Annotated in this window: 32 protein-coding genes (1 of these 32 only partly in view); 12 read left to right on the plus strand and 20 right to left on the minus strand. The window is 65.9% G+C overall.

Going from position 1 to position 57671, the window contains the following annotated elements:
• Nucleotides 1-548 precede the first annotated feature (548 nt).
• From G606_RS0108755 to mycP, 3 genes are read left to right on the plus strand one after another with little or no spacing between them, the layout of a single operon-like run.
• The gene (locus G606_RS0108755) at nt 549-1925 is read left to right on the plus strand and encodes an EsaB/YukD family protein (RefSeq protein ID WP_231371479.1); all 1377 of its coding nucleotides are present in this window, start codon (nt 549-551) and stop codon (nt 1923-1925) included.
• A 21-nt stretch (nt 1926-1946) separates the two neighbouring features.
• Nucleotides 1947-3374: a type VII secretion protein EccB gene (eccB, locus tag G606_RS11450; RefSeq protein ID WP_051198789.1), complete on the plus strand. Its 1428-nt coding sequence runs from the start codon at nt 1947-1949 to the stop codon at nt 3372-3374.
• A complete protein-coding gene (gene mycP / locus G606_RS10495) occupies nt 3371-4636 on the plus strand; it encodes a type VII secretion-associated serine protease mycosin (RefSeq protein WP_051198791.1) in 1266 nt (421 codons plus the stop codon). The genes eccB and mycP overlap by 4 nt, the downstream gene beginning before the upstream one ends.
• Before the next feature lie 304 nt (nt 4637-4940).
• Here mycP and pepN read toward each other — a convergent pair whose 3' ends face one another.
• The 8 genes from pepN to G606_RS0108800 form a co-directional block, all read right to left on the minus strand.
• On the minus strand, nt 4941-7565 hold the full coding sequence (gene pepN, locus G606_RS0108765; protein ID WP_026645629.1) for an aminopeptidase N: 2625 nt from the start codon (nt 7563-7565) through the stop codon (nt 4941-4943).
• Between the two features lie 75 nt (nt 7566-7640).
• A complete protein-coding gene (locus G606_RS0108770) occupies nt 7641-9527 on the minus strand; it encodes a ribonuclease J (RefSeq protein ID WP_026645630.1) in 1887 nt (628 codons plus the stop codon).
• Between the two features lie 500 nt (nt 9528-10027).
• Nucleotides 10028-10936 carry a 4-hydroxy-tetrahydrodipicolinate synthase gene (gene dapA, locus G606_RS0108775; protein ID WP_034524154.1) on the minus strand — a complete coding sequence of 303 codons (909 nt, stop codon included), beginning with the start codon at nt 10934-10936 and terminating at the stop codon, nt 10028-10030.
• A 90-nt stretch (nt 10937-11026) separates the two neighbouring features.
• Complete coding sequence (dapB, locus tag G606_RS0108780; RefSeq protein WP_026645632.1) at nt 11027-11779, minus strand: 4-hydroxy-tetrahydrodipicolinate reductase; 753 nt, start codon at nt 11777-11779, stop codon at nt 11027-11029.
• A gap of 88 nt (nt 11780-11867) precedes the next feature.
• The gene (locus G606_RS10500) at nt 11868-13232 is read right to left on the minus strand and encodes an MFS transporter (RefSeq protein ID WP_051198793.1); all 1365 of its coding nucleotides are present in this window, start codon (nt 13230-13232) and stop codon (nt 11868-11870) included.
• Complete coding sequence (locus G606_RS10505) at nt 13229-13951, minus strand: GNAT family N-acetyltransferase (protein ID WP_051198795.1); 723 nt, start codon at nt 13949-13951, stop codon at nt 13229-13231. The genes G606_RS10500 and G606_RS10505 overlap by 4 nt, the downstream gene beginning before the upstream one ends.
• A 226-nt stretch (nt 13952-14177) precedes the next feature.
• On the minus strand, nt 14178-18710 hold the full coding sequence (locus G606_RS10510; RefSeq protein WP_051198798.1) for an ATP-dependent DNA helicase: 4533 nt from the start codon (nt 18708-18710) through the stop codon (nt 14178-14180).
• 2 nt (nt 18711-18712) lie between these two features.
• Complete coding sequence (locus G606_RS0108800) at nt 18713-23539, minus strand: PD-(D/E)XK nuclease family protein (RefSeq protein WP_051198800.1); 4827 nt, start codon at nt 23537-23539, stop codon at nt 18713-18715.
• Between the two features lie 297 nt (nt 23540-23836).
• Here G606_RS0108800 and G606_RS0108805 point away from each other — a divergent pair, with 297 nt between their 5' ends.
• From G606_RS0108805 to G606_RS0108835, 7 genes are all read left to right on the plus strand, one after another.
• On the plus strand, nt 23837-25261 hold the full coding sequence (locus G606_RS0108805; RefSeq protein WP_081664154.1) for a serine/threonine-protein kinase: 1425 nt from the start codon (nt 23837-23839) through the stop codon (nt 25259-25261).
• Between the two features lie 40 nt (nt 25262-25301).
• Nucleotides 25302-31313, plus strand: a complete 6012-nt coding sequence (locus tag G606_RS10515; RefSeq protein ID WP_051198804.1) for an Ig-like domain-containing protein — start codon at nt 25302-25304, stop codon at nt 31311-31313.
• Nucleotides 31314-31590: 277 nt separating this feature from the next.
• Nucleotides 31591-32934: an AAA family ATPase gene (locus G606_RS0108815; RefSeq protein ID WP_026645635.1), complete on the plus strand. Its 1344-nt coding sequence runs from the start codon at nt 31591-31593 to the stop codon at nt 32932-32934.
• A 95-nt stretch (nt 32935-33029) separates the two neighbouring features.
• Complete coding sequence (locus G606_RS0108820) at nt 33030-34256, plus strand: DUF58 domain-containing protein (RefSeq protein WP_026645636.1); 1227 nt, start codon at nt 33030-33032, stop codon at nt 34254-34256.
• Entirely contained in the window at nt 34253-36781 is a 2529-nt protein-coding gene (locus G606_RS0108825; protein WP_026645637.1) for a transglutaminase domain-containing protein, read from the plus strand. The genes G606_RS0108820 and G606_RS0108825 overlap by 4 nt, the downstream gene beginning before the upstream one ends.
• Before the next feature lie 34 nt (nt 36782-36815).
• Nucleotides 36816-38009, plus strand: coding sequence for a PP2C family protein-serine/threonine phosphatase (locus G606_RS10830; RefSeq protein WP_051198806.1), 1194 nt, complete (start codon nt 36816-36818; stop codon nt 38007-38009).
• Nucleotides 38010-38149: 140 nt separating this feature from the next.
• Nucleotides 38150-38923: a variant leucine-rich repeat-containing protein gene (locus G606_RS0108835; RefSeq protein WP_026645638.1), complete on the plus strand. Its 774-nt coding sequence runs from the start codon at nt 38150-38152 to the stop codon at nt 38921-38923.
• A gap of 299 nt (nt 38924-39222) precedes the next feature.
• Here G606_RS0108835 and G606_RS0108840 read toward each other — a convergent pair whose 3' ends face one another.
• From G606_RS0108840 to G606_RS0108855, 4 genes are all read right to left on the minus strand, one after another.
• Nucleotides 39223-39954, minus strand: coding sequence for an FHA domain-containing protein (locus G606_RS0108840; RefSeq protein WP_026645639.1), 732 nt, complete (start codon nt 39952-39954; stop codon nt 39223-39225).
• 182 nt (nt 39955-40136) lie between these two features.
• Nucleotides 40137-44165: a DNA-directed RNA polymerase subunit beta' gene (locus G606_RS0108845; RefSeq protein WP_026645640.1), complete on the minus strand. Its 4029-nt coding sequence runs from the start codon at nt 44163-44165 to the stop codon at nt 40137-40139.
• 53 nt (nt 44166-44218) lie between these two features.
• Entirely contained in the window at nt 44219-47779 is a 3561-nt protein-coding gene (rpoB, locus tag G606_RS0108850) for a DNA-directed RNA polymerase subunit beta (protein ID WP_026645641.1), read from the minus strand.
• A 323-nt stretch (nt 47780-48102) separates the two neighbouring features.
• Nucleotides 48103-48705, minus strand: coding sequence for a hypothetical protein (locus G606_RS0108855; protein ID WP_051198810.1), 603 nt, complete (start codon nt 48703-48705; stop codon nt 48103-48105).
• On the opposite strand from G606_RS0108855, the gene G606_RS11495 reads away from it, so the two are divergent.
• The gene (locus G606_RS11495; RefSeq protein WP_269208413.1) at nt 48692-48820 is read left to right on the plus strand and encodes a hypothetical protein; all 129 of its coding nucleotides are present in this window, start codon (nt 48692-48694) and stop codon (nt 48818-48820) included. The two genes, G606_RS0108855 and G606_RS11495, sit on opposite strands and share 14 nt — an antisense overlap.
• Nucleotides 48821-48954: 134 nt before the next feature.
• On the opposite strand, the gene G606_RS0108865 is transcribed toward G606_RS11495, so the two are convergent.
• Nucleotides 48955-49917, minus strand: a complete 963-nt coding sequence (locus tag G606_RS0108865; protein WP_026645643.1) for an A/G-specific adenine glycosylase — start codon at nt 49915-49917, stop codon at nt 48955-48957.
• A gap of 51 nt (nt 49918-49968) precedes the next feature.
• On the opposite strand from G606_RS0108865, the gene G606_RS0108870 reads away from it, so the two are divergent.
• On the plus strand, nt 49969-50628 hold the full coding sequence (locus G606_RS0108870; protein WP_081664156.1) for a tRNA (cytidine(34)-2'-O)-methyltransferase: 660 nt from the start codon (nt 49969-49971) through the stop codon (nt 50626-50628).
• Between the two features lie 74 nt (nt 50629-50702).
• Here G606_RS0108870 and G606_RS0108875 read toward each other — a convergent pair whose 3' ends face one another.
• From G606_RS0108875 to G606_RS10530, 7 genes are all read right to left on the minus strand, one after another.
• Nucleotides 50703-52067, minus strand: coding sequence for a PFL family protein (locus G606_RS0108875; protein ID WP_026645645.1), 1365 nt, complete (start codon nt 52065-52067; stop codon nt 50703-50705).
• Between the two features lie 54 nt (nt 52068-52121).
• Nucleotides 52122-52394, minus strand: a complete 273-nt coding sequence (locus G606_RS0108880) for an ACT domain-containing protein (protein WP_026645646.1) — start codon at nt 52392-52394, stop codon at nt 52122-52124.
• Between the two features lie 220 nt (nt 52395-52614).
• On the minus strand, nt 52615-53724 hold the full coding sequence (locus tag G606_RS0108885) for a class C sortase (RefSeq protein WP_231371482.1): 1110 nt from the start codon (nt 53722-53724) through the stop codon (nt 52615-52617).
• Nucleotides 53725-53971: 247 nt separating this feature from the next.
• Nucleotides 53972-55222, minus strand: coding sequence for a galactokinase (galK, locus tag G606_RS0108890; RefSeq protein WP_026645648.1), 1251 nt, complete (start codon nt 55220-55222; stop codon nt 53972-53974).
• A gap of 58 nt (nt 55223-55280) precedes the next feature.
• Nucleotides 55281-56540: a galactose-1-phosphate uridylyltransferase gene (gene galT / locus G606_RS0108895; RefSeq protein ID WP_026645649.1), complete on the minus strand. Its 1260-nt coding sequence runs from the start codon at nt 56538-56540 to the stop codon at nt 55281-55283.
• 5 nt (nt 56541-56545) lie between these two features.
• On the minus strand, nt 56546-57352 hold the full coding sequence (locus G606_RS0108900) for a DeoR/GlpR family DNA-binding transcription regulator (RefSeq protein WP_026645650.1): 807 nt from the start codon (nt 57350-57352) through the stop codon (nt 56546-56548).
• Between the two features lie 242 nt (nt 57353-57594).
• Nucleotides 57595-57671: the end of a glycosyltransferase gene (locus G606_RS10530; protein WP_231371483.1), read on the minus strand. Its footprint extends 898 nt past the window's final position; only the last 77 of its 975 coding nucleotides appear in the window; its start codon lies beyond the right edge, outside the window — the gene reads right to left on this strand; its stop codon occupies nt 57595-57597.

Here is a 57671-nt window from a genome sequence, read left to right on the forward strand (position 1 = left end):
TATTTATTATCACTGCCGCTTGCTTGTCGGCGGAGCCCCCTACGAGAAACGCGTCCTCATTGGCGTTGGTCCCACATCCAAACCGCAGATTGGACAATCATATCCCACACATGTTTCCTGCATGTACACATATCTCAAGAATTCGACTATTAGAGTAGTGCTCAAGTTTTTCCACATAATCGGCTATATTGCACGCACATTCCATCTTGATCCTGCGTGACCGAAACAGACCGGATATCCGCCTTCCGACTTCTGCACCCCTCATCCGACTGTTGTCCTCAGCTTGCACAAAGGCGCGAAAACTTAAGGATTTCCCCATACCCTCATCCTGCGATTCCCGGTTTTCCCGTAGTATGATATACAATCTTTGACGCATACCGTTGGGAAGCAATGCTTGTGCCGTCGGGGAACAAACCCGCTCCTGCGAACCTCAATAGTGAGAGCGACGCTTAGCCTTCCGGGAACAGTCCAAAAGAAGAAAGGCAGGGAACATGGACACCGATGCCTACGTGCCATCACCTCCACCCTTCGTTCCGGCAGCCCAGGCAATGAATCAGCAAACAGGCAACGACGCCATGGACGGCCCGGAAATCAGCCAGCAATCCTCCATCCCGATCACCGTCTCCTACAAAAAGCGTTCAGTGACGTTGACGGTGGCAGCCGACGTCATCGTCGCCGAGCTGCTTCCCGACATCGCAAGCCGTCTTGGCGTCCTCGACCCCGCAATCGTCTACGGAGGATACCGCCTCGTCAACGGCGACGGCGAAACACTTGACCCGGCCCGCACCATCCCCCAGCAATACATCGCATCCCAGCATACGTTCGCGCTCACCCCCGGTGCCCTCGCCGATTCGGACATCATCTACGACGACGTAGTGGAGGCCGTCGGCTCAAACGTTGGACAGGTCTACCGTGCATGGACGACCAAACACACCACGTTCACCACGTTGATCATCTGCGCCGGCATGCTCGCCATCAGCGCGATATGCCTCGCCGTCACACCCGCCTCGATCATCTCCGCCTCCATCGGTGCCGCATTCGCCATCATCATGCTTGCCCTGACGGCGTTGCTTGACAACCACCAGCTGCAGATTCCGGCCATTGTCATCGGATTGCTGTCCAGTATCTTCGCGGCGCTCACCGGTTTCCAATGCATCGCCGCGATGCATCCGCTCGCAACGGCGTACGGTCTGCCGACGCTCGGCGCGGCCGCCGGATTCCTCATGGCCGGCATCATCATCGTGTTTGTGGCTCCCCGCAGCCGTCCTTACAGCTTCGTCCCGATCATCGTCGGCGCGGTCACCCTCATTCCGAGCGCCTTGGGCGCGATCTGGCCGCATGCGCTCAAACCGGCATGGGTCATCACCGCGACGGCCGCCGCACTCGTCATCAACGCGCTGCCATGGATGTGCCTGTCGGTGGCACGCATCAGCGTCCTCAGTCCGCAATCAGAATCGGAAATCTTCGCACTGCCCAAGCCGATCGACTACGACGACATCCGCAGACACTACATCCAAGGTTCCACCTATCTGTTCATCGGACGCATCGCCATCGCCGCGACGCTGCTCATCTGCACTCCGTACATCATGGGTCTGCACGGCCTGTTCGCCCCGTTGCTGTGCCTGCTCGCCTTCGCCGCGATGCTGCTCGATTCGCGGCAGATCTACACGCTGCGGGAAATGGCGATCACCGTCGGCGCCGCCGGCATCGGCATTCTGCTCAGCGTGCTGTTGCTCGCCGCCACACAACCAGGAACACGCCCCGCGCTTGCCATCGGCCTGCTCGTCTGCGCCATCGTCGCATTGGTCTTCACTTACGTCTCACGGAAGCAATCACTGTTCGTGACGCGCGTGACGGACGCCATCGAAGTCATCTGCATCCTCGCGCTGCCGCCGCTCGCATACTTCATCATCATGGCATCATGACGATTCAACAGGGGAAGCATCATGGCTGACAAAAAAGACCTCGCCGAAGCGCAACGCTATTCACGCCGCCGACTCGTCACGGCCTTCACGAGCGGCATCCCCTCGGACGTGGAACTTACGCCGAAGAAAAACCAAACGCCGGTCATCGTCGGCATCGGACTGACGATCATCGCCATCCTCGTCGGCGTGTTCTACGGATACATGAAGCCGGCGCTGCCGGACAACTGGCAGAACAGCAAACTCATCGTCGCGAAGAACTCCGCCGCACGCTACGTCAGTGTCGACGGCAGACTGCATCCGGTCATCAACGCGATCAGCGCACGCCTGATGATCCCCTCCTCCGATTTCGCCGTCATCACCGTCGACGACGAACAGCTCGAAGGCATCCCGATCGACTCCACACTCGGCATTCTGGGAGCTCCTGATTCTCTTCCCCCACGCAGCGGACTCGTGAGCGGAACGGCGACAAGCTGCACCTACGAACATCGCCTGTACAACATGATCAGCGACGATTCGCCGAAACGCTCCGAGAACAAGGAGGCCATCGTCGCGCGTGCCGACGGAAGCGACTATCTCATCTCGAACACGAAACGGTACCAGCTTCCCAGAAACCTGAACCAACGCGACGGGTTCCTGCGCGCCTACGGCATCCCGCAGACCGCGCAGATCGATGCGTCGATCCAATGGCTCAATCTCTTCGAAGCGGGGACGACGATGCAGCCGATCACCATCGGCGCATCGAGCGACGCCGACGTCGACGGCGTCCGTCCAGGAGCGATCGTCATGCAGCAGGACGCCCCTTCGGAAGCGCGCTACGTCGTCATGGAAGACGGATCGATCAGCCATCTCGACGACGTCGCCTACGCCCTCTACGCGATAGACAAAAGCGACAAGCAGCTCGAACCCATCATGCTGAGCGCGTCCGAATTCCAAAAACTCACCAATGCGAAACAGTCGCCGCTGCCCGAGGATTGGCCGCACACCACGCTCATGATGGCGGACGACAGCAGCGCGATGTGCGCGACGCTGCCGCTGCGCTCGGACGACGACAGCACGGCCGCACGCTTCTACACCGACGACGAGCTCGCGCGACAGGTGCGCGCGGACACGGACGTGCAGGACGACGAGACGAACATCACCACGACGATCCGGGGAGGCACCGGCGTGCTGATGCGTGCCAGCATCGGCGGCAACGGCTCGGCGGGCACCATTTACGCGATCGACGCGACCGGTACCGCATATCCACTGCCCGGCGCACAGGAGGAAACGCTCAAGCGGCTCGGCTACACCAATGAGGATGTGCACAACGTCCCGCGCGGATGGGTCGACATCTTCCCGACCGGCGTCGAACTGACCCCACAGGCGGCGGCGAGCGCGCCCGGTTCGAAGAAACCGGAAGTGGAAACGGTGAAGGAACATCAGTCCTCCGAACAGGCGGAACAGCAATGAGCGGCAACTGCGCCACATCGTCGCGACGCAGGCTCCCGCATATCATCGCCGCGATCTGCGCATGCCTGTGCACGGTGGTCGTCATCGGTCTCGCCCCGCAGACGGCGATGCCCACAGCGCAGGCGGATGAGGGACAACGCCAATGCCAAGCGGGCATCGAAAACTACATCACCGACACACCTTGGACGAACACATTGTTCAATGTGGAGGCTTTGCATCAGCAAAGCACCGGCAAGGGCGTGACGGTCGCCATCATCGACTCGGGCGTCAGCACCGAGAATCCGCACCTTGCCGACGCCGTCGTGGAAGGGAAAAGCTACATCCCCGACGACGATTCAAAAGGGAGGAAAGATGTCTACAGCCACGGGACGATCGTGGCCGGCATCATCGGCGCGCGGCGGATCAAAGGCTCCTCCGTCGTCGGCCTCGCTCCGGACGCGAAGATCATGCCGATCCGTGTCTTCAAGGCACTACGGGAGGAAAACGGGCAGACGACCGGTAACGCCGACCTGTTCACGCTCGCGGACGGCGTCCGCTACGCCGCGGACCATGGCGCACAGGTCATCAGCATCTCGATGAGCGACACCCATGACCTTCCGGCGATGCAGGACGCCGTGAAATATGCGGACAAACACGGCGCGCTCGTCGTGGCGAGCGCGGGCAACCGGCTCACGTCGTCAAGTACCGTGGACGGCATGCGCTATCCGGCGGCCTATCCGGAAGTCGTCGGCGTATCGGCCGTGACGATGGAGCTCACCTCCACCGAGGACGCGATCCACGGCACGCAGGTGGACGTCGTGGCGCCCGGCGCCAATGTGGCTTCAACGATCCCCAACGGCGTGGACTGCGGATTCAACGACGGATCCTCCACAAGCTATGCGACGGCATTTGTGAGCGGACAGGCGGCGCTCATCGCCGAACGCTACCCCGACGAGACGCCGGCACAATGGAAGCAGCGGATCCTGACGACCGCGAACCGCAGCCATCCCGATGAGCGCGACGATGAATACGGATGGGGCGTCATCGATCCGATCGCATCGCTCAACGTGGCCCTCTCCGACAATCTGCGCGGACCGAACATCAACGGTCAGACGACGCAGCTGCAGGCCGATCGCCCAACGGACAGCATCACCTTGGCACCGCAGCATGATCCGAATGCGCTGGCGAAGCGCATCATCATGCTGATGACGATCATCACCGTCGTCATCTGCGCCACCGCATGGCTGCATACGCTCAGACGACGCGAGGATAGCGACAGCTGAAGCGGATCGGCAGGGCATCTGCACCGTATCTGCGCTGAGCGGTAGCATTTCCGCGCCGAATGCCGGGTATGCCCCTCTCGCAAGCGCGTCATATCAAGGATTTGAAGTCCCCATACTTCAAGATGCCGATGAAAAAGCTACCTCCCAGCGCAGATACCCAGTAGATACACGCTGGAGTCGTCCGATCGGGGCCCGAAAACGCGTGAGAGGGGTGATACGCACTGGCGCATCACCCCTCTCACCGAGCGATACCTTATATATATAGGTCAATCAGTATATATTTGGTCAATCAGTCGCTATGTCCTCATCCCTCGACGGTCTCGCTAAGCTTCGCGTTGAACTCGGCGACGGCGCGGGTGCGTTCCGAGGCCTCCACGTTGCCGCGGACGATGCGCTTGAGCGCGTTGTCCGCATCCTGATGCGCGTCGAGCCACGCGTTGCCGGCCTCGACGAGCTTCGCCGGATCGGCGAAGCTCGGGTAGAGGCCTTCGAGCAGCGCCTCGGCCATATGGAACGACTTGTTCTTCCAGATCCATGCGGCCTGGTCGAAGTATTCGTCCACATACGGGTCGACGAGCTCCTGGCTCGGCGTGCCGGCGAAGCCGCGGGCGACCTCCTCGAGCTGGCTGTTCGTCAGCGCGTCGTTGTGCAGCGCCTGATCCCACGCCCAGCGCTTCGCGTCGGCGGTCGCACGCACGGCCTTGGCGCCGTAGGCGAATTCGCGGTTCTCGGTCGTGTCGCGGCGCTTGAGCTCCGCCTCGATGTCCTCATCCTTGATTGCGTTGACGGACGCGAGCGCGCGCACGAGCGACCAGCGGAAGTTGTTGTCGAGTTCGAGTCCTTCAAGCACGAGCGAGCCGTCGAGCAGGCCGCGCACCGTATCGGCGAACGCGTCGTCGCCTTCGACGCCGTAGCTCAGGTAGGCGGAGGCGAGCTGGAACTGCATGTCGGAGCCGGCCGGCGCGACCTTGGCGAGCGCGAGCAGCTGCTGCGCGACGTGGCGTGCGATGTCGGCGCGCTTGGCCGGGTCGGTGTAGTGCCAGACGGTCGTCGACAGCGTCGCGAGCGCGTAGCGGAAGGTCGTCGATTCCGTTTCGGTCGACAGCAGCTTGAGCGTCGTGTCGATGAAGTCGGTCGCGGCAAGTTCGGCGTCGCGCGTCATGTCCCACAGCGCGAGCCAGACGACGGCGCGGGTGAGCGCGTCGTCGAAGCGCTGCAGGTTCGCGAGCGCGAACGCGAGCGAATCGTCGTCGAACCTGAGCTTCGTGTAGGTCAGGTCGTCGTCGTTCGCGAGGATGAACGCCGGCTTCGTCTTGCCTTGCGCCGGCACGGCCGTCGTTTCGCCGTCGACGTCGAGTTCGATGCGGTCGGTGCGCACAACCTTGCCGCTGGCCGCGTCCTCATCGTAGAAGCCGACGGCGAGGCGGTGCGGGCGCAGCACCGGATGCGCTTCGGGTGCGCTCTGCGTGAGCGTGAGCGTCGCGATCGTGCCGTCGTCGGCGCAGGTGACGTCGGTTGCGATCGTGTTGATGCCCGATTCCTCGAGCCACTTCTTGCTCCACGTCTTGAGGTCGCGGCCGGAGGTCTCCTCGAGTTCGGCGAGCAAGTCGTCGAGCGTCGCGTTCGAATAGGCGTGGCGGTACAGGTAGTGGTTGATGCCTTCGAAGAACTTGTCGCGGCCGACGTAGGCGACGAGCTGCTTCAAGACGGAGGCGCCCTTCGCGTAGGTGATGCCGTCGAAGTTGACGTAGGTGTCGTTGAGGTCGTTGATCGGTGCGACGATCGGGTGGGTCGTGCTCAGCTGGTCCTGGTTGAGCGCCCAGCTTTTCTCGCCGGAGCAGAAGGTCGCCCATGCGTCCTTCCAGTCGGTCGCTTCGGCGGTGGCGAGCGTCGACGTGAACTCGGCGAAGGATTCGTTGAGCCACAGGTCGTTCCACCATTTCATCGTCACATAGTCGCCGAACCACATGTGCGCGAGCTCGTGCAGCACAGTGACGACGCGGCGTTCGGCGAGCGCGTCGGTGACCTTCGACGAGAAGACGTACGAGTCGCGGATCGTGACCATGCCGATGTTCTCCATCGCGCCCGCATTGTATTCGGGCACGTAGATCTGGTCGTACTTCGCGTACGGGTACGGCACGCCCCACGTCTTCGCATAGAACGCGAAGCCTTTCTTCGTGATGTCGAACAGGTAATCGACGTCCTTCGCGAAGTCGTCCTTGAGCGCCTGACGGCAGTACTGCGCCATCGGGATCGTGCGGCCGTCCTCGTTCTCGTAGGTCGTGTGCCATTCGGCGTACGGTCCAGCGCAGATTGCGGTCAGGTACGAGCTCATCGTCGGCGTCGGCGCGAAGGTCCAGTGCTTCGTCGATTCGGCTGGCTTGTCGGCGAGCGTGCCGTCCATCGTCATGCGATCGAGATCCACGACGGAGGCGGCGGGCATGTTGCTCGTGACGATCCACGACTGCGGCGCGGTCACCGTGAAGTCGAAGACGGCCTTGAGGTCGGGCTGGTCGAAGACGGCGTAGACGCGGCGCGCGTCCGGCACTTCGAACTGCGAGTAGAGATAGACGTTGCCGTCGGACGGGTCGACGCTCCTGTGCAGGCCTTCGCCGGTCGTCGAATAGCGGCACAGCGCCGTCACGGTGACGGTGTTGTGTTCGGCGAGGTCATTGAGTTGGATACGGTCATCGTCGAAGACCTCGTTCGGGTCAACGTCGACGCCGTTGACAACGACCTTCGTCACTTCGTCGGCGATGAGGTCGAGGAAGGTGCTCTCCCCCGCCTTCGCGCCGAACTCGATCGTCGACGTGGAGACGAAGGTCGTGTCCCCCTGCGTCAGGTCGAGGTCGACGGCGTAGTGGATCGGATACTGCACGATCGATTTGCGTTCCTGCGCTTCGACGCGTGTGAGATTGGCTCCTGGCATAGTGCTCCTTGATGCTTGCTTGATCTGCTGTGCTGCGTGCTGCCGCCGGCGTCCGGCCATACATGGCCGTGGACGTCAGTGCGCGTAGCCCTCCATCGAATCCATGTCGGCGGCGATGTCCGCGACGACCGGGACGATCATCGGCTTGCGGTGCAGTTCGCGCGCCACCCAGCTGCCGAGCGTGCGGCGCATGATCTGCTGCAGCTTGTGGACGTCCTTCGTGCCGGTCATCATCGCGTCGCGCAGCTGCTCGATGATCTGATGGCGTACCTTCTCGAACTCCTTCTCGTCCTCGGCGACGGCGTTGAGATACACCTTCGGCCCGGAGACGACCTCGGCGGCGTCGGTGTCCACGACGGCGAAGCACGAGACGAAGCCTTCGGATCCGAGGATGCGGCGCTTCTCGAGCTCCTCGTCGGTCAGTTCGCCGACCGAATCGCCGTCGACGTAGATGTAGCCGCACGGCACCGAGCCGACGATTGCGGCCTTGCCATGGTAGAGGTCGACGACGTCGCCGTCCTCGGCGAGCACGACGTTGTTCGGGTCGATGCCGGTCTTCACGGCGATCAGGCCGTTGGCGACGATGTGGCGGTTCTCGCCGTGGATCGGCATCGCGTTCTTCGGCTTGACGATGTTGTACATGTACAGCAGCTCGCCCTCGTTGCAGTGACCGGAGACGTGCACGGCCGCGTTGTCGCGGTTGACGACGCGCGCGCCGAGCTGCACGAGCTTGTTGATGACCTTGTACACGCCGTGCTCGTTGCCCGGGATGAGCGAGCTGGCGAGGATGACGGTGTCGAACTCGTTGATCGTGATGTCGCGGTGGTTGCCGTCGGCGATGCGGCCGAGCGCGGCCATCGGCTCGCCCTGCGAGCCCGTGCACATGTAGACGAGCTTGTTGTCCGGATAGTCCTTCGCCTTCTTCAGGTCGATGACGGTGTCCTCGGGCAGGTGCAGGTAGCCGAGGTCGGCGGCGATCGCCATGTTGCGCACCATCGAACGGCCGACGAAGACGACCTTGCGGCCGTACTTGTGGGCGGCGTCGACGACCTGCTGCACGCGGTGCACGTGGCTCGAGAAGCTTGCGACGATGATCTTGCGCGTCGCGGTGGCGAAGACCTGATCGAGCGCCGGACCGATTGACGTCTCCGGCTTGACGAATCCAGGCACTTCGGCGTTCGTCGAATCCATCATCAGCAGGTCGATGCCCTGCTCACCGAGCTTGCCGAATTCGACGAGGTCGGTGACGCGGTGGTCGAGCGGCAGCTGGTCGAGCTTGATGTCACCGGTGTCGATGAGCGAGCCGGCGGGCGTGCGCACACACACGGCGAGCGCGTCCGGAATCGAATGCGTCACCGAGACGAATTCGAGATTGAAGGGGCCGACCTTGAGCTTGTCGCGGCCCTTGACCTCGATCATCTCCGGTTCGAGGTGATGCTCCTTGCATTTCGCCTCGACGAAGCCGAGCGTGAGCTTCGAGCCGATGAGCGGGATGTCGGGACGCATCTTGAGCAGATACGGCACGCCGCCGATGTGGTCCTCGTGGCCGTGCGTGAGCACAAGCGCGTCGACCTTGTCGAGGCTGTCCTTGATGTAGTTGAAATCCGGCAGGATCAGGTCGACGCCCGGCTGCTCCTCCTCAGGGAACAGCACGCCGCAGTCGATGAGCAGGATGTGGCCGTTGTATTCGATGACGTTCATGTTGCGGCCGATCTCGCCGAGGCCGCCGAGTGGGACGATGCGCATCGAACCCTTGCGGTACTTCGGCGGCGCGATGCGGTTCTCGTCGCTCGTGTCCGACGTGGCGAGCGCGCGCGTGCGCGTCTTCTTCGCGCCCGACTTCGTCTCGCTCTTCGCCGTCGTCTTGCGGCTGCGCGTCGTCTTCTTCTCGTCCGACTTCGCGGACGTGCTCTTCGACGCGGCCTTGCTCGTGCGCGTCTTCTTCGCGCCGCCTTCGCCGATCGATTCGACGGCGAGCTCGGCTGCTTCGATCTGGTCGTCCGCGCGGCGCGTCGTGCGGCGGCGCGTCTGCGTGGTCGTGTCCTGTGCCGTTTGTGCGGCCTTCCTCTTCGAACCGCGCACATGCGTGGTCGTTGTTGTCTCTGTCATGGTTCTTTTTTGGTTTCTCTTCAGTGCCGCCCGCCTATGCGCGCGGCGAGGCTTCATCTGATCGCGGCCGGCGCCTGTGGGGATGCCCGTACGGTCCATGCGGTACGGCGACGAGGCGGATGGTCATCGGCTCACGATTGTCGTTCATTATGCTCACAGTGTATCGCCGTCATGGACGGACACGGCTCGTGAACGGCCGGGTTACAGCTAACGGCGCAAACGACGCCGGCGGCGAATACGCGACGGGATACGTGACGCCGCCGGCCGGCAATCAATATGCGGCAGTGCGATCACACACACATGCGATCGCACTGTCATTTATAGAACTGTCATGTATATATAGGTATCCGCGTTCAGTCGATCAGGTCGCTCGCCCGCATGCCGGCGCGGACGACCTCGATCTGTTTGGGCGTGGGGCCGACGTTCGGCAGACGCATCTGCGTGCTTTCGAGGATGCCGCGCACGTACAGCGCCGCCTTCGCCATGACGGCCTGGAAGCCGGTGCCGTTCATCGCGTCAATCGCCGGCGCGATGCGATTCGCGAGCTCCTGCGCGCGGTGGATGTCTCCGCGATCGAAGGCTTCGGCGAGTTCGCGCATCGGATGCGCGGCCGCATGGGCGACGACGGAGATGATGCCGACGGCGCCGATCGATAGGAACGGCAGATAGAGCGCGTCGTCGCCCGAATACCAGGTCAGTCCGGTTTCGAGACGCTTGCGCACGGCGCCGGCGATGTCGCCGGTCGCGTCCTTGACGGCCTTGACATGGTCGAGTTCGGACAGGTGGCAGTAGGTGTCGAGCGCGATGCGCACGCCGGTGCGCCCCGGCACGTCGTAGACGATGATCGGCTTGTCCGCCGACTCGTCGACGGCACGGTAATGGTAGAATATGCCCTGCTGCGAGGGACGCGAATAGTACGGGCAGACGACGAGCACCGCATCGGCGCCCGCCTCCTGCGTCTGCTCGACCATGCGCACCGTGTGCGCCGTGTCGTTCGAACCCGCGCCGGAGATGACGGGAACGTCGACGACCTCCTTGACGGCGCGGACGAGATCGACCTTCTCATCCATGTGCGTCGTCGGCGATTCGCCGGTCGTGCCGTTGACGACGAGACCGTCGGCGCCGTCGGCGACAAGCTGCTTCGCGACGCGCTGCGCGGCGTCGTAGTCGATGGATCCGTCGGCCTTCATCGGCGTCACCATCGCGGGAAGTACACGCCCGAAGGGGGCGGGATCGAGAAGATGCATTGTTCCGTCAGTCATAGCTGCAACGGTACTGGTCGGTTAGGACGCGTCCCGCCGCCCCAACCGGCCGCTTGCGGCCGGCGATTGAGGGATCGCCGGCCGCAAGAATCACAGATCGAGGAAATGGTCGAGACCGACGGTCAGTCCCGGGAATTCACCCGAGGCGACCTTGCGCACAGCGAGCAGCACGCCGGGCATGAACGAGCCGCGGTCGAAACTGTCGGCGCGGATGACGAGCTGCTCGCCGGCGTTACCGAAGAGCACCTCCTCATGCGCGTTGAGGCCGCGCAGACGCACCGCGTGCACATGGACGCCGTCGACGACCTGGCCGCGCGAACCGCCGTCGGTCTGCGTGTTGTCCGGCACGGCGCCGAGGCCGGCCTTGGCGCGTGCGGCGCCGATACCCTGCGCCGTGTGGATCGCTGTGCCCGAAGGCGCGTCGACCTTGTCCGGATGATGCAGCTCGATGACCTCGGCCGATTCGAAATACGGCGCGGCGAGACGCGCGAAGTAATCGGCGAGAACGGCGGAGATCGCGAAGTTCGGCGCGATGAAGACGCTTTGGCCTTCGCGCGGCGCCTGCGCGAGCGCGGCACGCACCGCGTCGAGCTTCTCGTCGGTCCAGCCGGTCGTGCCGACGACGACGTCGACGCCCTGCGCGATGAGCGTGAGCACGTTGCCGAGCGTCACGGACGGCACCGTGAATTCGACGACGACGTCGGTGTTCTCCGGCGTGATCGCCGTCAGGTCGTCGCCGGCATCGAGCGCGAGCGCGAGTTCGGCGTCGGAGGCGGCGTTGACGGCGTCGACGACGTGCGAGCCCATGCGGCCCTGCGCACCGACCACGGAAACCTTGATCATGATGGCACCAGCTTTCTGCTTGTGGTTGCTTGGTTGAGGCTTGTTCCACGACCAGTGTAGCGACAGCCGTCGCTATGGCGGCACCGTGCTACAGCGCGTCGCTGTTTTCGCGTTCGATGTCGGCGTTCTTGCGCATGAAGACCCACCAGCCGAGCAGCGCGAAGGGGATCGCGACGGCCGTGTACACCCACGTCATCATGACGCCGGCGTGCGAGTCGAGATGGTCGAGGATCATGCCGCCGAGCAGCGAGCCGAGCGACGCGCCGATTTGGCCGGCCGTCGTCAGCCACGACAGGCCTTCGGTCAGCGACTGTTCGGGCACCGTCTCGCGCACGATCAGGTTGCCGGTCGCGAACAGCGGAGAGACGACGAGGCCGGCGAGCAGCTCGACGGCTCCGAGGACGAAATAGTTGTCCATCGTCGCACGCATGCACGCGAAGCCGACGGCGAGGATCGTCAGGCAGACGATCATGCGGCGCCAATGCGAGCCGCGGTGCTTGCGCGAGCCGAAGTGCAGCGCGCCGATGCACGAGCCGACGGCGACCATCGCGAGCTGCAGACCGAGGAAACGGTCGAGATGGTCGTGCTCCATCGCCGCCGTGATCGACACGTCGAAGGTCGTGAAGCTCATGTTGAAGCAGATGAACGTGAGCATAAGCGGCAGGATGCCGGCGTACAGCAGCACGTTGCGCGTCGCCTTGCGCGACGATGCGGCGAGCGCGTCGCGTGTGCGCAGCGAATCCTGCGGCACGTCGTCGAATTCGCCGCGCGCGAGACGCAGCTCGGGGTCGTCGGCGGCGACCGGCTTCGTCTCGACGATGTGCAGCACCGGAGGTTCGGAACGTTTGAGCGAGAAGAAGATCGTGCCGCCGATCGCGCACGCGGCCGTCGGGACGAACAGCTGCGAGACCGGATGCACCGACGTGGCGAGCGTCGCCGCGAGGATCGGCCCGAAGATGAAGACGATCTCGTCGATCGCCGATTCGAGCGCGTAGGCGGTGTTGAGCAGATCCATGTTGCCGGTGCGTTCGAGCAGATACGTCCAGCGGGTGCGCACGAGCGCGCCGAAGGAGAACTGCGTGGCGCCCATGACGAGCGCAAGCACGAACAGCAGCGGGATCGGCACGCGCGCGAGCGCGCTGAACGCGAACACGAGCATCGCGACGACCTGCACGGCGAGCGCGACGCGGCCGACCCTGCGCTGGCCGAAACGGTCGAACAGGCGTGCGTAGAACGGCGTGACGGCGGCGACGGCGAGGATATAGGCGCCGCTCATCGAACCGGCGATCGTCCAGTTGTCATACAGATGGTTAAGCGCGAGCACGATGCCCAGGCTCATCATGCTCATCGGCAGGCGCGCAAGCGCGGCGGACGCGCAGAACGCCTTCGCGCCGGGCAGCGCGAACATGCGCGCGTACGGCGAACGCGGCTTCGTCGTGGTCGTCCCGCTCATGCGCCGCGCACCTCCGTGTCCTCATGCGGGTCGACGGCTGCGCCGAGCGCCGCGTCGGCGAGGTCGGCGCGGTAGATGAACTGGTCGCCGGTGTTCATGCCGGCGGCGAGGTCGGCGTCCTCCGGATGGTCGGCGGCGATGCGCGCGGCGACGCGCGTCAGGCCCTTGTGGTCGTAGAAGCCGTAGTCGCAGCTCGAATCGGTGTGCAGGAAGAACGCGCGCACGCCCATGACGCGCAGCGCGTCGAGCAGCTGCCGCCACAGCGCGCCGCCGACGCCCATGCCGCGCACGGCCGGGCTGACCATGAACAGTTCGAGTTCGGCCTGCGTCGTCTCGTCGACGTCGGCGTCCTCCTCGAGGATGCGCTCGCGCACGAAGAAGCCGTCCTCGAGCATCGCGACGACGGCAGCGCCGCGCGGATCGGCAACGATGAGCGAGCGGACGCGTCCGAGTTCGTCGTGGGCCTGCGGGAAGAGCGTCGGCGCGTCAGCGACGCGTGCGAGCGTGATGCCGGCGAAGACGCCGTCGTCCGTTTCGGCGAGGTTCGACCATGTGCTCAATTCGAGGTAGTGCAGCGTCAGATAGCGTGCGATGGGCGTCGCGAGCGGCGTACCGGCGATGCCTTCGCGCTGCGGCCAGACGAGATCGAAGCAGTCGGTGACGGCGTCGAGGTCCTCCCAACGCATCGGACGGTAGTGGACGTGGCTGTTCGCATCCATGTGCATTGCTCCTTGTGTGCAGCTTGTGTGCAGTGTGCATTGCGCATGTGTGCCCGCCCACGCATGCCGGGGGTCGTCGATTGCGCGCATCGTCGCAGTGCGTTCCCCTGCGCTGGACCGTCGAGTCCGGATGCGCGCGCGCCGCCGGAGTCTCGCTCCGGCGGCGTCGCCCGTACGTTCAGCGCATCAGTGTAGCCAGCGGTGTCGATTGCGGCAACGTGCTACGCTAACCGCGTGCAGCGGCGGCCTTGTCGCCGTCTTCGCCGCCATCGTCGTCGAAGGCGATGCCGGCGCGGATCTCACGGATGATCGTCGCCTCGTCCTTCGGCTCGGCGTCGATCTGGCGCGCGTCGGCGTCCTCCTCGGAGACGTAGTAGAGCGCGCCGTCGACCGTCTCGAGCGGCACGCCGCGCGCCTTGGCGAGCATGAGCCGATAGAAGTCGAGCTGCCTGAGCTTCTCCTCGATGTCCTCGGATTTGCGCGGCCTGTGGCCGGTCTTCCAGTCGACGACGGTGAAACGCTTCGTGTCGTCGTGCGGATCGAGGCCGCCGATGAAGACGGCATCGAGCTTGCCCTGCACGAGGTTGTCGACGCCGTCGATCGCGACGACGATCGCCTCCTCGGCGGCCTCGGGCACCCGCGACGCCCACGGCGAATCGATGAGCCGGTGCTGCCAGAGCGCGAAGCGACGCGCATCGGCGTCCGCCGCCTCCCCGTCCGCGAGCGCACGCTCGACATCGGCGATCATCCGTGCGCGCGCGGCGCCGTCGTCGTTGAGCCCTGCGCGCACGAAGCGTTCGGCCCATGCGTGCAGGCGCGTGCCGTCCGCGGCCTGCGGCGAGCTCATCGCCGGGATCGGCCGCAATACGCCGGCGACGAGGTCGAGGTCCCGTTCGGCGCGGCGTCGGCGTTCCCGCTCGCCGATGTCCCCGCCGACGGCCTCCCCGTCCGCAGCGGCGGCGCGGCCCAGATCCGCACCGCGCTGCAATGCCGTCGCGTTCATACGCTGTGCGCGCAAGGCGCGACGCGCCTTGTCCTTGAGCAGCGCCAGCAGCTGGTCGGATGGCATGTCCGGCAGCGCGCCGAAGCTCGGGTCGCTGATCAATGCGAGCGCATGCGCGACGAGCGAGCCGGCGCGCACGTTGTCCGGCGCGGGTTCGGCTTTGCCCGAGCGCTCCCAGTCCTCCATTTTCCTGCCGATGCCCTCGACGCCGACGCGCAGCCGTTCGGCCAGTCCGTCGCTCAACGCGAAGGGCCACGGCCGGGATACGGCGTCCGCTCGCTCCTCGATCGGCGTGTTCCATGCGTCGCCGACGACGACGTCGGCGAAGTCGCGCGCATGCTCGCCGACGAAGTAGCCGGCGGGGCGCGCCTCACCGATCTCGTCGAGCGTCCACGCCGTCGGTGCGTCGTCGTCAATCTCGTCGTCCGCGAGCGCGAACGCGCATTCGTATGCCCGCTGTTCGAGTTCGAGAGCCCGTTCCTCGAGCGCTTCGAGTTCCTCCTTGGGCAGGCCGTCCTCGTGTGCCTGTTCGAGTGTGCGCTTCGCCTGCGCCGCCTGTTCGTCGGCTGCGCGCGCCATGTTGTAGCGGGCGATGAGCGCGGGACGGTGCATCGAGCGCGTCCAGCGCGCATCGAGTGCGGCGGCCTCGTCGCCCGTGCCACCTTCGCGTGCCGCCTCGACGGCGGCGACATGCGTGGAAGGGTCGAGCAGCAGCGAATCGTGCACCTCCCTCCAGAACATCGACGAGTCGTTCGGCACGACGACCTCACGTTCCTCGGGATCGTCCCATGCGGCGTATCCGGCGGCGCAGGCCACCGCATGCGCGGCGGCGGCAGTGCGCGGCGAGGCGGAGGCGTCCGCCATGCGCACCGTCGACGCGTCCTCGCTGTAGGTGAGCAGCGCCTCGTCACGGGCGCGCGTCAGCGCCACGTACATCAGGCGGCGTTCGTCGGCGTACAGCCGCCGGCCGAACTCCTCAGTCTGCGGCATCGTCCACAGTTCGGCGTCGCCCCACAGCGCGTCGGCGTTGTGTGGGAAGCCGTCGTCGTTGACGATGTTGTATTCGCGCAGGCTGCCGAACACGTCGTCGTCGAGCAGCCCGACCTCGTCGTCGGCGCCGAGCGCGGCGATCGGGTCGTAGTCGTTCGAGCCGGCGATTCTGCGCGCGTCGCCGGGGAAGGCGGGCAGGATCGCCGCGTCGGAACGCACCGGCACCGGCACGGCGGCCGGGTCGGTGACCCAGGTGTGCGCCTGCGCCTTGTAGTCGGGCGGCGTCCACGCGCCGAGCATGTCGAGCGGGTCGAAGCTCTTTTCGACGCCCGGACGGTCGTCGTATTCGACCTTGAGTCGCTCGCCCTGATTGGACGGGAACTTGTTGCGCTGCAGGCCGACGACGGCGACGGCGTCCCATTCGAGACCCTTCGACTGGTGCACCGTCATCAGGATGACGTCGACCGGCGCGTCCGGCATCGGCGCGGCGCCTTCGTCGACGGAACGCTGCGCGTCGATCCACGACAGGTAGCCGCGCAGCGTCGGCGTCTGCATCGTCGCGATCTCCTGAACGTAGGTGCGCACGGTGCACAGCAGCGCGTCGATCGATGCGCGCGTCGCCGCCGTGTTCGCCGGCGTCTCGCGCCCCATGCCGTGCCGGCGACGTTCCGCGTCCGCGACGAGCATATCGATGTCGAGGTCGAGCGCGTCGACGGCGGCGCGCATGACCTCCTCGATTGGCCCGTAGGCGACCTGCCGCACGCGCCGCAGCACGGCGCCGGCGTGGTGCAGCGCACGTTTGCCGGCCTCGGAGATATGCGAACCTTCGATCGTCTCGTCGGCGTTGTCGTCCATCAGCAGGTCGGCGGCGAAAACGGCGTTCGGCACCTCGCGCGCATGCTCGCGCACGGTGCGTCGCCGCGCAGCGGCGTCGTCCCCGTCCACCTTGTCCACGCCGATGACGCCCGCTTCGATAAGCGCCCGATAGCGGTAGTCGACGTTGCGTTCGTCGGCCATGCGCGCGAGCCTGCGCAGGTCGGCGGCGCCCAGGCCAAAGCGCGGCGTCGCGAGCAGCCGCATCAGCGAGGCCGCATCGGAACGGTCGGCGACGACGTGCATGAGCGCGAGCACGTCGAGTACCTCGGGCTGTTCGAGCAGCGACGACGTGCCGACGGCGAAGGTTGTCAGCCCCGCCTCCTCGAGCGCGGCCTGGAAGGCCGGGATCTGCGCCTTGCCGCGGAACAGCACGGCGACATGCGGTTTCGTGCCCTGCGGATCTTCGCCTTGCGCGACGCGCTCGGCGTCTTCGCGTTCGTGCTTGGCGATCGCGTGCTTCGCGAAACGCACGACACCGTCGATCTCCTGGCCGCGCGTCGCGTAGCCGAGGACGCCGAGCGTGCCCTCGTGCACCTCGGTGTTGCCGTCGCGCGGGATGGACAAGGTGCGCACATCCACTTCGTGCACCCGCACGCTGCTACCGTCGTGCGCCTGGTCGCGCAGCGCGGCCGTCAGGTTGTTCGCGGCCTCGAGCACGACGACGGCGTTGCGCCGTGTCTCGGACAACGCGTACGGCTCGTAGTCGTCGGGCAGCCCGAAGGAGCGCTGGAACAGGCGGAAGGCGCCCGGGCTCGCGCCACGCCACGCGTAGATCGACTGGAACGGATCACCGACGGCGCTTACCGCCGATTTGCCGTCGGGTCCGCAGAACAGCTTCGCGAGCAGCATCGCCTGCGTCGTGGACGTGTCCTGATATTCGTCGAGCAGCACATGCGTGTAGCGGGCGCGGTAGCGTTCGCCGATCGACGGGAAACGGGTGACGAGCTGATGGGCGGCCACCGTGAAGTCACTGAACTCGGCCATGTGGTTGCGCCGCTTCGCGTCCGTATACAGTTGCACAAGCGTGAGCAGCAGCTCGCGTCTGACGGTCGCCTCGCGCATCTGCTTGATGTGGAACTGCTGGATGTGGTCGCGCCAGTAATCGATCTTCTCGTTCGTGCGCATCGCCTGCGCGTACGGCTCACCGTTCGCCTTGACGCGGCGGTCGTACTGGTATTTGCTCAGCCGTTGCGACTTGGGGCTCAGGTCGGGCACGGACGGCGCCTCGTCGTCGACGGCGTCGAAATCGACGCCCATGCCGTCGATGAGCTCAAGGAACGCGCGATCCCATGCGCGAATGCGCGCGATCGCCCCGTCGACGCCGTCGCAGTCGCCGCCGATCATCGAACTCGCGATGTTCGATGAAAGCGCGAAGACGGCGTCGACGATATCGGTGAAGCGCGTGAACTCGACGCCACTGTCCCTGACGACGTCCATATGCTCGCCGACGGTCGTCGCAATGAGCTGGCGCGCGCCGGCCTCGCTCAGCGGCTGCGTCTGCTGGTCGAAGCCGACGAGCAGCCCGTACTGGCGCACGATCGACTGGAAGAACGCGTCGTAGGTGTACACGTCCGGTTTCATGAACATCGACGTCCGCGCACGCACGTCCACGGCCGCCGAAACGCGCGTGAGCAGTTCGGAGGCGGCCTTCTTCGTGAAGGTCAGGCCGAGGATATGCTCGGGCGGCACGCCGTCCTCGATGAGCCTGATGATGCGTTCCGTCATCGTGAAGGTCTTGCCGCTGCCGGCGCCGGCGACGACAAGCAGATCGTCGTCCTTGGGCGCGTCGATGATCTTGCGCTGCTGGAGGCTCGGCGTGGTCTTCCGCGGCTTCTTCGGCTTGCGCTGCGGCTGTCGCGGCTCGTCCATCGGCGTATGCTGCGTGTCCATCGTCACATCCCCTTCGTCTCGTACACGGTCTGCATCTTCTCGGCGCATGCCGGGCAGATCGGTTTGTCATGGCAATACTTGAGGTGCTCCGGCGTCGGATGCGCGTCGATCGTCGACGCCAGCGAGGCGGCGGCCGCGTAGAACACGCGCGCGATCATCGTCAGCGACCATACGAGCAACTTCGATTCGGCGCGCGCGCTCGCCGCCAGCATCGCCCAGACCTCCTCGTCCACACCGTCGGGCGGTGTGATGTCACCGAAGGTCTTGATTTGCGGGAACAATCCGCCGAGCTTTGCGATCGCGTAGGTGCTGTTCGGATCGTTGCGTTTGCCCACTTGGGCCGTGTTGAGCGCATCTCCGTCGAACAGCGGCTCCTGGTAGTGCATCTCCGCCTTCGATTTCTTCGCCGACGGATAGGTCACCTCGGCGACGTCGAACAACGCGGCGCGCGAGACCGGCAGCCGCACGGACCGCATGCCCGCGTCGCCGCCCTCGGTGTGCGGGAAGCGCATCGCCAACTGGTAGCACACGAGCTGCAGGTCGCTGAAGTTCTCGACGCGCCCGTGCGCATGGCCGGTCTTGTAATCGATGAGTCGCCAGCTCAACGCGCCGCCCTCGTCGCGGCGCGTCTCGCGGCGGTCGATGCGGCCCGTCAGGCGGATGCGCATCCGATGGTCCCACTCGCACGGCCAGCCGCCGATGAGCGCGCCCATGACCGCGGCGAGCTGGTCGGCGTCGAGCTGCAGCTTCGTCGCATCGTTGAACGCCGCCGTGACGTCGGCGAGCGTGAAGGACGCGTCAAAGGAGATCTCCGCCTCGGCCTCGACGAGCGTGCCGACCGTCGGCAGGCTGCTATGCGTGTAGCGGCGCGGACATCGTTCGTTCTTCGTCCTCTTCTTGCCGTTACGGCCGATGGAGGTCACCGTGCGCTCCTCGGTCGATTCCGGCCCCTGCTCGTAGATTGGCAGGTTCGAGCGCACGAGATAGTCGGCCGCGTTGAGCAGGGTCTGCCGCGTGCGTTCGTCGCGCAGCGTCGCGTCATAGCGTTCGTCGGCGTCGCGCAGCGTCTGCGGGTCGATGCGCAGCGTCTCGTAGTAGGCGATCATCCGCTCGGCGAGGCGTTCGGCGCGCCGGCGCGCGACCTCGTCCCACGTCGCGTAGTCGGGCGAATCCGATTCACGGAAGCGCGCCTCAAGCTGCGCGTCGCCCAGATCGAGCCGGTCCTGGTAGCCGGGCATGTCCCAGCCCATCCGCGTCGCATGTTCGAGCACGGCATGCACGATTGAGCCGTAGTCGAGCGTGAAGGGCTGCACGGTCGGCCCGAAGAACTCACGTTCCATGCGCGCGCACACCGGGCATCCCCACAATGCGTCCACGGCGGACGGCGACAGGGTGACGACCGGCGCTCCGTCGGCGCCGGTCGGACACGTCGGCCGCGGCGGCCGGGAGGACGACTGCGCGGCGCCGTGGGCGTCCGGCGTGTCCTCGCCGTGCGACGCGGCCGCTTCCCCATGTCTCCAGGGGATGAAGGGCACGTTCGAGATGCTCGGAATCGTCGCGCGCAGCAGACTGTTGCCGTCGCGGCCGCGGCCATGTTCCACGCCGTGTTCCACAGCGGCGTTCGCGTTGGAGTTCGCCGTGGCGGCATCGGTGGACGCGGCGGTCTCCCCCGACTTGCGTTCCGGCCGGTATTCGCCCCACAGGCCAAGGAACGGCCAGTTGCCGGGGCCAGCGTCGGCGTAGCCGTTGACGGCGAGCAGCGCGAGCGCGTCGATGGCGTCGTCCACCTCGGCGTCGTCCACGCCGCCGCCGGCCGCCGCTGCGAGCCGTGCGCGGGCAAGCGCGATGAGGCCGCGCGCGTCCGCGTCGAGCGCCAGCCCGTCACCGTCCCCCAGCCTCGTGTAGACGCGCGTCTCCGGCTTCGCATCTCGCGCGCGGTCGAAATGCTCGGGCATATAGCCATAAAGGAACTCGGAGGGCACCGCGTCGTCGTTGAGCGTCGCGCTGACATGCGCCTGCACGTCAGCGCGCGTCAACGCGACGAGGAAGCTCTTCTGCTCGGTGCCGAGCACCTTCTGCAGCACGATGTCGCGCTGCCCGGTGCGTTCGGCGCGCGTCATGTCGAGCTCGCCGTACAGGCGGATGTCGACGAGGTCCTCGCCGCCGAACATCGTGTTGCGCGCCGCGAGGTTCGGCCATACGCTCTCCTGCACGCCCGGCAGCCATACATGGCGCCAGTGCCGTCCGACGGCACCGGCGGGCGTCGTCAATGTGACGGCCTGGTCGAGTGGCGCCGTCCTCGCGAGCGAATCGGCTTCGATCTGCAGCTGGCGCACCTGGTTGATGAAGGTCGTAATCGACATCGTGCCGCCGTTGCGGTCCACGTAGTCGAACAGGCGCATCGCCACGTCGAGGCGGTCGTTCGCGGCGCGCCCGACCGGCGTGTTGAACAATGCGAGGCGTTGCCAATGGGTTGCGACGTCGCACACGCCCCATGCGGCCTCGAGTGCGAAGCGCGGCCGCGAGGCATCCTGCGTCCCCAACGCGCGCAGCTGCCGCGCGATCCGGCCGACGTACTCCCACAGCCGCGCGAAACGGCGCGCGGGCGCGTTGCGTCCGACGTGGCGGCGGCCTCCGGCCCCGGCGCCGCAGATCGACGCGACCGTCTCGACGACCTTCGGCGCACCGTCGTCGGCGAGCAGCAGATACAGCGCGTCGACACCGAAGCCGACGTCATCGCCGTCCTCGTCGCCGAGCACATGCACGTTGCCGGCGGCGTGCGCAGCGACGGCCGCGTCATGCAGCGCCGTCCACATCCTGCGCAGCTCGCCGAGCGACGAGCCCGCGGCCACATCGTCGGAGACGCCGTCGGCGGCGATCATGTCGAATGGCTGCACCTCATCGTTCGCCGATATGTCCTCGGTCTGCGCGGCGCTGGCACCCCCGTCGACTTCGGCGCAGGTTTCGACGGGCGTGCCGGGCGTACCGAGTGCGGCGCGCGCCGGATCGGCGGCCTCGCCATCATGCACCTTGCGGATCAGTTCGGCGCGGTCCTGCACGTCGGCGATCGACTGCAGCGCGCGCATCGCGGCGTCGATCATATGCATGTCCATCGGATGTGTCGCGTCGTCGTGGGCGTCGTCGCGCTGTTTCGGCGCGACGTCGAGCAGCGGGCTCGCGACGATCGCGCGCACACGCGAACGCACGAAGGCGGCGAGCGCCTTGAGCGGCGTCGTACGCCTCGCGACGCCGTCGCGGCGCAGCTGCGCGAGTTCGATGAGCGAGAACAGTCCTTCGACGAAGGGTTCGTCGGCGAGCGGACGCGTCACCGACGAGAAGCGCACCGGCACGCCGTCGCGGCGCAGACGTTCGCCGTAGGCGCGGATCGCGTCGTTGTCGTGCATGATGACGGCCATGTCGTTCCACGATGTGCCATGAAGCAGATGCTCGGTCTTGATGTGCCACACGACGTCGTCGCTTTCCTCGACCGGCGTGCGGTAGAGCGCCGCGAGCACCGAGTCGTCGGGCGTGACCGGCGCAATCGGGTAGGCACCGGGCAGCGGCGGCATCTTGCCGGGCCGCTGCGGCATCGGCGCGAGACCGTCCTCGCTCGTCGCAATCGACAGGCTCACGCGCGCCTGCACAGTGCGCAGATAGTCGTCGCCGCCGGCGTCGGCGAGCGTGATCCGCGCCGGGCGCAGGCGTTCGTCGATCTGCCTAAACAGGTATTCAGGGTACGAGCCGCGGAACGACTGCACCGACTCGTCCGGATTGCCGACGAGCACGAGCCGCACGCCGCGTCCGTGCAGTGCTTCGAGGAAGCCGAAGCCGGCGAGCGTGAGGTCCTGCACGTCGTCGACGATGACGATGCTCGGCAGGTCGCCCTCGTCGAGCGTGCGGACGGCCTCGGTGCCGGCGACTTGCAGATAGCTGGCGTCGAGACGGTACTCGTCCGGATAGGACGCGCGCATCGTCGCGATGTATTCGGCGCGCAGCGCATATGCGAGCCGCCACTGGATGCGCAGCCGCTCGCCGCGCATGCCGCAGTGCTCGACGGCGGCGAGCATCGCCGCCTCGCTGTCGGCGCCGGCGCCGACCTCGTCCATGCGCGCGAGCATGTCGCGCAACTGGGCGACGAATGCGGCGCTGACGCCCTCCTCAAGCAGCGACTCGGTCGTCGCCGGCGCCGAAGCGTCGTCGTCCTGCGCGGCCGCATCGCCGTCGGCGACGAAGGCGGTCCACCGTTCGTTCTGGAAATAGTCGCGCAGCAGGCGGCACGTGCCGCACATGTCGCCCGAGCGCACATGGTCGAGATGCACGGCGAGCACGCGGCGCAGCAGCGCGTCCTGCTCGGCGCCGTTGAGCAGTCGCGGCAACGGCTCGCCGGCATGCGCGCGCGCCGCGGTCACAAGACGGAACGCGAGCGCGTTGAGCGTCGTCGCCGGACGCGTGCTCGTGCTCACGCCGGTATGGCGAATGAGTTCGGGCGCGTAGTCGTCGGCGAGTCGTCGATTCGAGACGGTGAGCACGGCGTCCTGCGTACCGAAGGCCGTCATCGCCTCCTTCGCCGCGTCGATCGCGAAGGTCGTCTTGCCGCTGCGCGGCGCCCCGACGACGAGCACGCTCGGCGCCGTGCGATCCTTCTGTGCGTCCGTTGATTCCGCGTTGCGCGCGTCGTGGCTGCGCGCGTCGAGCACCGTGCGCACGGGCGCGCTCGCGAGCGCGTCGCGCACAGCCTTGTCGATGGCCGCGGCGGCGCGCTCGTCGGCTTCCTTCTGCTGCTGCGGCTCCTGCGCCCGTTGCGACCGCTTCGATTTCGATTCCTGCATGGCGTTCCCCTTGGATCCGGCCAATCGTTCCTTCATCCGGCCGCCAGCTTCGGCAACCGGCCCGGTTTCCCAGCATAACGCCTCGGCGCTCCGCGCGCCATCGGCTGCATCGTCCGACACGCCCGTGGAACGGCGGCATCCGCATCGTGAGTAGCGCCGTGTGCTTGACCACCATTTCGGCCATGATGGTGCAGAGAGGAACGACACGCGCATACGCGCGCCGTCGCCGATGTGGACCCGGGGGCGGAACCGCGTCGGCGACGGCGCGGCGAGGGCGAAAAGGACGGAATCAGCTTCATGCCACAAAGGACCGCATCCACAGCCGCACGCAAACCGGCGGGCACCCCGGTGCCTCCACGTCTGAGGGGATACCGCTACGTGGGCGTCATCGGCAAGGGCTCAACGGCCTACGTCTTCCGCTACCGGCAGGAGGCGACCGAACGCGACGTGGCTATCAAGGTCGGCACGACGCATCTCGATTCGAAGGCAGGCGCGCGCTTCAAGACCGAGGCGGTCTTCATGGCGTCGCTGCAGCATCCGAACATCCTCACCGTCCACGGCGCGGGCGTCACCGACGACGGCCGTCCGTACACGATCTTCGAATACGCTCCCGCCGGATCGGTCAAGGACATCATCGCCAAGCAGGGCGTCTATTCGGTCGAACGCACGCTCGACTATGGCGTGCAGCTCGCGAGCGCGCTCTATCTCGCGCACCGCAGCAACACCGTGCACCGCGACCTCAAGACGAGCAACATCCTGATCACGGCGCAGGGCGTGCCGGCGATCGCCGATTTCGGCATCGCGACGAACATCTACGACCATCGCAGCACCGGCTATTCGCCGCCGTGGGCGCCGCCGGAGGTCATCGCCTCGCGCGGCTCGGGCGACGACCGCAGTGACATCTATTCACTCGCGGCGACGCTGTATGCGATGCTCGCCGGCAAGTCGCCGTTCGAATACGCGTACAATCCGCACACGATCGACGAGCTCGTCGACTGCATCATGCACAAGCCGGTGCTGCCGATCAACCGCGCCGACGTGCCGCAATCGCTGCAGCGGGTGCTGCTCAAGGCGCTCGACCCGGATCCGGCGAACCGCTATTTCACAGCCGTCGAATTCGCGCGCGCGCTCCAGGAGGTGCAGATCCAGCTGTACGGGCATGCGATGCCGGTCAACGTGCAGGGCATCGAGCCGTATCCGACGCGCGCCGCGATGGCGACGGCGGGCGCGCAGGGGGCGTTGCCGGCCGCGCCGGCCGCGCAGCCGAAGAACCGCAAGCCGCTCATCATCACGGCGGTCGTCGTCGCCGTGCTCGTCGTGTTCGGCATCGTCTTCGCCGCTGTCATCCTGCCGAACATCGACCGTTCGGGGGACACGAAGACGGCCGCCGTCGTCAACCCGGGCATGAATGGCACGTCGGAAGGCGACGACGATGATGACGACGTCACGGCGACGGTGCCCTCGCCGATTGAACTGTCCGGCGCCTATCAGGGCGACACCGTCAAGTTCACGTGGAGCAACCCCGATCCGCAGGACGGCGACCGCTACGCATGGTCGGTCATCGACGGCACGGGCTCCGGGCAGGCGAACGCGAAGCTGATCGAGGGGACGTCGGTCGAGGTTCCGGCCTCGGACGGCGCGCAGACCTGCATCCAGGTGAGCATCGTGCGCCAGGACCGGCGCATGTCGTCGACGCCGGCGACCACCTGCGCGGTCAAGTGAACGGCACAGACACTACGGAGATGATGGAGAAGAGGCGACGATGAAGTTCAACGGCAAGCGTATGGACGGCGGATACGAGCGCGACACGCGCCGCAAGGAACGGCTGCAGTCCATTCTGCGCACCGGCAGGAGGCCGTGGCTCGTGCCGCTCGTGTGCCTGCTCGCCGTGCTCGCCGTCATCGTCGGCGCGTTCATCGTCAGCTCGGTCACCGAACGCCACCTCAAGCTCGACGACGGCACCGTGTGGGTGACGTCGCTCAACGACGGCAAGGCGGCGCGCTTCAACGTGGCGTTGCAGGAGCCGGACGTGGCCGTCATGGCCAGCGGCGCGCAGTTCGACGTCGCGCAGGCGGGCGCCGTCACGATGCTCGACGAGGACGCGTCGACGGCGTCGATCGACCAGGCGACGGTGTCGATGGCCGACACGACGCCGACGAAGAACGGCATCCGCACGTATGTGGGCGGCGACACCGTCGCGATGTTCGACACGCAGCGCGGCAGCGTCTGGATCGGCGACGCCTCGGACGTCAAATCGATCCGTCCCGTCGACAGCGACCCGACGATGAAGCTCGGCGTCGGCGGCAAGATCGCCGTCACGCACGACGGCACCGTCTACGGCTACCGTCCACGCGACGCGAAGGTCCTCGCCGTCAATCCGGCATCGTCGATGGAGCCGCGCGAGGTCACGCAGCTCGCCGACGGCGCGCAGTCCGCCGACTCGTTCACCGTCGTCGGCGACCATCCGGTCATCTCCTCCGGCGACCGTCTCATCTGGGACAAGGACGGCAGCGCCGAATTCGAGGACGCCGGACCGTTGACGCTGCAGGCGCCGAGCGTCGACGGCGAGCAGGACGACTGGGTCGCCGCCAGCGCGCAAAGCGGCCTGGCGCTCGTCGACCTGTCGGCGAAGAACGGCGATCCGCTGCTGCTGAGCTCGGGCGCCAAAGGCGAGCCGGCGCAGCCGGTGTCGCTCGGCGGCTGCGTGCAGGGCGCGTGGGCGCAGCAGGCGCACAACGCGATCAAGGTGTGCTCGGCCGATTCGGACGCGCAGTTCACGACGCTCGAGGAGATCACGCCCACCTCGCAGCTCGTCTACCGCGTCAACCATCGCCGCGCCGTGCTCAACGACGTGCTCAACGGCAACCTGTGGAACCCGGACGTCGACACGAGCGTCATCAAGATCCAGTGGAAGAAAATCGAGACCAAGCAGGAAAGCCGCGAACAGAACAACGACGAATCGACGAACAGCAAACGCAACTTCGAGAAGCAGTGCTCGTCGCAATCGGGGCAGATCAAAGCCGCGGACGACGAGTTCGGCGCGCGCGTCGGCTCCCACCAGATCCTCGACGTGCTGCGCAACGACGAGCAGACCGACTGCTCGGTGCTGCGCATCACGTCGGTGAGCGCGCCGAAGAACAGTTCGATCACCGTCTCGCCGATCTACGACGGCCGCTATCTGCAACTCAACGCCTCCGACGCGTCGACCGGCACGGCGAGCTTCACCTATGAGATCAGCGACGGCCGCGACCAGACGAGCTCGGCGACGGTCACGCTCAAATTCGAATCCAACTCCGGCAACCATGCGCCGCGCCAGACGGAAACGCCCGAGCAGATCGACGTCGAGCAGGGCGCAAGCTACACCGGCAACGCGCTTGGCGGCTTCGTCGACGAGGACGGCGACCCGCTCACGCTCGTCGACGCGCACGTCGAGAACACCGAGGAGGCCACCGTCTCGACGCGCGCCGACGGCCAGCTCACGTTCAACGCCGGGTCGATGAATTCGGGACGCGCGACCGTCAAACTCACCGTCTCCGACGGCAAGGAGACGGCGACCGGCACGATGTACTTCGCCGTGCGCCCGGCGCATACGCTGCCGGCGAGCATCGATCCGGTCGTCAAGCGCACAACGCCGAACACAGCCACGCAGATCGACCTCAAGCCCTACGTGCACGGCACCTCCGTCGACCCCGTCAAGATCAGCGACGTCGAAGCCCCGGACAAGACGACCGCCTCGCCGCACCCCTCGGACATGGGATTCACGTTCACGGCGCAGCAGACCGGCACCTATTACGTCTCCTACACGGCCACACAGGGCACGATCCCCGCGACCGGCCTCGTGCGCGTCGAAGTCGAGGCGCTGACGAAGGACGAGTCGCGCCCGGTCGCCGCGAACGACGTCGCATTGCTCGGCGCAGACAACACGGCGATCGTCGAACCACTGACGAACGACGTCGATCCGCTCGGCGGCGTCCTTTCGGTGACCGACGTCCGCGCGCCGGCCGATTCGAGCATCAAGGCCGGCATCGTCTCGAACAAACGCGTCTACCTGACGGCGATGCAGCTGCCGACGGCTCCCGTCGAGATCGAATACACGGTCGCGAACGCGGCCGGATCGTCAACCGGCACGATCGTGCTGCAGCCGCCGGCGCTGTCCGGCGCGAGCAGCGCGCCGAAAGCGAGCAACGTCGACGTCTCTGTGCGCACCGGCGGCATCGTCTCCGTCGACGTGCCCGACCATGTGACCTATGCGGACGGCACGACGATCACACTGAGCAACAAGCTGCAGTACGACGCGAGCACGTTCAAGGGACTCGTGTTCGTCGCCTCCGACATCGTGCGCTACCAGGCGCCGGGCGAACCCGGCTCCTACCCGGTGACCTACACCGTCACCGACACGCTCGGCAACAGCGCTTCGGCGACGATCACGTTCAACGTCCATCGCGCCGACGCCGAGGCGAAGTCCGCCGCAAGCCCCAAGGACGTCGAGGCGCAGGTCGCCGCCGGTCAAAAGATCCGCATCCCAATCACGCTGCGCGGCATCGACAACGATGGCGACGACGTGCAGCTGCTCGGTCTGGGCAACACGGTGCCGCAGCTCGGCCGCATCAGCGAAGTCAGCGCCGACTACCTCGTCTACGAAGCGTACGAGGATTCGTCGGGCACCGACGAGTTCAGCTACGCCGTCGAGGACTGGACCGGACGGCGCGCGCAGGCGAACGTGCGCGTCGGCATCTTCAAGAGCGGCGCGAACTCGAGCGTCTACGCGCGCGACGACACGGTGACGCTGCGCCCGAACACGGCGACGACGGTGCCGGTGCTCCTCAACGACGTCGCGAGCGACGACAGCAAGCTCACCGTCGTCAAGGAACTCGAGGCGCAGGGCGTCGTCGACGCGAAGGTGACGAACGACATGGTCTCGTTCACGACGCCGTCGACGGCCGGCACCGGCTACATCGTCTACACGATCAAGAACAAGGCGGGCCTGACCGATCGCGCGACGCTCACCGTCAACGTCGACCCGAAGGCGCCGATCGAGCCGCCGACCGCCTATGACTACCACGTGCCGGCGATCGCGACGATCGACAAACGTTCGGTCGACGTCGACGTCTCGAAGTTCATCGCGAACCCCTCCGGCTCGAGCGACGTGCTCGCCGTCGACGTCGACGAGTCGGCGCGCGACCACGCGCACATCGCCTCCGGCAAGAAGACGACGATCTCGATCGACCTGACCGACGAGGCGCGCGCCGTGCCGTACACGGTCACGAACACCGAGCACGACATCACGTCGACGGCCTTCATCATGGTGCCCGCCTACGGCGTCTTCCCGCCGCAGCTGCGCCCGAAGGCGCCGCCGCTCAACGTCAACGCCGGATCGTCGATCACGATCAACATCGCCGACTATGTGCGCGTCGGCGTCGGCAAGACGGCGGTCGTCGAGAAGGATTCGGTCAGCGCGACGAAGGCCGCGAACAACGACCTCTACGTCAACGACCAGACGCTCAAGTTCACGGCGGCGAAGAACTACGGCGGCCCCGCGTCGATCACGTTCACGGTGACCGACGGCAAACGCGAAGGCAAAGGCAACGTCAAGATCGTCAATTCGTCGGTCATCACGCTGCCGATCACCGTCATCGGCCATGAGATGCCTGCGCCGACCTTCTCGTCGACGACCGTCGACGTCGTCGCCGGCGAAAGCCCGACGACGATCGATCTGCGCGCGCTGACGCACACAACCGAATCCGACGAGGACGCGAAGTTCAGGTATTCGGGCGGCACGACCTCCGGCGGCATCACGGCAAGCGTGGACGCCGACGGCAAGCTCACCGTGAGCGCGGAGACGACGGCGAAGCCGGGCGCGACCGCGTCGATCCCGATCACGATCGCCTACGGCAGCAACGGCGGCGTCGTGCAGGCGGGCCTCACGGCGCGCGTGACGGCGTCGACGCGACCGCTCGCGCGCGTCAATGGCACAACGACGCGCATCAAGGCCGGCGAAACGAAGACCGTCGACGTGCTCGCCGACGCCTACAACCCGTTCCCCGATTCGCCGCTCAAGATCGTGTCCGCGGCCAGCGACGACGGCGGCAAGCTGTCCGTGTCGGTCGACGGTTCGCGCATCTCGGTGACGGCGGCGAAGGATATCGGCGCATCGTCGACGCGCGTCCTCGTGACGATCGGCGACGCAACCGGCAGTGCCGACCGCCAGGTGACGGCCACCTACACGTTCTCGGTCGTGGACAGGCCGGACGCGCCGATCATTCACAACAAGGCCGAATCACAGGACGGCGCCGTCATCGTGAGCTGGACACCGGGCAACGCGAACGGCAGCCCGATCACTGCATATGAAGTCAGCTGGAAGGACGGCAAGAAGCTGTGCGATCCCGGTTCCTCCTGCCTGATTTCCGGCCTGAAGAACGGTACTGAGTACACGTTCACCGTGCGTGCACAGAACGAAGTCGGTTGGTCCGAATCCTCCGACACCGCCAACGGCAAGCCGGACAAGACGCCTGATGCGCCACAGGATGTGCGAGTGATCGGCGGCTACCAGAAGCTGCATGTGTCCTGGAGCGCGCCAAAGGACACGGCGAGCGCGCCAAAGAGCTATACGGTCACCGTCAATGGTACGCCGCGCCCGTCTGAGGGCTTGAAAACCGAGTTGGATATCCCGCTTGACAACAGCGCAATCGGCGATGGCACGTTCTCGGTCACCGTGACGGCGACGAACGAGGTCGGCACGGGCACGCCTTCTGAGCCCAAGACCAATGCGGACAAGGTCTACGGCGATCCGGAAGCGCCAAGCGTAGTGGCGAAGCAGACCGCAGAAGACAAAATCGTCCTCACAGCCACCGTCAACAACACGCGCAATGCCGGCTGCTCGACGATTACGTTCGGATCTTATGGATCCGTAGATTGCTCCGGCAAAACCGTTGAGAAGCAAATCCACATTGAAGATGACAACATGTATTTCAAGGATTTCTCCGTGACGGCGACCATCAATCCAGAAAAGCCTGGAGCGAAGCCGAGCACATCCGCGCCGTCTGCACCGATTCCAATCACAGTGAACATCGGTGCCGTCACAATCACCAAGCTTGAAGGCTCCGGCAAAGTCTGCACAGTGGCTTGGAAATCCACAGGCAGAGTCAAGGAAGTGAAGCTTGATTTCGGTTCTGCATCAGGCATGAAGGAACCTCGTGGTTCCGCCACAACGGACATCAATCCTTGGGATACATGTCCGCCAGCTGAGGTGACACCGTATTTCATGAATAAACCTGGCGATAAGAAGGACTCCAAGCACAACACCGAATACAAGTACAAAGTGAATCCACATATCGATCAAGGCAAGTTCTGGCTCGAATGGGACAGGACCGATCCCAACAAGATCCACGTCCATAACGACGGTGCCGTGGACGCCTACACGCAGGACTACACGTACGAACTGACCGTACCGGGCGCGCCGCAAGCCTATACGCAGAAGGACACGGTGGAAGTTCAGGCTAGCGACAGCACCCCCAAGGACGCACGTTGGAATCTTAAAGTGACGATGGCCGAAGACCAAAACTTCACAGCGTCCATCGACGGTCAGGTGCGCGGCATCCGCGCGACGAAGCCAGCTCCGACGCCGGATCCGTCGCCGTCGCCGAGCGAGCCGGAGCCTTCGCCGTCGCCTTCGGAAAGCGGCGAGGCCCAGCCGAGCGCCTTCCGTCAGCGTGCACTGCGGCCTTACGGGCAGCTCGTCGCCGTGCCGGGCAGCCGCTCGATGGTATTCCTGTAAGCCACCGCGCGCAGTAACGAATCATCACCAAACAACTCATCCACACATCGAACTATCAACACAAGCCATCATCAACACAAGGAGTCAGCAGATGACGAAGCCCAACGAGACCCCGCACGGGAAGGACATCGACGAGGAGACGGTGCTCGCCGGCACCGATGAATCGGCGGTCGAGAACGCGGCCGCCGCGAGCGCGGACGAGACGGTGCTCGCCGGAACGTCGATGCCGAAGCCGTCGGTGCCGCATGTCGTCATGCCCGATCTGCCGACGCGCGAGATGTTCGAGCACACGCATACGACGACCGACACCGACCTCGACGACGAAGGCACGGTCCTCGCGACATCGACGACTGCGACATCGACGTCTTCTGCGACGTCCGCCACGCCGATGAGCGCCACCGAGACGATCGTCGCCGCGGCCGAGACGACGACGCCGGTGACCGCGCCGGTCGTCACGCCGCCAGTCGTCATGCCGCCCGCATCGGCGACCACGTCGATGCCGTCCACGCCAGCCGTCTCCGCTACTCCCTCCATCTCCACTACTCCCTCCGTCTCCGCACCCTCCGTCTCCGCGCCGGTCGTGCACTCCCCCGCCGGCATGACGGCGACCGTGCACAACGCGCTGCCGCCGATCGGCGCCGTCGCCGGCACCGGCGCGGCGAGCAACGACGAGATCACCGACTTCCGCCGCCACTTCTCGGCGATCGTCGACAACGTCTCGCAGGCCGTCGTCGGCAAGGAGACGCCGATCCGCCAATGCGTCACCGCGCTCGTCGCCGGCGGCCACGTGCTGCTCGAGGACAATCCGGGCACCGGCAAGACGCAGCTGGCGCGCGCGCTTGCGAACTCGGTCAGCATCTCGTTCAAGCGCATCCAGTTCACGCCGGACCTGCTGCCGTCGGACGTTGTCGGCGTCACGTTCTACGACCAGAAGACCGGCGAATTCAGCTTCCGCGAAGGCCCGATCTTCGCGTCGATCGTCCTCGCCGACGAAATCAACCGCGCCTCGCCGAAGACGCAGTCGGCGATGCTCGAGGTCATGGAGGAGCAGAAGGTGACCGTCGACGGCCACACGCATCCGGTGCCGCAGCCCTTCATCGTCATCGCGACGCAGAACCCGATCGAGCAGCTCGGCACGTATAAACTGCCGGAAGCGCAGATGGACCGTTTCCTGATCAAGACGACGATCGGCTATCCGTCGACCGAATACAGCCTCGACATCCTGCGCCAGGTGAACATCACCGACCGCGCCGGCGAACTCAAGGCCGTCGCGAGCGGCGACGACATCCTCGCGATGCGCACGATCGCGAACAAGGTCAGGGTGGCCGACGCGATCCTCGAATACATCATGCGCATCGTCGAAAGCACCCGCCATGACGAAAGCATCGCCGTCGGCTCGTCGATGCGCGGCGCGCTCGCGCTCACACGCTGCGCGCGCGTCTGGGCAGCCGCCGACGGACGCGGCTACGTGATCCCTGACGACGTCAAGGCGCTCGCCGTGCCGGTGCTCGCCCACCGTATCCTGCTCACGTCGGACGCCGTGTTCGCGGCGAACACGCCAGAGGACGTGCTCACGCGTATCCTCGGCGAGATCCCCGCTCCGCAGCTCGACGTGCACTGAGCATTGTGCACCGATGTGGATTGCGCGGTGGATGTTCGCCGCCGACAATCCACATCGCCGTCATCCCGTTCCCGTTACCTCGGAAGGTTCATCCCATGACCGATTCGGCACTGCGCTCCAGGGCCCGCAAACGTGCGTTCATCCGCGGTTGGAGCCGTTTCACGCGCCGCGTGCGCCACTTCGTCACCGCCTACGTCTCCCCGCTCGGATGGACGGCGCTCGCGCTCGCCGTCACCGGCCTCGTGCTCTATCTCACGCTCGGCTACGCGGAGATGCTCGCGATGTGCCTCGTGCTCGTGACGATGCTGCTCGCCGCGCTCGTCCTGTCGATCGGCAACACGTCCTTCGACGCGACGATCGACGTCTCCGACCGCCGCGTTGGCGTCGGCGACGAGGTCGCCGTGCAGGTCGACGTCACGAATCCGGGCACGACGCCGACGGCGAGCGCGCGCGCCGACCTTCCGCTCGGCGCCGAGCACGAACGATTCCCGATCCCAATGCTCGCGGCGCACCAGTCGAAGCACACGACGGTCACGTTCCGTGCACTGTCGCGTTCGGTGCTCGCCGTCGGCCCGCTGACGATCCGCAAAGGCGACCCCTTCGGCCTGATGCGCCACGAGCATCAGCTCGCCGACCATTTCAACGTCTACATCCATCCGGACATCGTCATGCTCGACTCGCTGCACGCCGGCATCCCGCGAGACCTCGAAGGCAACCCGAGCGGCGATATCGTCGACGACGACCTCGACTTCTACGGCCTGCGCGAATACGAACCCGGCGACGACGTGCGCCACGTGCACTGGCTCAGCTCGGCGCGCACGAGCACACTGATGCTGCGCCAGTACGAGGCGACGCGCCGCACCGACACGTCGGTGACGCTCGACGTCAACCCGGACGACTATCTGAGCAAGGACGAGTTCGAACTCGCCGTCAGCGTGCACGCGTCGATCGGCGTGCAGGCGCTGCTCGAGGACCGTCCGCTCTACACGCATGTGGCGCGCACGAACCTCAACCCGCGCAATCCGATGGAGCTGCTCGACGCGTGCAGCGCAATCGAACCCGACTTCCGAGACCGTCGCAACCTCGCGCAGGAGGCGCTCGCCGCGACGCCGGACGCGTCCTTCTACTGCTTCACCGTAGGACACGCGAAACCGCTTGACGACATCCGCCGCATGATGATGGCGCTGCCGCCGAACGCGACGTGCCTCGTGCTGCAAACGTCGCCGAACGAGCCGCGCACACTGCGCCGTTTCCCCGATTTCACGCTCGCGACCGTCAACACACTCGACGACCTTCCGCAGATCATGGGGGCACTGAGATGAGCATGGCACCGACTTCGATCCCCGACGCGTCGCTGACGACCGGCGGCACGCAGACGTCGACCGAGACCGGCTCGTGGGCGATGACGACGCATTCGGTCATCTGGTCGACGAACACCGGCAAGCCGACGCATCGCATCGTCCGTGAGAAGACCGAGGCGAAGCCCGCGCTCGTCTCGTGCACCGTCGTCGCCATCGTGACGCTGCTGTGCACCGCGAACCTCATCGATGTCTACGGTTCGGCCGGCGCGTGGGCGACCGCCGCCGTGCCGGCCGCCGTCATCGGCGCGCTCATCGCCTTCGCCGGCGTCGCGCCGCCGCTGCGACTGTGGTGGCAGCTGTTCTTCCTCGTGTTCGCGCAGTGGATCGTCGGCCCCGTCATCTGTCTCAATGACACGACGATCGGCCGTGTCATCCCCTCGCTCGAAACGCTGCGGCTCGGCTGGCGCGAAACCTTCGGATCGTTCAAATATCTGATCGCGATCGAGCCGCCGGTCGGCGACGCGCAGGGGGCGCTGCTCGCCGTCTGGACGCTGTGCCTGTGGACGGCGGCGATCGCCGGCTTCTTCGCGCTGCTCGACGATCCGCGCTGGTCGGTCGCGGCGATCGTGCTCGAGATCGCGGCGATGTGCGCGTGCGCGCTGCTCGGCACGGCGGATGGCGTCGCGCGCATCCCCTGCGGCATCGCGTTCGCGCTCGTCCTCATCGTCTGGCTGTCGTGGCGCATGCGAATGTTCGAATCGGGACGATGGATCAGTTCGCTCGTCATCGTCGTGCTCGCCGCGGCCGTCGCCTTCGGCGGCTGCCTGCTGCTGCCGGCGCAGCGCACGATCCTGCGTGACCACTACGAGCCGCCGCTGAGCCCGAACGACTACACGAGCCCGCTGAGCACGATGCGCGCGTACATCAAATCGTACAAGGACACGACGGTGCTCACCGTGCACGGACTGCCGGAAGGCACATGCGTGCGGCTCGCTGTCATGGACCGCTTCGACGGCAACGTGTGGAACCTCTCCGATTCGAGGGAGTCGCGCGATTCGGCGAACTATGCGCGCGTCGGCACGTCGATCCGCAACGATGCCGAAGGCAGGCCGTTCACGGCGAAGTTCACGGTGCGCGACGGCCTCGGCGACGACTGGCTGCCGCTCGCCGGCGCGGCCACGTCAGTGCGATTCGGCAACGAGAAAAACGCGGAATCGTTCTACTACAACGTCGGTACCGACTCCGGCCTGCTGCGTGATGGCGTGAAGAAGGGACTGACGTATACCGAACACGGCATCATCCCCGACGAGCCGAGCGACAAGCAGATCGCCGAAGCTGAGGCGGCGCGCATCGACCAGCCGAAGGCCGACGACGTGCCGAACGAGGTCGGCAAGCTCGCGTCGGCGACGGCCGGCGGGAAATCGCACGGCGGCGAGGCGGCGCAGCAGCTCGTCGCGATGCTGCGCGACCAAGGATGGTTCTCGCACGGCCTTGGCTCCGACTACCAATCAAGCCCCGGACATGGCAACCATCGCATCGCGCAGCTGCTCGGCGGCGAAATGGTCGGCGACAGCGAACAGTACGCGTCGGCGATGGCGTTGATGGCGCGCGAACTCGGTCTGCCGAGCCGCGTCGTACTCGGCTTCCTGCCGAAGGACAAGGACGGCGACATCTCGAACGCGCGCACGCAGACGGAAGGCGACGGCACCATCATCGACTTCACCGGCAACGACGTGACCGCATGGGTCGAAATCAATCTCGAAGGCTACGGGTGGGTGCCGTTCTATCCGACGCCGAAGGAGACGAAGACGCCGGACGACGACCAGAACCTCACGCCGCCGAATCCGCAGAACCTCGTGCGGCAGCCGCCGCTGCCGCTCACCGATCCGCTGCGCGACGAGACGAACACGACGAGCCAGTCGTCGTTCGGCGGCACCGAGGCGGCGGAAGCGCCCGAACCGTCGAAATGGGCGCAGGCGGGACGCGTCATCGGCAAGGTCGCGCTCTACGGTTCGCCGCTGTGGATCGTGCTGCTCATCGTCGGCGCGATCCTGCTCGGCAAGGCGATCCAGCTCGCGATGCTGCGCAAACGCGGACGCCCGCAGATGCGCATGGCCTCGGGATGGCAGTCGGTCGCCGTGCTCGCGCGGCAGAGCGGCATCGACGCGCACGGCACACGCCGCGAGCAGGCGCAGCAGATCACCGAACAGCTCAAACTCGATCCGACGGCGATGCAGTCGGCCTGCAGGCAGGCGGACTACGCGACCTTCTCCGGGCAGGACGTCAGCGATGAGCAGGCGTCGACGTATTGGCACGCCATCGACGAACTGCGCGCGGCGATGCTCGCGACACTGCCACGCATGCGACGCTGGCGCACGAAACTGTCGCTGCGCGGCGTGCGGCAGATGAAACCGGTCGATGTGACGGTCGGGTATCATAAGGCCGAGGCGAACGACGAGAAACAGTCGGCGCCGCGCCGCGCCGGCGAATCAGCGTCGGCGGACAGCAAGCACAGGAAGCGCCGTTTCTCCCATGCGCGTCACTGACGCAGGCAGCGGGGAACGGGTAGGAAGGACGCGCATGCAACAGGCAGTCATCAGTGTCGCTGCGCTCACCGATATCGGACGCAGGCGCCGCACGAACCAGGACAGCTGGCTCGCCGAACGCGGCGTCTACATGGTCTGCGACGGCATGGGCGGCGAATCGGGAGGCGAACGCGCCAGCGCGATCGCCGTCGAGGATCTCGCCCAGCTCGCACGGGAGGCGTCGCGCACGCGCGCCTCGATCGAGGAGACTCTCGAGCGCGCGCAGTCGCGCACGCGTGCGCTCGGGCTCACGCTCGGCGGCATCGCCGGCACGACGGTCACCGGTGTCGTGCTGCCGCAATGGTTCGCGGCGCCCGGCGGTTCGGCGGGGGCTGCGGACCGTGGGGTTGCAGACGGCAGCGAGGACGAGGATGTCGCGACGGCCGACGAACTCGAATGCGGGCGCGCTGACGGGGCGACGCATTTCGCCGACGCGCACCGCAAGCCGACGACGACGCATCACCCGAAACACAGCGCGCAGTACAACGCAATCGCGACGCTCGGCGCAATCGACGAACTGCGGCCACTCTCCGGATTCGGCGACGATTGGGACGCGACGCAGCCGGGCACCGACCTCGGCGGCGGCACGGACACGGCACGCTTCGGCGAACATCGCGCCGACGTCGCGCCCGACGCATGGTCAATCGCGATCAGGCAGCTGCTGCCGGACGCCGAGCCGCACATGTGCTACGTCGTCAACGTCGGCGATTCTCGCACCTACCATATGAGCCCCGACACCGACGGCCATTGGGACGCCGCCTCGCTCACGCAGATCACGCACGACCATTCGCGCAGGCAGGAGGCGATCGAATCCGGCGAAATGACACCCGAGGAGGCGGAACGCTCGATCGCACGCAACGTCATCACGCAGTGCGTCGGCTCGCCGATGGGCATCCGCCCAGATTTCTTCATGGCGGACGCGGCGGGACGGTTCATCATTTGTTCGGACGGCTGCCATGGCGAGATCGATGATGCTACGATTGCACACGTTGCAGCGCAGCACGACACGGCCGACGCGGCGGCGCACGCGTTGATCGACGCGTCGCTCGAAGCGGGCGGCGGCGACAACGTCACCGTCATCGTCGTCGACATGCCGTGGGACGCCGAACGCACCGAAGCATGGCACTGCGAACGACTCGAGGTCGACGAGGATCTCTCGGACATCGACGACACGACGCTGCAGACGTGAATACGATTGCACGGCGGACGTGAGACGATGCAGTGGCGACGGGCACGAAGACGATAAGTTAAGAACAAGGACATGGTTTCGTCCTGCTGCGCGGCATCGTGCATGCGGCGCAGCGAGACGAGGGAAAAGAGGAACATATCATGGTCAGTTACGACGACGCGGTGGCGATCATCCAGGACCCGCAGGCCGACCCGGTCACGCTCGCGAAGGTCGCGTACGAGAATCCGGAATTCGGTGCAAACGTTGCAGCGCATCCGCGCGCCTATCCGGGACTGCTGCGCTGGATCGCGCAGTTCGGCGACGAACGCGCGCGCACCACCGTCGCGCAACTCGGATATCAGGCGCAGCTCGGCGCCGTCGAGGACCGTCAGGTCGACGCAGCCGCGATGGACGAGGCCGCCGCGATCGCTGCGGCGATCGACGCAGCGGAGGCGAATGCAGCGGGTACTGCTGGTCAGTCGGCGGCTGCCGCATCGCCGGTCGCCGACGCGCATCCGATCGCGTCGCAGACCGGCACCGTCGAATATGCGATGGCCGAAGCGCAGCCGGTCTCCTTCGAGCCGGCGCAGCCGACCGGCGTCGACATGCTCAGCGAGCAGTTCGACAGTATGGACGCCTCGCAGACCGGCATGGATGCGGCTGCCGCGCAGCCGGTCGCCGCGCAGCCGGTCGCCGCGCAGCCGGAGCAGCCGGCGTATGCGCAGATTCAGCCGCAGAATCCCTACGGTTTCACCGCCGAGGTCGCGATGACGACGCCGGATACGGCGGTCATGCAGCAGATCGCGCAGTACGCGCCCGAACTGCATCCGGCGCTCGCGCAGAACCCGTACATCTATCCGGAACTGCTCAACTGGCTCGCCATGCTCGGCGAACCCGCGACGAACGCGTCGATCGCCCAGCGACAGCAGCACTGAGTCCGCCGTCGTATGCGGTGCAGTCCGGTTTGCGAACATCCTGTGCGGGCTACGCACCCGGCATGTTCGCAAACCGGCCCCGTAGCGATCATGCCGGACGCATTGCGCCCCGGTCGCAATCGCAAACCACCCCTACCGCGATCGCTTGGGGTGCAGTGACACCCTGTCGCGATTGCAAACGCCCCGATGGCGATCATCCCGGATGTATCACGCACCTGGGATGATCACTATGCGGCAGTTGGAGCGACCGACCAGACGGTTCCGTCCCGCTCCCCCGCCAACGACGGCCGTTTATTCGGCTATTCGGCGGCGTCCTCGAAATCGAAGACCTGATCGCCGATGCGCACCTTGCACGGTGCCGTGAGCCGCATCGGCGTGCCTTTGACGACCTGACGCTCGCCTTCGTCGTCGATGACATAGGTGCCGTTGAGCGAACCGTAGTCCTCGATCCACAGCGAGCCGTCCTGATCGAAGCTGATCGCCGCATGGTTGCGAGACACGGTGCGCGTCGGGTCGACAAGCCGCACCGACTTCGCGCCCTGCGGAATGTCCTGCGACGGCTTGCGTCCCATGAGCACGCCCATGTCGACGACGATGCTCTGGCCGGTGATCGCGTTGACGAGACGGTAGACGTGGCGCGGTTCCTTCTTCATGAACGCCGTCGACAGCACGGTGCCGTCCCATTCGTCGCTGCCTTCGGCGCCTTCCTCGGCCGTGTATTCGAGGTCGTCGCCCAGATGGGCGTTGTAGGAGTCGTCCGGGATGAGCGCCGGCTGCTCCGATGTGTTCGCGTTGATATGTTCCTCTTCTTGGAAGGGCGATGCGACGACCGGCTGCGCTGCCTGCTCAACCGATTCAATCGGCTGTTCGACCGCCTGCTGCGCGGCGACCGCCTGCTCAACGACCGGTTGCTCAGCAACGTCCTGCTGCGGCGTGGTGCCGCGGTGTTCAGGGACGAGCATGTCCGTTTCGACTTCGTCGTCGGCGTACCAACCCATCTCTGGCGCCGGAGGATACGGTAATTTCTGCATAATCCAGTCTTAGCACATCGCCTTGGAAAACCGCGCATCCCCGCCACGGTGTGGACGCGCGGATACGGCGAAGGGCGCCTCCCATCCACGATGAGAGACGCCCTTCACTGCAGACCGCTGCAAACTGCAGCAACCGTTACAACCACTCGCCGTCGGCGCGCGCTGCGCCGACGAGCGAACGGTCAGAACTTGAAGTCGTCGCCGAGATCGCCGCCGAGGTCCTCCTGGCCGCCGTTGTCGTCCAGGAAGTCGTCCGGGTTGAAGTCATCGCCGAGCTTGAGGTCGCCGAAATCGATGTTCGAGAAGTCGACGTCGGACATGTCGCCATCGCCGAACTCGCCGCCGAGCCCGTCGTCACCGAGACCGAAGTTCGGGTAGATCGTGTCGCGGATCGCCTTGTCCGGCTCGACGACGGCGTTGCGGTAACGCGCAAGGCCGGTGCCCGCCGGGATGAGCTTGCCGATGATGACGTTCTCCTTGAGGCCCTTGAGGTCGTCTTCCTTCTCGTTGAGCGCGGCTTCGGTGAGCACGCGAGTCGTCTCCTGGAAGGATGCCGCGGACAGCCACGAGTCGGTCGCGAGCGACGCCTTCGTGATGCCCATGAGCTCCGGACGGCCCGCCGCCGGCTTGCCGCCGTTGGCGACGGCCGCGCGGTTCGCCTCGGTGAAGCGCGCACGGTCGACGAGTTCGCCCGGCAGCAGCGTCGTGTCACCGGAATCGATGACGGTGATGCGACGCAGCATCTGGTGGACGATGACCTCGATGTGCTTGTCGTGGATGTCGACGCCCTGCGAGCGGTACACGTTGTGCACTTCCTCGACGATGTTCTTCTGCGCGGCGTTCGGGCCGAGGATACGCAGAATCTTCTTCGGGTCGACCGAACCTTCGATCAGCTGCGTGCCGGCTTCGACGTGCTCGCCGTCCTTGACGAGGAGCGGCGCGCGACGGGTCACCGGGTAGGCTTCCTCTTCGCTGCCGTCGTCGGGCTTGATGAAGACCTGACGACCGCGTTCGCTGTCCTCGATCCTCACGGTGCCGGCGACCTGCGCGATCGGCGCCTCGCCCTTCGGCGTACGCGCCTCGAAAAGCTCGGTGACACGCGGCAGACCCTGCGTGATATCCGATGCCGACGCGACGCCGCCGGAGTGGAACGAACGCAGCGTCAGCTGCGTGCCCGGTTCGCCGATTGACTGCGCGGCGACGATACCGACCGCCTCGCCGACGTCGACGAGCTTGTTCGTCGCGAGCGACCAGCCGTAGCACTTCGCGCACACGCCGCGCTTCGACTCGCAGGTGAGCACCGAACGTCCCTTGACCTCTTCGACGCCGTGCGCGACGAGATCGTTGAGCACGTCCATCGACAGCGCGTCACCGGCGTGGTAGAGCACGGTCTCGCCGTCGGCCGGGTCGATGACATCGGCCGCGAGCAGACGCGAGTATGGACCGCCGTCGGCCGCCTTGACGAGCACGAGGTTGCCGTCCTCGTCGCGTTCGGCGACCTTCATCGTCAGGCCGCGCTTCGTACCGCAATCCTCTTCGCGGACGATGACTTCCTGCGAGACGTCGACGAGTCGACGGGTCAGGTAGCCCGATTCCGCCGTACGCAGTGCCGTATCGGCCAGACCCTTGCGCGCGCCGTGCTGCGAGATGAAGTACTCGAGCACGGACAGGCCGTCGCGGTAGTTCGACTTGACCGGTCGGGGGATGATCTCGCCCTTCGGGTTCGCCACGAGGCCTCGCATACCCGCGATCTGGCGGATCTGCATCCAGTTGCCTCGTGCGCCGGACTGCACCATGATGTTCACGTTGTTATCGTCATGGAAGTTCTCGCGCATCGCCTCGGCGACCTTGTCGGTGCACTCGGTCCACAGGTTGATGAGCTCCTGACGGCGCTCCTCCTCGGTGAGCAGACCAAGGTCGTACTGGCTGTTGACCTTCGCGGCCTCGTCCTCGTAGCCCTTGATGATCTCCTCACGGTCCGCCGGGGCGACGATGTCCGAGAAGGCCATCGTGACGCCCGACCACGGCGCACGCGTGAAGCCGAGGTCCTTGAGCGCGTCGAGGACGGCGGCGACCTGCTGCGTCGAGTAGCGCGTCGCGATGTCGTCGACGATCTTCGAGAGCTTGCCCTTCGGGCACTGCTCGTTGATGAACGGGTAGTTCACCGGCAGCGTCTCGTTGAACAGGATGCGGCCGAGCGACGTCGCGAACAGCACGGTGCCGTCAGTGAAGCGCTCCTCCTTGACGATGTCCGGGCTGCCCGGCTCCGGGTCGACGACCTTGACCTCGCCCGGCTCCCAGTCCTTCGGCAGCACGAAGTCCTCAGGAAGGCGGATGAGCACCTTGGCCTGCATGTCGATCTCGTGGCGGTCGAGCGCCATCTGCGCCTCGTCGAGCGACGAGAAGACGCGACCTTGACCCTTCGCGCCGTCGACGACGGTGCTCAGGTAGTACAGGCCGAGGATCATGTCCTGCGACGGCATCGTGACGGTGTGGCCGTCGGCCGGCTTGAGGATGTTGTCCGAAGCGAGCATCAGCGAGCGAGCCTCGGCCTGGGCCTCAGCCGACAGCGGCAGATGGACAGCCATCTGGTCGCCGTCGAAGTCAGCGTTGAACGCGGCGCAGGCCAACGGCGGAAGGTGGATCGCCTTGCCTTCGACGAGGATCGGCTCGAAGGCCTGGATGCCCAGACGGTGCAGCGTAGGCGCACGGTTGAGCAGGACCGGGTGCTCGGAGATGACCTCTTCGAGCACGCCCCAGACCTCGGCGTCGCCACGGTCGACGAGACGCTTCGCGCTCTTCATGTTCTGCGCGTAGTTGAGGTCGACGAGACGCTTGATGACGAAGGGCTTGAACAGCTCAAGCGCCATCGGCTTCGGCAGACCGCACTGGTGCATGCGCAGCGACGGGCCGACGACGATGACCGAACGGCCCGAGTAGTCGACGCGCTTACCAAGCAGGTTCTGGCGGAAACGGCCCTGCTTGCCCTTAAGCATGTCGGACAGCGACTTGAGCGGACGGTTCGAGGCACCGGTGACCGGGCGGCCACGGCGGCCGTTGTCGAACAGCGAGTCGACGGCCTCCTGGAGCATGCGCTTCTCGTTGTTGAGCATGATCTCCGGGGCGCCGAGCTCGATGAGTCGCTTGAGTCGGTTGTTGCGGTTGATGACGCGGCGGTACAGGTCGTTGAGGTCGGAGGTCGCGAAGCGGCCGCCGTCGAGCTGCACCATCGGGCGCAGATCCGGCGGGATGACCGGGATCACGTCAAGGACCATCGCCTCCGGCTTGTTGCCTGTCGTCAGGAACGCGTTGACGACCTTGAGACGCTTGAGGGCGCGGGCCTTGCGCTGGCCGGTGCCGGTCTCAATCTCCTCGCGCAGTTCCTTCGCGGCGGCTTCGAGGTCGAAGTCCTGCAGGCGCTTCTTGATCGCCTCGGCGCCCATGCAGCCTTCGAAGTAGTCGCCGTAGCGGTCCTCCATCTCGCGCCACAGGTCGACGTCGTTCTCCATGTCGCCCGGCTTGAGGTTCTTGAACTTGTCGAAGACCGCGCCGAGGCGTGCGATCTGGTCGTCGTAGCGCTGGCGGATCGCCGCCATGTCGCGTTCGGCGCCGTTGCGCAGCTTCGTACGGGCGCTGCCCTTGACCTCGCCGTCGGCTTCGAGCTCGGCCAGATCGGCCTCGACCTTCTTCGCGCGCTCCTCGATCTCGTTGTCGCGGCGGCGTTCGAGGTTCTTCACCTCGGTGTCGAATTCCTCCTGCAGATCCGGCAGATCCTGGTGGCGCTGTTCGTCGTCGACCTTCGTGACCATGTAGGACGCGAAGTAGATGACCTTCTCGAGTTCCTTCGGCGCGATGCCGAGCAGGTAGCCCAGACGGCTTGGCACACCCTTGAAGAACCAGATGTGCGTGACCGGCGCGGCCAGCTCGATGTGGCCCATGCGCTCGCGGCGCACGCGGCTGCGCGTCACTTCGACGCCGCAGCGCTCGCACACGATGCCCTTGAAGCGCACGCGCTTGTACTTGCCGCACGCGCACTCCCAGTCACGCGTCGGTCCGAAGATCTGTTCGCCGAACAGGCCGTCCTTCTCCGGCTTGAGCGTGCGGTAGTTGATGGTCTCCGGCTTCTTGACTTCGCCGTAGCTCCAGCCACGGATGTCGTCCGCGGTGGCCAGGCCGATTTTCAGTTTGTCAAATGCGTTGACGTCCAGCACTTACGTTTGTCCTGTCTGTGTAGGTTCTTGTTTCTCTTGAATGACTCGTGTGATTACTTGTATTCAGGTTCATCAACGATTTGGTCGGCCTTCGCCGCGGCGTCCGGGCGGGCGCCGATGTTGAAGCCGAGGTCGTTGGAGGAGGAGACCGGATCGTCGTCCTCTTCCTTCATGTCGATCGCGACGCCTTCGGCGTTGAGCACTTCGACGTTGAGGGACAGGGACTGCATTTCCTTGAGGAGCACCTTGAACGACTCGGGGATGCCCGCCGGCGGCAGGTTATCGCCCTTGACGATCGCGCCGTAGACGCGCACGCGGCCGTCGACGTCATCCGACTTCGTGGTCATCATCTCGTGCAGCGTGTAGGCGGCGCCGTAGGCTTCGAGCGCCCACACCTCCATCTCGCCGAAGCGCTGGCCGCCGAACTGCGCCTTGCCGCCGAGCGGCTGCTGCGTGATCATCGAGTACGGACCGGTCGAACGCGCGTGGATCTTGTCGTCGACGAGGTGGTGGAGCTTGAGCATGTACATGTAGCCCACCGAGATCGGCTTCGGGAACGGTTCGCCGGTGCGGCCGTCGAACAGCGTCGCCTTGCCGTCGGCGCCGACGAGCTTGTTGCCGTCGCGGTCGGTCAGCGTCGTCGAAAGCAGGCCCTTGAGCGTCTCCTGGCGCACGCCGTCGAAGACCGGCGTCGCGACCGGAGTGCCCGGCTCGCCCTTTTCGGCACCCTTCGGCACGTACTGCTTCCATTCGGCCTCGAGGTCCGGATCGAGTGAGATGTCCCAGCCCGCGTGCGCGACCCAGCCGAGGTGCAGTTCGAGCACCTGGCCGAGGTTCATTCGCGAAGGCACGCCGAGCGGGTTGAGCATGATGTCGACCGGGGTGCCGTCCGCGAGGAACGGCATGTCCTCTTCCGGCAGGATGCGCGAGATGACGCCCTTGTTGCCGTGGCGGCCCGAGAGCTTGTCGCCCTGCGTGATCTTGCGGTGCTGCGCGATGTAGACGCGGATCATCTGGTTGACGCCGTTGGGCAGCTCGTCGCCGTCCTCCTCGGCGTCCTCACGCGTGATCTCCTTGACGGCGATGACGGTGCCCGTCTCGCCGTGGGGCACGCGCAGCGACGTGTCGCGCACTTCGCGGCTCTTCTCGCCGAAGATCGCACGCAGCAGACGCTCCTCCGGGGTCAGCTCGGTCTCGCCCTTCGGCGTGACCTTGCCGACGAGGATGTCGCCGGCTTCGACTTCGGCGCCGATGCGGATGATGCCGCGCTCGTCGAGGTTCGCCACGGCGTCCTCGCCGACGTTCGGCAGGTCGCGCGTGATCTCCTCGGCGCCGAGCTTCGTCTCGCGGGCGTCGATCTCGTATTCCTCGATGTGGATCGAGGAGAGTGTGTCGTCCTGGACGAGGCGCTGCGAGATGATGACGGCGTCCTCGTAGTTGTAGCCGTTCCACGGCATGAACGCGACGAGCAGGTTCTTGCCGAGGGCCATCTCGCCCTTCTCGGTCGCCGGGCCGTCGGCCAGCACGGTGCCTTCCTCGACGCGTTCGCCGTCGTGGATGAGCGGGACCTGGTTGTAGCACGTCGTCTGGTTCGAACGCTGGAACTTCGCGAGCTTGTAGGAGCTCGTCGTGCCGTCGTCGTTCATGACACGGATGATGTCCGCGGACACGTAGGTGACCACGCCCGGCTTCTCGGCGAGGATGACGTCGCCGGAGTCGACCGCCGCACGCCATTCCGCGCCGGTGCCGACGAGCGGACGCTCGGACTTGATCAGCGGGACCGCCTGACGCTGCATGTTCGTACCCATCAGCGCTCGGTGGCCCTCGTCGTGCTCGAGGAACGGGATCAGCGACGCGCCGACGGAGACCATCTGACGCGGCGAGACATCCATGTAATCGACCATCTCGACCGGGACGTCCTCCGCCTCGCCGGCCGCGTCTCGCACGAGCGCTTCCTTCTCGACGAAGTTGCCGTTCGCGTCGAGCTTCTGGTTCGCCTGCGCGATGACGTGCTCGACGTCACGGTCCGCGGTCATGTACTCGACCTCGTTGGTCACATGGCCGTTGACGACCTTGCGGTACGGCGTCTCGATGAAGCCGAAGGGGTTGATGCGGCCGAAGGTAGCGAGCGAGCCGATAAGGCCGATGTTCGGGCCTTCAGGGGACTCGATCGGGCACATGCGTCCGAAGTGGGACGGGTGCACGTCGCGCACCTCCATCGACGCGCGGTCGCGCGACAGGCCGCCGGGGCCGAGGGCCGACAAGCGGCGCTTGTTCGTCACGCCCGCCAGCGGGTTGTTCTGGTCCATGAACTGCGAGAGCTGCGAAGTGCCGAAGAACTCCTTGATCGTCGCGTTGACCGGACGGATGTTGATGAGCGACTGCGGCGTGATCGCCTCGGCGTCCTGCGTCGTCATGCGTTCGCGCACGACGCGCTCCATGCGGCTCAGGCCGGTGCGCAGCTGGTTCTGGATCAGCTCGCCGACCTGGCGGATGCGGCGGTTGCCGAAGTGGTCGATGTCGTCGACGTCCACGCGCAGCTCGATGTCCTCGCCGTCGCGCTTGCCCGGGAACGTCGCGGCGCCGGCGTGCAGCGTCACGAGGTACTTGAGCGTCGCGATGATGTCCTCACGGCTGAGCGAACGGTCGTTGTAGTCCTTCTCGAGGCCGAGCTTGCGGTTGATCTTGTAGCGGCCGACGCGCGCCAGATCGTAGCGCTTCGTGTTGAAGTAGAAGGAGTCGAGCAGGTTCTTGCCGGCTTCCGGCGTCGCCGCGTCAGTCGGGCGGATCTTGCGGTAGAGGTCGACGAGGGCTTCGTCCTGCGAGTCGATCTTCTCGTTGTCGAGCGCATCGAGCACGAGCGGGTAGCCTTCGAAGGCCTCGCGGATCTCGGAGCGAGACATGCCGATCGCCATCAGGAAGACGATCGCCGACTGCTTGCGCTTGCGGTCGACGCGCACGCCGAGGAAGTCGCGCTTGTCGATCTCGAACTCGAGCCATGCGCCACGGCTCGGGATGATCTTCGCGCCGAAGATCTCCTTGTCCGAGGAGCGATCCTGCTGACGGTCGAAATAGACGCCCGGGGAACGCACGAGCTGCGAGACGATGACGCGCTCGGTGCCGCCGATGATGAAGGTGCCGTGCGGCGTCTGCAGCGGGAAGTCGCCCATGAAGACGGTCTGCGACTTGATCTCGCCGGTGTCGCCGTTCTCGAACTCGGCGTTGACGTACAGCGGCGCCGAATACGTGTAGTCCTTCTCCTTGCATTCCTGCACGGTGTGGCGCGGCTCTTCGAAGTACGGGTCGGAGAACGTCAGGCTCATCGTCTGCGAGTAGTTCTCGATCGGGGAGATCTCCTGGAAGACCTCGTCGAGGCCGGAGATGTGAGCGACGGTGTGCGTGCCCTTCTCCTCGTCCTCCTGGACGCGGGCCTGCCAGCGCTCGTTGCCGATCAGCCAGTCGAAGCTGTCGGTCTGCACGCCGAGCAGATACGGCACGTCGATGGGTTCGGCGATCGAGCCGAAGTTCACGCGATCCGACGCCTTGTGCAGGTCGATGTCCCGCTGGTCGGCACGCGCGATGATGGAAGTGGTGTTCGTCGTAGTCTCAGACAATGGACGTTCCTTATCGCTGCTTGTTGTTCGTAACTATGCTCACAGTCGGAAGCGCGGACACCGGCCGCCATATGCCGAGGTGCGCGGGCGCTTCGTCTTCGATAGCATGCCCGCCATATGACACACTAAGACACGAAATCAATATACTATCGATTCCAACCCCAGAAGCAATCGATATTCCGAAAATGTGAGCAATCTCACAGTATGCACTGTGTTATCGACAATCGCAGCAGTGTCGACGATGCTGCAGCGTTGTCGGCGTTCGCAGCAGTGTCGACGATGCTGGCAGCAGCATCGTCGTCATCGACATGCGCAGTCCGCGCTCAGCCGACGGTGATTGTCACCGGCTTGCTTTCGACGTGCGTGTCGCCGTCGATGACGAGCTGCGCCGTGTACGTGCCGCGGTCGACGTGCGGCAGCTCCCCCGACGCCTTGCATTCGTCGCCCGAGCGCACCGTATCCCAGACGATCTGCTGTTCGTCGGTGACGCCCTCCATCATCAGCAGCGGACGGTACGTCGCCTCGCACGCGTCGGAACGCCACACCGTGTCCGCACCCGACTTGATGACGAGGACGCGCGCGTCGTCGGCGCCGTCGACGAAACAGCCGGCCGGGTCGGTGCCGACGTACGTCATCGTCGCCGTGAACTCGAGCGAGCCGCCGAGCGGCACGACGTCGGCCGCCGGCGTCAGCGTCATCTGCAGATTCTTCGCCGTGCAGTCCTTCACCTTGCTTTTCTTCGGCGGATCGGGCACCGCCGTGCGCGACACGGCCATGCGGTCTCCCACGCCGATCCAGTCGTGTGCGGCGACGGCGCCGCGAATCAGACTGTAGACGCACAGCACGCACACGATCACGAACACGAGCAGGCCGCCGAAGAACACGAGGCGGCGCTTGCGGTACATCGCGCGCTTGCGTTTCGACATCGTGCGCTTGCGCGGCCGTGCGCCGCCCGATGACGACGTTGTTCTCGACGACGATTCCGACGACGCTGTTCTCGACGACGACGTGCGCGGCGACGATTTCGACGACGTGCGCTGATGTGGTGGCTTCGGCATGCTCACCATCTTATCCACCCCACCCACGTCATCCTTGTTAATCGTTAATCCGTTAATCCTTGCCGATTGACTTTTCGTCGGTGTTTTTGTCGACTTCGTCAGTCGCCCGCGCGTCGACTACCGCGGCAGCCGCACGCCGTGGCCGTCGACGATCTCGATCAGACCGTCCTCGTCGAGCGATGCGATGCAACGGTCGAGCTGCACGCCGTCGGGCCACAATCGTCCCGCCGCCTCGCGCGACAGCACACCGTGCGCATCGGCGGGCAGCTCGCGCAGCGCCTGCATGACGATGCCGCGCACCTGACGGTCGGTGCCGGCGAAACGCTGCCGCGGCCGCGTGCGCCGCTCCCCCAGCCGCGGGCGGCCGGCGGCGAGGAAACGGCAGCGCTCGCGCAGCGGACAGTCGTCGCACGCCGGCTGTTTCGCCGTGCACACGAGCGCGCCGAGTTCCATGACCGCCTGATTCCACGTCGCGCTCGCCTGCGCGTCGCTCGGCAGCACGACGTCGGCGAGCGCACGCTCGAGCGCGCTCGCGGCGCCCCCGAGCGACTCCTCGCCAAGGAACACGCGGCTGAGTACGCGGCGGATGTTCGTATCGACGACGGCGATGCGCTCGCCATAGGCGAAACTGAGCACGGCGCTCGCCGTGTAGTCGCCGATGCCGGGCAGCGCCGTGAGCGTCGCGTAGTCGCGCGGCAGCTCGTCGTGGCATTCGGCGGCGACGACGCGCGCGCATTCCTGCAGCCGCAGTGCGCGGCGCGGATAGCCCAGCCGTCCCCACGCCTCGAGGACGTCGGCGCGCGGCGCAGCGGCGAGCGCGGCGGCGTCGGGCCATCGTTCCATCCACGCGGTCCAATACGGCACGACCCTGCCCATCTGCGTCTGCTGACTCATGACCTCGCACACGAGGACGCCCCACGGCGACGTGCGTCCGTCGCGCCACGGCAGTGTGCGCGCGTGCACGTCCCACCATGCGAACAGCGGTCGGCGCAGCTGTTCGGCGAGGCGTCGCGCGGATGCGGCGCGCGAGACGCCGACGACGTCGCTCGGTTCGGCGTTCTTCTTCGTTCGGGTGACCATAGCCTCGCCATTGTAGAAGCCGCGTCGCGCCGGGGCAATATCGTGTGTCACGTGACGAATGAAGCAACGAATCCCGCGAACGCCACCGACCCGCAGGCGCAGGTAGAGCGGATGTTCGAATATGGTTACCGCAAATCGAACTACGGTCCCGACGAACTCGTGACCGACGCGCACGGCAATCCGATTTCCGTCGTCGACGCGATGATGTCGGCGAAGGAGGCGGCGAACACGCCGACGTCGACGCCGCATCTGTGCTACTACTCCCCGCGCATCCCCGGCAACACCGGCTCGGCGATCCGCCTGTGCGCGGTCACCGGCACGATCCTGCATCTCGTGGAACCGCTCGGCTTCAACCTGCGCGACACGAAGCTGCGCCGCGCCGGTCTCGACTACCATGACATGGCACATGTCGTGCTCCACCCGAACTTCGAGGATCTCGTCGAGTCGATGCCGGATTCGCGCATCATCGCGTTCACTGCGCATGCGACGAAGCTGTACACCGAAGTGGAGTACCGGCCGACCGACATCCTGCTGTTCGGCCCGGAGCCGGGCAACATCCCCGATCCGACCGACATCATGTTCGGACCGCACGTCGCCGAGCAGGTGCGTCTGCCGATGCGGCCGAGCCTGCGCAGCCTCAACCTGACGAACTGCGCGTCGATTGCGATCTATGAGGCCTGGCGGCAGCTGGGATTTGATGGGGGTCAATGACCATCCACCCTAAAATCGCAGATGGGCGTGCATCAACCGTTTGATGCACGCCCATCTGCGATTTTAGGGTGGGGTCAGTTCTTGAAACTGTGGATCGGCGCCGGAATGCGGCCGCCGCGCGTCACGAAGGCCTCGCAGCTCGCCGTGTTCACCGGCATGATCGGCGCATAGCCCATCAGGCCGCCGAAGTTCGCCATTTCGCCGACCGTCTTACCTACGACCGGGATGACGCGCACGGCCGTCGTCTTCTGGTTGACCATGCCGATCGCCGATTCGTCGGCGATGATGCCGGAGATCGTCGACGCGGGCGTGTCGCCGGGGATCGCGATCATGTCAAGGCCGACCGAGCACACGCACGTCATCGCCTCGAGCTTTTCGATCGTCAGGCAGCTCGATTCGGCCGCGTCGATCATGTTCTTGTCCTCGGAGACCGGAATGAACGCGCCGGACAGGCCGCCCACATAGGAGGACGCCATGATGCCGCCCTTCTTGACCTGATCGTTGAGCATCGCGAGCGCGGCCGTCGTGCCGGGGCCGCCTACCTGCGCGAGTCCCATCTTCTCAAGCACTTCGCCAACCGAGTCGCCGACAGCCGGCGTCGGCGCGAGCGACAGGTCGATGATGCCGAAGGGCACGCCGAGGCGCTTCGACGCCTCCTGCGCGACGAGCTGGCCGACGCGCGTGATCTTGAACGCCGTGCGCTTGATCGTCTCGCACAGGAATTCGAAGTCCTTGCCGACGGCTGCGTCGAGCGCGCTCGAGACGACGCCCGGGCCGGACACGCCGACATTGATGACGGCGTCGCCTTCGGTCACGCCGTGGAATCCGCCCGCCATGAACGGGTTGTCGTCGGGCGCGTTGCAGAACGCGACGAACTTGACGCAGCCGTAGGAGTCGATGTCGGCGGTCGCTTCGGCGATCTCCTTGATGATGTGGCCGAGCATGTCGACGGCGTTCATGTCGATGCCGGTCTTCGTCGAGCCGACGTTGACCGACGAGCAGACGATGTCGGTTTCGCTCAGCGCGGCCGGCAGCGAACGGATGAGCAGTTCCTCGGCCGGCGTCATCGACTTCGAGACGAGCGCCGAGTATCCGCCGATAAGGTCGACGCCTACGGTCTTCGCCGCGTGGTCGAGCGCGTGCGCGATCTTGACGAAGTCGGCGCTCGTCTTGCAGCAGCTCGCGCCGACGAGCGCGATCGGCGTCACCGTGATGCGCTTGTTGACGATCGGGATGCCGAAGTCGCGTTCGATCGACTCGCCGGTGGAGACGAGGTCCTTCGCGTAGGTCGTGATTTTGTCGTAGATCTTGCCACAGGTCTCGTCGACGTCGGTCGTCGCGCAATCCATGAGGCTGATGCCCATCGTGATCGTGCGCACGTCGAGCTTCTCCTGCTCGATCATCTGGTTGGTCTCGTGGACCTCCATGATATTCAGCATGCTGGTTCCTTCCGGCTCTGGCCTATTGCGTTCACGTGGATGGCGTCCGCGGCCTCAGACGCGGTGCATCTTCGTGAAGATCTCCTCGCGCTGGCAGCGGATGCGCACGCCGATGTCCTCGCCGAGGGCCTCGAGGTCGTCCACGATCGTCTCGAATGCGACGTCCGCGTCCGCGTAGTCGACGATCATCATCATGTTGAAGAATCCGTCGATGATCGTCTGGGAAATGTCGAGCACGTTCGTGTGGTGTTCGGAAAGGTACGTGCAGACGCGAGCGATGATGCCGACGGTGTCCTGGCCGACGACGGTGATGATTGCCTTGTTCATGGATCTCCCTGGGTCTCGGGCGCGGTCGCCCTGGAAAAGTACCGGCAAGACCAAAGTATAGGGAGGAGCTGTGCCAAGTTCGGCGATGTCCCACATGTCAGGATGTCGCGGCCGGACGGCAGCGGCCCGTGACCCACCCCTGTGCAGGGCGCGTCGCGGGCCGTTCAATGCTGCCTATCGACGTTCATCGACGTTCATCGGCGCTCGCCGCCGTTCGCCGTTATCGTTTCGCGTGGTGCGTCGGCTGGTTGCGCATGCGCCGGCGCTGCACGACGAACACGGTGACGATCGCGGCGACGACGAGCGTCACGATGATCGCCGTCACCGTGATGTCCTGCGTCAGGCCTTCGTCGCGGTACGGCGTGTGCTGCTGCGGCGATTCGGTCGGGATGCGGTGTCCGGTGACGATGAGGCGATGCGAGTTGACGCCGTAGGGCGTGCAGGTCACGAGGCTCGCGAGGTCGCGTCCCTCCTGGATCGCGAGGTCCTTGACTTCGTTCGGCAGCACCGTGTGCGTCGCCTCGATCTCGTAGGTGAGCACTTCGTCGTAGACGGTGATCGTGAACTTGTCGCCCTTGCCGAGCGTGTCGAGGCCGGTGAACAGCATCGCGCTCGGCAGGCCGGTGTGCCCGGTGAGCACCGTGTGCGTCGATTCGCCGCCGATCGGCAGGCTCGAGCCTTCGAGATGGCCGGCCGCGATCTGCAGCACCGTCTCGTCGGTGCCGTGGTAGATCGGCAGACGCGCCTTGATCTTCGGAATCGTCACGTAGCCCATGATGCCGGTGCCGGACACGTCGAGGATCGACTCGTACACCTTCTTTTCCTCGGGTGTCGGTAGGAAACGGGAATTGCCCTGTCCGACGAGCGATTCGTTGTACTCCTTCGCGCGCGCGAGCTCCTTGTCGCGGTCCTCCTTGGAGGTGTCGGCGACCTTCTCGATATAGCCGGCGACGGCGCGCGACGCGACGTGCCTGTTCCACGCGTCGGCGATCGTCGGATAGAGGATCAGGCCGACGCCGATGAGCAGCAGCGCGCTCATCGCGGCGAGCATCGCGAAGAACCTGCGGTTGTCCTTCTTGCGTTTGCGCGCGAGCTCCTCCGGCGTCAGCTTCGGCTTGCCGGGTTCGTGCGGGTCGATGATCTCGGCGAATCCGTCCTCCCCCGCCGATGCGGCCGCCGCGTCGGCATCGTGCGCGTCGGCATCGTGCACATCGTTGTCATGCACATCGTCGCCATGCGCGTCGCCGTCGTGCATCTCCTCCCACATGTCCCAATCGTCGTGATTGCCGCCGTGTTCGTCGTGGTTGCCGTCGTCCCACCTGTCAGCCATAGCGCGTCCACCCTCTCGCCGGCAGCGCGCGCGGCGCGGCCGTCACTGCGATCCGTTTGTCGATCTGTTTGTCCGTTTAGAGCATAACCGCACAGTCACGCATTCGCACGTCGCATTCCCAAACCTTTACGTTTGCGTCCGCGACGTCCCCTTACGCCAACGTCCCCTTACGCCAGCAGAGGCATAAGGGGACGTCGTTCGGCAATCGTCATCGACCATCGTCATCGACGATGTCGACGCGCGAACGTCAGCTCACGCACTGCGACGCTGCAGCCGCATATGCCGGCAGCGCGCGCGGCGCACGGAAGCCGCGGCGTGCGAATTCGTCGGCGATGCGCTGCGCGATGCGTTCGCTCGCGCCGGCGTCGACGAGCGCGATGATCGATCCGCCGAAGCCGCCGCCGGTCATGCGCGCGCCGTACGCACCCTCGGCGCGCGCGACGTCGACAGCCACGTCGAGTTCGGGCACCGTCACCTCGTAGTCATCGCGCAGCGAATCGTGCGACGCGTTGAACAATGCGCCAGCCTCCTGCATGTCGCCACGTGCGAAGGCGTCGATGAATTGGTCGACGCGTCCGATCTCGGTGACGACGTGCCGCACACGTTTGCGCATCGTCTCGTCGCTGAGCCGCGCGAGCACGTCGTCGAGTGCCTGCTGCGGATCGTCGGAGGCGTCGACGGCGTCGGCGACCTCACGCAGGTTCGCGACGCCGAGCAACGCCGCCGCCTGCTCGCACATCGTGCGGCGCGCCTCGTACTGGCCGTCGTTGAGCTGATGCGGCGCGCGCGTGTCGAGCACGAGCAGCTCGAGGCCGTAGCGGCCCAGATCGAAGGGCTCCTGCTCGACGTTTTCAAGTGCGCTCAAGCCAGGACGGCAGTCGAGTCGCAGCGCGTGGCCTTCGGTACAGCGCATCGACGCGTTCTGGTCGAGACCGCCGGTCGACGCGCCCGCCATGTCGTTCTCCGCACGGATCGCCGCGTCGATCAACGTGACACGGCCGGCGTCGCTGCCGCTGAAGCCGAGCGCGTGCACGTCGTCGAGCGCGAGCGCCGTCGAGCACGTCATCGCCGCCGACGAGCTCAGTCCCGAGCCGAGCGGCACGCATGACGCGAAGGCCGCGTCGAAGCCGCCCACCTGATCGAATCCGGCCTCGCGCATCGCCCATGCGACGCCGACCGGGTACGCCGCCCAGCCGTCGACGCCGCCGGCCATAAGGCCGTCGAGGTCGGCTTCGGCGACCGTGTCGGGTGCGACGTCGGAGACGACGCGCACCGTCGTGTCGTCACGCGCGCCGAGAGCCACATACGTGCGATGCGGCAGCGCGATCGGCAGGCACAGGCCACCGTTGTAGTCCGTGTGCTCGCCGATGAGGTTGACGCGTCCGGGCGCCGCCCATACGCCGTCCGGATCCTTGCCGTAGCGCTCGCGGAACAGTGCGGCTGCCTGCTGCGCTCCCTGCTCGTCGCCCATCGCCTCGATGAATTCCACCTGTGCCATAGTTGTCTTCGTCTTTCGTCTGCCGTGTTCTGTCGTGTTCCGATTGGTGTCGCGCCGCTCAGCTTTCGTCGGCGATGTCGACGGGGCCGAGCTCGTGGAAGCGCGCCGCGATGAGTTCGGGCGTCGTGTCCGACACCCACGCCGCCATGCCCGATTCGGAGCCCGCAAGGTACTTGATCTTGTTCGTCGCGCGGCGGAACGAGAAGAACTGCAGGTTGAGCCGGTAGTGGTCACGGCGCGCGTCGCGCACCGGCGCCTGATGCCAGGCGGCGATGTACGGCAGGTCCATGCCCTTGCCGTCGCCCCTATCGAAGAAGCGGTTGCCGCGCTTGAGCAGCGTAGAGTACATCTGCGCGAGGTCCCAGCGCTCCTGGTCGTCGAGCTCGTCGAGCGTAAGGATGCCGTCGCGCAGCGGCGCGACGTGCACCTCGAGCGGCCAGCGCGCCGCGGCCGGCACGTAGGCGACCCAGCTGTGGTTGCGCATGACAACACGTTCGCCGGCCTCGATTTCGGCGGCCATCAGGTCGTGCAGCAGATTGCCGCCGGTGCGCTCGAAGTAGGCTTCAGTGTGCTCGAGCTCCGTTTCGAGCTTCGGTGCGATGAACGGGTACGCGTAGATCTGGCCATGCGGATGCGCGAGAGAGACGCCGATCTCCTCGCCGTGGTTCTCGAACGGGAAGATCTGCTCGATGCCGTCGATCGTGCTCAGTTCGGCCGTGCGGAAGGCCCACGCCTCGACGACGGTGCGCAGACGCGACACCGGCAGGTCGGCGGGCAGGCCGTCCTCGTCCGGGTCGAAGCAGATGACCTCGCAGCGGCCGGCCGCCGGGCGCACCTGCCACAGCGGGTTGCCGTCGACGTAGCCGACCTCGTCGGGGACGCCGGGCACCTGCACCATCGAGGGGAATCGGTTCTCGAAGATGACGACGTCATAGTCGGTGTCCGGCACTTCGCCGTCCTGATACGGATCGCCGGGTTTGCGTGCAGCGAGCGGATTGCCCTTCGCCGTAGCGCCGGCACCGGCCGTGATCGGACGGTTCATGCGCGCCGTCGCCATCGGGATCCAGTCGCCGGTGAGCGGGTCGCGACGCATCTGCGGCGCCTGATAGCGCACTTCGACGCCGTCGGCGTCCAGATGCGGCGCGAATCGATACGGCAGCTCGCGCGGATCGTCGAGGCGGCGCGTGCGCTCACCGGAGACAAACTCGGGCTCGTCGTCGAGGTAGAAGAAGTCGCGGCCGTCGGCGAGCGTCGCCGGCGTGATGCGGATATGCTCCTTCGCGTAGTCGCCGGGTTCATACTGTGCAAATCGTGACATCGTCGTCACTCGCTTTCTGTATCGTCGGACGCCCTGTCGTGGGCGAGTACAAGCTCCTTGACGAGGTCGCGCGTCTTCGTCGCCGAATCCGTGTCGAGGCCGTCGTCGGTGATGACAGTGTCCACCTGGTCGAAGCGCGCGAACAGCGACAGCGACGTGCTGCTCCACTTCGTGTGGTCGGTGAGGATGATCGTGCGGTCGGCGATGTCCATCATCGCCATATCGGTCGCCGCCTCAAGCGAGTTCGGCATCAGGAATCCGCGCGGGATCGACACCGAGTGCGTACCGAGGAACACGGTGTTCACGCGCAGCGACGCGATGACCTTGTCCGCGATCGGCCCGACGAGCGAGTTCGAACGCGTGATGACGCCGCCGGTGACGATGACCTCGACGTCCTTCGATTCGAGGGCCTGCACGAGTTCGGCGACCGGAATCGAGTTCGTCAGAATCGTGATGCCGTTCGAACGCTGCGATTCGAGCAGATGCTGCGCGAAGACGTAGGCGGTCGTGCCGCCGCCGATCGCGATGACGTCGCCCGGCGAGACATAGTCGATCGCCTGCTGTGCGATCGCGTCCTTGAGGCCGATGTCCATCTGTGACTTGACCGAGAACAGCGGTTCGCTCAGCAGCGTGCTTGTCGACACGGCGCCGCCGTGCACGCGCCGCAGCAGACCCTTGTCCGCGAGTTCGGCGATGTCCCTGCGGATCGTCATCGCCGAGACGCCGAGCTCCTTCGAGAGTGCGGTGATGCGCACCGCGCCGCGCGTACGCAGCCGGCTCAGGATGAGATGCTGTCGTTGTGAGGAAATCATGTGAACATTATCGCACATTTCATTTCATCAGACAACTCGAAACAAACATTTCGGCGTGTTTTCCAAACAGAAGTTCACATAAACCGATCTAGTGCACACGTATGCATGACCGTTGCGGGTGGATTCGGCGGGGTCACCATAGCGGCAGCCCGCAGGTTGGACGTCAGATTGGACGTCAGATCGGTCATCAATCGGTTCGCGCACAACGCACGATCGCATATGCCGCGCGACGCCGTGGACGATCAGTCGGCGGCTTCGGCTTCGGCTTCAAGCTCGTCGTTGAAGTCGTCGTCGGGCGCATCGGCGATCTGCCGGCGTG

It is taken from the genome of Bifidobacterium sp. AGR2158 (assembly GCF_000424225.1).
Lineage (GTDB): Bacteria > Actinomycetota > Actinomycetes > Actinomycetales > Bifidobacteriaceae > Bifidobacterium > Bifidobacterium anseris.

Coding starts and splice junctions, on each gene's coding strand:
- G606_RS10515 (WP_051198804.1), top strand. CDS start 25,302: ATGAAGTTCAACGGCAAGCGTATGGACGGCGGATACGAGCGCGACACG.
- G606_RS0108880 (WP_026645646.1), bottom strand. CDS start 52,394: ATGAACAAGGCAATCATCACCGTCGTCGGCCAGGACACCGTCGGCATC.
- pepN (WP_026645629.1), bottom strand. CDS start 7,565: ATGCCAGGAGCCAATCTCACACGCGTCGAAGCGCAGGAACGCAAATCG.
- G606_RS0108805 (WP_081664154.1), top strand. CDS start 23,837: ATGCCACAAAGGACCGCATCCACAGCCGCACGCAAACCGGCGGGCACC.
- dapA (WP_034524154.1), bottom strand. CDS start 10,936: ATGACTGACGGAACAATGCATCTTCTCGATCCCGCCCCCTTCGGGCGT.
- G606_RS0108820 (WP_026645636.1), top strand. CDS start 33,030: ATGACCGATTCGGCACTGCGCTCCAGGGCCCGCAAACGTGCGTTCATC.
- G606_RS0108900 (WP_026645650.1), bottom strand. CDS start 57,352: ATGATTTCCTCACAACGACAGCATCTCATCCTGAGCCGGCTGCGTACG.
- G606_RS10510 (WP_051198798.1), bottom strand. CDS start 18,710: ATGGACACGCAGCATACGCCGATGGACGAGCCGCGACAGCCGCAGCGC.
- dapB (WP_026645632.1), bottom strand. CDS start 11,779: ATGATCAAGGTTTCCGTGGTCGGTGCGCAGGGCCGCATGGGCTCGCAC.
- G606_RS0108815 (WP_026645635.1), top strand. CDS start 31,591: ATGTTCGAGCACACGCATACGACGACCGACACCGACCTCGACGACGAA.
- G606_RS0108865 (WP_026645643.1), bottom strand. CDS start 49,917: ATGGTCACCCGAACGAAGAAGAACGCCGAACCGAGCGACGTCGTCGGC.
- G606_RS0108840 (WP_026645639.1), bottom strand. CDS start 39,954: ATGCAGAAATTACCGTATCCTCCGGCGCCAGAGATGGGTTGGTACGCC.
- G606_RS0108885 (WP_231371482.1), bottom strand. CDS start 53,724: ATGGCTGACAGGTGGGACGACGGCAACCACGACGAACACGGCGGCAAT.
- G606_RS0108825 (WP_026645637.1), top strand. CDS start 34,253: ATGAGCATGGCACCGACTTCGATCCCCGACGCGTCGCTGACGACCGGC.
- G606_RS10505 (WP_051198795.1), bottom strand. CDS start 13,951: ATGGATGCGAACAGCCACGTCCACTACCGTCCGATGCGTTGGGAGGAC.
- G606_RS10830 (WP_051198806.1), top strand. CDS start 36,816: ATGCAACAGGCAGTCATCAGTGTCGCTGCGCTCACCGATATCGGACGC.
- mycP (WP_051198791.1), top strand. CDS start 3,371: ATGAGCGGCAACTGCGCCACATCGTCGCGACGCAGGCTCCCGCATATC.
- galT (WP_026645649.1), bottom strand. CDS start 56,540: ATGTCACGATTTGCACAGTATGAACCCGGCGACTACGCGAAGGAGCAT.
- G606_RS10500 (WP_051198793.1), bottom strand. CDS start 13,232: ATGAGCGGGACGACCACGACGAAGCCGCGTTCGCCGTACGCGCGCATG.
- G606_RS0108835 (WP_026645638.1), top strand. CDS start 38,150: ATGGTCAGTTACGACGACGCGGTGGCGATCATCCAGGACCCGCAGGCC.
- G606_RS0108800 (WP_051198800.1), bottom strand. CDS start 23,539: ATGCAGGAATCGAAATCGAAGCGGTCGCAACGGGCGCAGGAGCCGCAG.
- G606_RS0108875 (WP_026645645.1), bottom strand. CDS start 52,067: ATGCTGAATATCATGGAGGTCCACGAGACCAACCAGATGATCGAGCAG.
- G606_RS0108855 (WP_051198810.1), bottom strand. CDS start 48,705: ATGTCGAAACGCAAGCGCGCGATGTACCGCAAGCGCCGCCTCGTGTTC.
- eccB (WP_051198789.1), top strand. CDS start 1,947: ATGGCTGACAAAAAAGACCTCGCCGAAGCGCAACGCTATTCACGCCGC.
- G606_RS0108755 (WP_231371479.1), top strand. CDS start 549: ATGAATCAGCAAACAGGCAACGACGCCATGGACGGCCCGGAAATCAGC.
- galK (WP_026645648.1), bottom strand. CDS start 55,222: ATGGCACAGGTGGAATTCATCGAGGCGATGGGCGACGAGCAGGGAGCG.